Annotated in this window: 51 protein-coding genes and 1 pseudogene (1 of these 52 running past the window's edge); 14 read left to right on the top strand and 38 right to left on the bottom strand. The window is 72.0% G+C overall.

Features of this window, described 5'->3' with window-relative positions:
- The 9 genes from lepB (ACIP94_RS32440) to proS form a co-directional block, all read right to left on the bottom strand.
- Positions 1-125 carry the 5' portion of a signal peptidase I gene (lepB, locus tag ACIP94_RS32440; RefSeq protein WP_402433704.1) on the bottom strand. Its footprint begins 964 nt before the window's first position, so 125 of the gene's 1089 nt are visible here — the first part of the coding sequence; the start codon lies at positions 123-125; its stop codon lies beyond the left edge, outside the window.
- A complete protein-coding gene (gene lepB / locus ACIP94_RS32435) occupies positions 118-858 on the bottom strand; it encodes a signal peptidase I (protein ID WP_402433701.1) in 741 nt (246 codons plus the stop codon). Before lepB (ACIP94_RS32435) ends, lepB (ACIP94_RS32440) begins: the two co-directional genes overlap by 8 nt.
- Positions 859-903: 45 nt before the next feature.
- On the bottom strand, positions 904-1254 hold the full coding sequence (gene rplS, locus ACIP94_RS32430; RefSeq protein ID WP_361659149.1) for a 50S ribosomal protein L19: 351 nt from the start codon (positions 1252-1254) through the stop codon (positions 904-906).
- A gap of 134 nt (positions 1255-1388) precedes the next feature.
- On the bottom strand, positions 1389-2222 hold the full coding sequence (gene trmD / locus ACIP94_RS32425; protein ID WP_402433698.1) for a tRNA (guanosine(37)-N1)-methyltransferase TrmD: 834 nt from the start codon (positions 2220-2222) through the stop codon (positions 1389-1391).
- Complete coding sequence (gene rimM, locus ACIP94_RS32420) at positions 2222-2764, bottom strand: ribosome maturation factor RimM (RefSeq protein WP_402433695.1); 543 nt, start codon at positions 2762-2764, stop codon at positions 2222-2224. The genes trmD and rimM overlap by 1 nt, the downstream gene beginning before the upstream one ends.
- A gap of 82 nt (positions 2765-2846) precedes the next feature.
- Complete coding sequence (locus ACIP94_RS32415; RefSeq protein ID WP_055606155.1) at positions 2847-3086, bottom strand: RNA-binding protein; 240 nt, start codon at positions 3084-3086, stop codon at positions 2847-2849.
- 2 nt (positions 3087-3088) lie between these two features.
- Positions 3089-3517 (bottom strand): 30S ribosomal protein S16, encoded by a 429-nt coding sequence (rpsP, locus tag ACIP94_RS32410; protein WP_402433692.1) that lies wholly within the window; start codon positions 3515-3517, stop codon positions 3089-3091.
- A gap of 312 nt (positions 3518-3829) precedes the next feature.
- Complete coding sequence (locus ACIP94_RS32405; RefSeq protein WP_402433690.1) at positions 3830-4423, bottom strand: hypothetical protein; 594 nt, start codon at positions 4421-4423, stop codon at positions 3830-3832.
- A gap of 251 nt (positions 4424-4674) precedes the next feature.
- Positions 4675-6090 carry a proline--tRNA ligase gene (gene proS, locus ACIP94_RS32400; RefSeq protein WP_402433687.1) on the bottom strand — a complete coding sequence of 472 codons (1416 nt, stop codon included), beginning with the start codon at positions 6088-6090 and terminating at the stop codon, positions 4675-4677.
- Between the two features lie 219 nt (positions 6091-6309).
- Between proS and ACIP94_RS32395 the strand changes: the two genes are divergently transcribed.
- Positions 6310-7170: a class I SAM-dependent methyltransferase gene (locus ACIP94_RS32395; RefSeq protein WP_402433684.1), complete on the top strand. Its 861-nt coding sequence runs from the start codon at positions 6310-6312 to the stop codon at positions 7168-7170.
- A gap of 62 nt (positions 7171-7232) precedes the next feature.
- On the opposite strand, the gene ftsH is transcribed toward ACIP94_RS32395, so the two are convergent.
- From ftsH to ACIP94_RS32365, 6 genes are all read right to left on the bottom strand, one after another.
- On the bottom strand, positions 7233-9164 hold the full coding sequence (ftsH, locus tag ACIP94_RS32390) for an ATP-dependent zinc metalloprotease FtsH (protein WP_402433681.1): 1932 nt from the start codon (positions 9162-9164) through the stop codon (positions 7233-7235).
- 263 nt (positions 9165-9427) lie between these two features.
- Positions 9428-10978: a signal recognition particle protein gene (gene ffh / locus ACIP94_RS32385; RefSeq protein WP_402433678.1), complete on the bottom strand. Its 1551-nt coding sequence runs from the start codon at positions 10976-10978 to the stop codon at positions 9428-9430.
- 114 nt (positions 10979-11092) lie between these two features.
- Positions 11093-13537: a [protein-PII] uridylyltransferase gene (locus ACIP94_RS32380; protein WP_402433675.1), complete on the bottom strand. Its 2445-nt coding sequence runs from the start codon at positions 13535-13537 to the stop codon at positions 11093-11095.
- Positions 13538-13563: 26 nt separating this feature from the next.
- Positions 13564-13902, bottom strand: coding sequence for a P-II family nitrogen regulator (locus tag ACIP94_RS32375; protein ID WP_402433673.1), 339 nt, complete (start codon positions 13900-13902; stop codon positions 13564-13566).
- Positions 13899-15233, bottom strand: a complete 1335-nt coding sequence (locus ACIP94_RS32370; protein WP_402433670.1) for an ammonium transporter — start codon at positions 15231-15233, stop codon at positions 13899-13901. The genes ACIP94_RS32375 and ACIP94_RS32370 overlap by 4 nt, the downstream gene beginning before the upstream one ends.
- A gap of 436 nt (positions 15234-15669) precedes the next feature.
- Positions 15670-17148 carry a hypothetical protein gene (locus ACIP94_RS32365; protein WP_402433667.1) on the bottom strand — a complete coding sequence of 493 codons (1479 nt, stop codon included), beginning with the start codon at positions 17146-17148 and terminating at the stop codon, positions 15670-15672.
- Between the two features lie 440 nt (positions 17149-17588).
- Here ACIP94_RS32365 and ACIP94_RS32360 point away from each other — a divergent pair, with 440 nt between their 5' ends.
- Positions 17589-18272, top strand: a complete 684-nt coding sequence (locus tag ACIP94_RS32360) for a bifunctional DNA primase/polymerase (RefSeq protein ID WP_402433664.1) — start codon at positions 17589-17591, stop codon at positions 18270-18272.
- A 294-nt stretch (positions 18273-18566) separates the two neighbouring features.
- Here ACIP94_RS32360 and ftsY read toward each other — a convergent pair whose 3' ends face one another.
- Entirely contained in the window at positions 18567-19766 is a 1200-nt protein-coding gene (gene ftsY / locus ACIP94_RS32355) for a signal recognition particle-docking protein FtsY (protein ID WP_402433661.1), read from the bottom strand.
- 135 nt (positions 19767-19901) lie between these two features.
- Between ftsY and ACIP94_RS32350 the strand changes: the two genes are divergently transcribed.
- The gene (locus ACIP94_RS32350; RefSeq protein ID WP_402433659.1) at positions 19902-20873 is read left to right on the top strand and encodes an LLM class flavin-dependent oxidoreductase; all 972 of its coding nucleotides are present in this window, start codon (positions 19902-19904) and stop codon (positions 20871-20873) included.
- Positions 20874-21107: 234 nt separating this feature from the next.
- Here ACIP94_RS32350 and ACIP94_RS32345 read toward each other — a convergent pair whose 3' ends face one another.
- The 4 genes from ACIP94_RS32345 to ACIP94_RS32330 form a co-directional block, all read right to left on the bottom strand.
- Complete coding sequence (locus ACIP94_RS32345) at positions 21108-22526, bottom strand: sugar porter family MFS transporter (RefSeq protein ID WP_402433656.1); 1419 nt, start codon at positions 22524-22526, stop codon at positions 21108-21110.
- A 270-nt stretch (positions 22527-22796) separates the two neighbouring features.
- A complete protein-coding gene (locus tag ACIP94_RS32340; RefSeq protein WP_402433653.1) occupies positions 22797-26453 on the bottom strand; it encodes an AAA family ATPase in 3657 nt (1218 codons plus the stop codon).
- Between the two features lie 219 nt (positions 26454-26672).
- Positions 26673-26876, bottom strand: coding sequence for a hypothetical protein (locus tag ACIP94_RS32335; RefSeq protein WP_043444185.1), 204 nt, complete (start codon positions 26874-26876; stop codon positions 26673-26675).
- 377 nt (positions 26877-27253) lie between these two features.
- Complete coding sequence (locus tag ACIP94_RS32330; protein ID WP_402433650.1) at positions 27254-27535, bottom strand: acylphosphatase; 282 nt, start codon at positions 27533-27535, stop codon at positions 27254-27256.
- Between the two features lie 153 nt (positions 27536-27688).
- Here ACIP94_RS32330 and ACIP94_RS32325 point away from each other — a divergent pair, with 153 nt between their 5' ends.
- Positions 27689-28657 (top strand): CAP domain-containing protein, encoded by a 969-nt coding sequence (locus ACIP94_RS32325; RefSeq protein WP_402433647.1) that lies wholly within the window; start codon positions 27689-27691, stop codon positions 28655-28657.
- Between the two features lie 45 nt (positions 28658-28702).
- On the opposite strand, the gene ACIP94_RS32320 is transcribed toward ACIP94_RS32325, so the two are convergent.
- Both ACIP94_RS32320 and ACIP94_RS32315 read right to left on the bottom strand, forming a co-directional pair.
- A complete protein-coding gene (locus ACIP94_RS32320; RefSeq protein WP_402433644.1) occupies positions 28703-29203 on the bottom strand; it encodes a Dps family protein in 501 nt (166 codons plus the stop codon).
- 184 nt (positions 29204-29387) lie between these two features.
- The gene (locus ACIP94_RS32315) at positions 29388-29972 is read right to left on the bottom strand and encodes a flavodoxin family protein (RefSeq protein ID WP_402433642.1); all 585 of its coding nucleotides are present in this window, start codon (positions 29970-29972) and stop codon (positions 29388-29390) included.
- Between the two features lie 158 nt (positions 29973-30130).
- Between ACIP94_RS32315 and ACIP94_RS32310 the strand changes: the two genes are divergently transcribed.
- The gene (locus ACIP94_RS32310) at positions 30131-30517 is read left to right on the top strand and encodes a winged helix-turn-helix transcriptional regulator (protein WP_402433640.1); all 387 of its coding nucleotides are present in this window, start codon (positions 30131-30133) and stop codon (positions 30515-30517) included.
- A gap of 76 nt (positions 30518-30593) precedes the next feature.
- On the opposite strand, the gene mutM is transcribed toward ACIP94_RS32310, so the two are convergent.
- The 8 genes from mutM to recG form a co-directional block, all read right to left on the bottom strand.
- Entirely contained in the window at positions 30594-31469 is an 876-nt protein-coding gene (gene mutM / locus ACIP94_RS32305) for a bifunctional DNA-formamidopyrimidine glycosylase/DNA-(apurinic or apyrimidinic site) lyase (protein WP_402433637.1), read from the bottom strand.
- A 200-nt stretch (positions 31470-31669) separates the two neighbouring features.
- Complete coding sequence (gene rnc, locus ACIP94_RS32300) at positions 31670-32500, bottom strand: ribonuclease III (protein ID WP_402433634.1); 831 nt, start codon at positions 32498-32500, stop codon at positions 31670-31672.
- A gap of 19 nt (positions 32501-32519) precedes the next feature.
- A complete protein-coding gene (gene rpmF, locus ACIP94_RS32295) occupies positions 32520-32693 on the bottom strand; it encodes a 50S ribosomal protein L32 (protein ID WP_007493396.1) in 174 nt (57 codons plus the stop codon).
- Between the two features lie 2 nt (positions 32694-32695).
- On the bottom strand, positions 32696-33340 hold the full coding sequence (locus ACIP94_RS32290; RefSeq protein WP_402433631.1) for a YceD family protein: 645 nt from the start codon (positions 33338-33340) through the stop codon (positions 32696-32698).
- A 161-nt stretch (positions 33341-33501) separates the two neighbouring features.
- Positions 33502-34566: a cell division initiation protein gene (locus ACIP94_RS32285; protein ID WP_402433628.1), complete on the bottom strand. Its 1065-nt coding sequence runs from the start codon at positions 34564-34566 to the stop codon at positions 33502-33504.
- Positions 34567-34688: 122 nt separating this feature from the next.
- Positions 34689-35198 (bottom strand): pantetheine-phosphate adenylyltransferase, encoded by a 510-nt coding sequence (coaD, locus tag ACIP94_RS32280; RefSeq protein WP_402433625.1) that lies wholly within the window; start codon positions 35196-35198, stop codon positions 34689-34691.
- The gene (rsmD, locus tag ACIP94_RS32275) at positions 35195-35782 is read right to left on the bottom strand and encodes a 16S rRNA (guanine(966)-N(2))-methyltransferase RsmD (RefSeq protein ID WP_402433622.1); all 588 of its coding nucleotides are present in this window, start codon (positions 35780-35782) and stop codon (positions 35195-35197) included. Before rsmD ends, coaD begins: the two co-directional genes overlap by 4 nt.
- A gap of 146 nt (positions 35783-35928) precedes the next feature.
- Positions 35929-38142, bottom strand: coding sequence for an ATP-dependent DNA helicase RecG (gene recG / locus ACIP94_RS32270; protein WP_402433619.1), 2214 nt, complete (start codon positions 38140-38142; stop codon positions 35929-35931).
- A 169-nt stretch (positions 38143-38311) separates the two neighbouring features.
- Here recG and ACIP94_RS32265 point away from each other — a divergent pair, with 169 nt between their 5' ends.
- Positions 38312-40159: an HSP90 family protein gene (locus ACIP94_RS32265; protein WP_402433846.1), complete on the top strand. Its 1848-nt coding sequence runs from the start codon at positions 38312-38314 to the stop codon at positions 40157-40159.
- Entirely contained in the window at positions 40156-43068 is a 2913-nt protein-coding gene (locus tag ACIP94_RS32260; RefSeq protein WP_402433616.1) for a tetratricopeptide repeat protein, read from the top strand. Before ACIP94_RS32265 ends, ACIP94_RS32260 begins: the two co-directional genes overlap by 4 nt.
- 146 nt (positions 43069-43214) lie before the next feature.
- Here the strand turns inward: ACIP94_RS32260 and ACIP94_RS32255 are convergent, their stop codons facing one another.
- The gene (locus tag ACIP94_RS32255; protein WP_402433613.1) at positions 43215-45011 is read right to left on the bottom strand and encodes a DAK2 domain-containing protein; all 1797 of its coding nucleotides are present in this window, start codon (positions 45009-45011) and stop codon (positions 43215-43217) included.
- Between the two features lie 326 nt (positions 45012-45337).
- On the opposite strand from ACIP94_RS32255, the gene rpmB reads away from it, so the two are divergent.
- The 3 genes from rpmB to ACIP94_RS32240 all read left to right on the top strand — a co-directional run bounded on the left by rpmB (position 45338) and on the right by ACIP94_RS32240 (position 49985).
- A complete protein-coding gene (gene rpmB / locus ACIP94_RS32250) occupies positions 45338-45523 on the top strand; it encodes a 50S ribosomal protein L28 (protein ID WP_003993230.1) in 186 nt (61 codons plus the stop codon).
- Between the two features lie 146 nt (positions 45524-45669).
- Positions 45670-48747 (top strand): BTAD domain-containing putative transcriptional regulator, encoded by a 3078-nt coding sequence (locus tag ACIP94_RS32245; protein ID WP_402433611.1) that lies wholly within the window; start codon positions 45670-45672, stop codon positions 48745-48747.
- 35 nt (positions 48748-48782) lie between these two features.
- Positions 48783-49985 (top strand): FAD-dependent monooxygenase, encoded by a 1203-nt coding sequence (locus ACIP94_RS32240; RefSeq protein ID WP_402433608.1) that lies wholly within the window; start codon positions 48783-48785, stop codon positions 49983-49985.
- Positions 49986-50054: 69 nt separating this feature from the next.
- Here the strand turns inward: ACIP94_RS32240 and ACIP94_RS32235 are convergent, their stop codons facing one another.
- Complete coding sequence (locus tag ACIP94_RS32235; RefSeq protein WP_402433605.1) at positions 50055-51020, bottom strand: thiamine-phosphate kinase; 966 nt, start codon at positions 51018-51020, stop codon at positions 50055-50057.
- A 208-nt stretch (positions 51021-51228) separates the two neighbouring features.
- On the opposite strand from ACIP94_RS32235, the gene ACIP94_RS32230 reads away from it, so the two are divergent.
- Together ACIP94_RS32230 and ACIP94_RS32225 are read left to right on the top strand one after the other, a co-directional pair.
- Entirely contained in the window at positions 51229-51462 is a 234-nt protein-coding gene (locus tag ACIP94_RS32230; RefSeq protein ID WP_402433602.1) for an Lrp/AsnC family transcriptional regulator, read from the top strand.
- Positions 51463-51482: 20 nt separating this feature from the next.
- Positions 51483-51965 (top strand): DUF3515 domain-containing protein, encoded by a 483-nt coding sequence (locus ACIP94_RS32225; RefSeq protein WP_402433599.1) that lies wholly within the window; start codon positions 51483-51485, stop codon positions 51963-51965.
- Between the two features lie 16 nt (positions 51966-51981).
- On the opposite strand, the gene ACIP94_RS32220 is transcribed toward ACIP94_RS32225, so the two are convergent.
- From ACIP94_RS32220 to ACIP94_RS32210, 3 genes are read right to left on the bottom strand one after another with little or no spacing between them, the layout of a single operon-like run.
- A complete protein-coding gene (locus ACIP94_RS32220) occupies positions 51982-53139 on the bottom strand; it encodes a D-alanine--D-alanine ligase family protein (RefSeq protein WP_402433596.1) in 1158 nt (385 codons plus the stop codon).
- A gap of 59 nt (positions 53140-53198) precedes the next feature.
- Positions 53199-54209 (bottom strand): NAD(P)H-dependent glycerol-3-phosphate dehydrogenase, encoded by a 1011-nt coding sequence (locus tag ACIP94_RS32215; RefSeq protein WP_402433593.1) that lies wholly within the window; start codon positions 54207-54209, stop codon positions 53199-53201.
- Positions 54206-54976 (bottom strand): lysophospholipid acyltransferase family protein, encoded by a 771-nt coding sequence (locus ACIP94_RS32210; protein ID WP_402433591.1) that lies wholly within the window; start codon positions 54974-54976, stop codon positions 54206-54208. Before ACIP94_RS32210 ends, ACIP94_RS32215 begins: the two co-directional genes overlap by 4 nt.
- A 236-nt stretch (positions 54977-55212) precedes the next feature.
- Here ACIP94_RS32210 and cofC point away from each other — a divergent pair, with 236 nt between their 5' ends.
- Positions 55213-55860, top strand: a complete 648-nt coding sequence (gene cofC, locus ACIP94_RS32205) for a 2-phospho-L-lactate guanylyltransferase (protein ID WP_402433588.1) — start codon at positions 55213-55215, stop codon at positions 55858-55860.
- A 158-nt stretch (positions 55861-56018) separates the two neighbouring features.
- The gene (locus tag ACIP94_RS32200) at positions 56019-56222 is read left to right on the top strand and encodes a hypothetical protein (protein ID WP_402433585.1); all 204 of its coding nucleotides are present in this window, start codon (positions 56019-56021) and stop codon (positions 56220-56222) included.
- Positions 56223-56298: 76 nt separating this feature from the next.
- On the opposite strand, the gene ACIP94_RS32195 is transcribed toward ACIP94_RS32200, so the two are convergent.
- From ACIP94_RS32195 to ACIP94_RS32185, 3 genes and pseudogenes are all read right to left on the bottom strand, one after another.
- The gene (locus tag ACIP94_RS32195; protein WP_402433582.1) at positions 56299-56934 is read right to left on the bottom strand and encodes an HU family DNA-binding protein; all 636 of its coding nucleotides are present in this window, start codon (positions 56932-56934) and stop codon (positions 56299-56301) included.
- A gap of 127 nt (positions 56935-57061) precedes the next feature.
- Entirely contained in the window at positions 57062-57292 is a 231-nt protein-coding gene (locus ACIP94_RS32190) for a hypothetical protein (protein WP_402433579.1), read from the bottom strand.
- 268 nt (positions 57293-57560) lie between these two features.
- Positions 57561-57671, bottom strand: a pseudogene (locus ACIP94_RS32185) (3-isopropylmalate dehydratase small subunit); the annotation flags it as partial.

Below are 57671 nucleotides of genomic sequence, written 5' to 3'. Positions count from 1 at the left end.
TTGCGCCGCTCGGCGCGGCTGCGCCCGGTGGGCGCGCCGGCGGCGGCGCGCCGTGCGCCGGTGGGCAGGAGGTTCTGCGTGGCGGTGTCGGACGGCAGGCTGCGCGGTTTGCCGCGGTTACCCATGGGCACCGCCCGCCGCCTGGGGCGCGTGTGCCGCGGCGGCGGGCACGCGTGCGTAAGCGCCGGGGCGGGGCAGGCGCCGGAAGTCCGCGGAGGGCCAGAGCACCCAGTCGGCCCTGCCGATCACGGCGCCGAGCGGGATCATGCCGCCGCCGGGCGAGCCCAGGTGGTCGCGGGAGTCGCTGGAGTCGCCGCGGTGGTCGCCGAGCACGAAGAGCGTGCCGGCGGGGACGACGACGTCGAAGGGGACGTCGGAGGGGCTGTTCCCCGGGTACAGAAACGACGACTCGTCGACCGGCCGGCCGTTCACCTCGAGCCTCCCCTCCCTGTTGCAGCAGACCACATGGTCTCCCCCCACACCGACTACCCGCTTTATGTAGTCAGCGCTCCCGAAGTACCCGGTGCCGTCGAACACGACGACGTCTCCCCGCTGCGGTTTCGATCCAAAACGGTACGCCAACTTACTTACGAGCACGCGGTCCCCAACCCTCAATCCGGGTTCCATCGAACCGCTGGGGATGTCAAAGGGCTGTATGACCCAGGTGCCGAGGGCGAGCAGGAACAGCAGACAGACCAGGACGGTCAGGGTGATCCGCCCGCCGGGCAGCCGGCCGGCGATCCGGGACACCAACGCGAAGCGCGACCGTTCCTCCGCACCCGGTGTGTCCGAGGTCTCCTCGGAGTCGGCGGGGTGGGAGGAGCGGTCGCGCTCCGTGCGCTGTGCTGCGGTGTCCATCGGGGCCAGATGCTATCCGGCCCCGCTGTGGACTCCGGGAGGCGCTCAGTTCTCGCGCTTCTCCTTGATCTTCGCGGCCTTGCCGCGCAGCTCGCGCAGGTAGTACAGCTTGGCGCGGCGCACGTCACCCTTGGTGACCAGCTCGATCTTCTCCACGATCGGGGTGTGCACCGGGAAGGTGCGCTCGACGCCGACGGAGAAGGAGACCTTGCGGACCGTGAAGGTCTCGCGCACGCCGGAGCCCTGGCGGCGGATCACGACGCCCTTGAACTGCTGCACACGGGAGCGGTTGCCCTCGATGACCCGGACGTGCACGTTGACGGTGTCACCGGGGCGGAAGGCCGGGAGGTCGCTGCGCAGCGACGCGGCGTCGACGGAGTCGAGCAGGTGAGACATTTCGTCTGCTTTCTTCGCCCATGCCACAGGTCATCGGCGGGAAGTAGTTTTTCGGTAAAAGTCGCCGTCCGGGTCGGGGCGGGCGTCTGTCCCCCTGTGGCAGGGACGCGCGCGGGACCGCGGACAACAGCCGCCTATTCTTCCACGGCCTCGGTCCTGCGCCAAAATCGGCCGTGCGGCGCACCCTGCGGGTCGGGTGCCCAGCCCAGGATGGAGAGCATCTCGCGGTCCTTCTTGTCGAAGGCGGAGGGCTCGCACTGCTCGATCAGATCGGGCCGGTGGGCCGTCGTACGCCGCAGGGCCTCGTCCCGGCGCCAGCGGGCGATCCTGCCGTGGTGGCCGCTGAGCAGCACATCCGGGATGTCGCGCCCGCGCCAGACGGGCGGCTTGGTGTAGACGGGTCCCTCCAGGAGGTTCGCCATCGCGCCGGGCGCGAAGGAGTCGTCCCGGTGGGACTCGGCGTTCCCGAGGACGCCGGGCAGCAGCCGGGCCACCGCTTCCGTGATGACGAGGACGGCCGCCTCGCCGCCGGCGAGGACGTAGTCGCCGATGGACACCTCGTACACGGGTATCCGGGCGGCGTACTCGTCGATGACACGGCGGTCGATGCCCTCGTAGCGGGCGGGGGTGAAGATCAGCCAGGGGCGCTCGGAGAGTTCGACGGCGAGCTTCTGGGTGAAGGGGCGGCCGCTGGGCGTGGGGACGATCAGCGCCGGGGCGTGGGAGCCGGACTCGTAGCCGTCGGCGAGGACGCAGTCCAGTGCGTCGCCCCAGGGGTCGGTCTTCATGACCATGCCGGGGCCGCCGCCGTAGGGGGTGTCGTCGACGGTGTGGTGCCGGTCGTATGTCCAGGACCGCAGGTCGTGCAGACGCACGTCGAGCTGTCCACGCGCGCGTGCCTTGCCCACGAGGGAGACGTTCAGCGGCTCCAGGTACTCCGGGAAGATCGTGATGACGTCGAGCCGCATCACGCCTCGTCTCGCGGGGACGCGATCTCGGCCCGGTCGTCGATCAGCCCCGGTGGCGGGTCGATGACCGCCCGCTGCTCCTTGAGGTCGATCTCGGTGACGATGTCCCCGACGAACGGGATCATCACCTCGGTGCCGTCCGCACGCTCCACCACCAGCAGGTCCTGCGAGGGCAGGTGCGAGACCTCGGTGACACGGCCCACCGCCATGCCGTCCACGGTGACGACGTCGAGGTCGATGAGCTGGTGGTCGTAGTACTCGTCCTCGCCCTCGGGGAGCTCGTCCGGGTCGATCTCGGCGATCAGGAGAGTGTTGCGGAGGGCCTCGGCCGCGTTGCGGTCGCTCACGCCCTCGAACCGCAGGAGCAGCCTGCCGCTGTGCACGCGGCCGGTTGCGATGGTGAGCGGCCCCGCGGTGGCGGGATCGGTGGCGAGCACGGCGCCGGGGGCGAGCCGCAGCTCCGGCTCGTCGGTACGTACCTCCACGGTGACCTCGCCCTTGATGCCGTGGGCGCGGCCGATCCGTGCGACTACGAGCTGCACTTGTGAAGATCTCCTGTCGTAACGACCGCGGGCCGGGGACGGCCAGTGGCCCTCCCCGGCCCGCGCCGGTGCTGCGTTGCGTTCAGCGGACGTGGTCCACGTCGACGAGGTCGACGCGGACACCGCGGCCGCCGATGGCGCCCACGACGGTGCGCAGGGCGCGTGCGGTGCGGCCGTTGCGGCCGATCACCTTGCCGAGGTCGTCCGGGTGGACCCGGACCTCGAGCACCCGCCCGCGGCGCAGGTTGCGCGAGGCCACCTGCACATCGTCAGGGTGGTCGACGATGCCCTTCACGAGGTGCTCGAGAGCCTCCTCGAGCATGCTCAGGCCTCGGTCGACTCGGCCGGAGCAGACTCGGCCGCGGCCTCGTCCTTCTTCTCAGCCTTCTTCTTCTGGGTGATCGCCTCACCCTTGCCCTCGTCCTCGCCGGCGAGGACCTCGAACGACGGACGGGCGGCCTTGGGCTCGGCCACCAGCAGCGGCGCCGGGGCGGGCTCGCCCTTGAACTTCTGCCAGTCGCCGGTCTTCTTCAGGATGGCGAGCACGGGCTCGGTCGGCTGGGCGCCGACACCGAGCCAGTACGCCACACGCTCGGCGTCGACCTCGATGACCGACGGGTTGTACGTCGGGTGGTACTTGCCGATCTCCTCGATGGCCCGGCCGTCACGGCGGGTACGGGAGTCGGCGACGACGATGCGGTAGTGAGGCGAACGGATCTTGCCCAGACGCTTCAGCTTGATCTTGACTGCCACGGGAGTGGGTTCTCCTGGATTTGACGTGGTTGGGCACAACGAGATGCCGCGTGGGGTTGCGGTACCCGAGTGGCCCGATGGACGCGTCAGCCGGAGGAGAGAGGGGTCCTGTGCGGCTGTCGAGTACAGCTAGCCATTGTGCCACACCTCGCGGGGCGCCCTGAGCCGAGGGGCCGCCGGCGCGTGTGCGGGCATGCCGAAGGCGCACCCGGCGCCGGGTCCCCCGGGCGTGGGTCACGCCGCCCGGCGCTCACTGGGTGCCGTCGTCACCGCGGACGGAGCCGAGCACGGCTGCCACGAGCAGCCGTCCGTTCAGCTCGCCGCCGCCACCGGCTCGGGGATGCGGAACGGCTTGCCGCAGCCGCCGCACACGATCGGGGCCTGGGCCAGCACCGACGGGACGACACGGACATTGCGGCCGCAGTCGCAGACCGCCTTGACCCGGACGCCGCCGCCGGAGGAACCGTGCCGTGCGGCCGGGCCCCGGAAGGTTCGGGCGGTGTCCGCGGCCGTCGCCGCCGAGTGTGCCTTCAGCGCGCGCTGGAGCCGCTCCATGGTGGGGCGGTAGCGCCGCTTCGCCTCGGGGCTGAGCGTGACCAACGAGAAGCCGCTGCTCGGGTGCGGCTCCTCGGGGTGGTCCAGGCCCAGCTCCTCGGCGATGGCGAGGAATCTGCGGTTGTGGTAGCGGCCGGCCCGGGAGGTGTCGCGCACTCCGCGGGCGGCGGCGATGCCGTGGACTGCTTCATGGAGCAGTCGCTCGAATGAGAGTTCGTGTCCGCAGGCGGACGACGACTCTCCGATCAGGGACTCCGGCGCGGCGAGATCCGGCAGTTCAGGGTGGTGCCGTTGAATGTCGGCCCACGCCTGTGCCAGCTCTGCGGCGAGAACAGGTGGTGTCGTGCTCACGTAATGACAACGAGCCTGGGGGCTCCCGTGTTCCTATTCCGGGGCATCCCAAATAATTTGCACGTACCCGTCAGTTGCGACTGATGCGTCCGGACGAGGGCGGGTGCGCTGTTCTGCCCAGAAGCCTCACAGCTCCTACCAAGCCGGTGCGTAGTGACGCGTACGGCCCGGCGCGTAGACGAAGTCCGCGCGCCGGGGCGCCTGTGCCCTGCGGATGCGCAAGAGGCGTTTCGGTCGCTTTCCCCGTTACCTCAATAAGCGCGCGCGACGACCGCGACGTTACCCGGTGCGTCGTCGGCCTCGGGAACCGACCCGTCCTCCGCGACCAGACACCGTACGGTCACCGCGTACTCCGCGAGCTTCTTCTCGCCCTCCTCGCCGAGCACCGCCCACGGGATGCGCGCCCAGCCTCCGGCGCTCGCCGCCTCGACGGCCTCCTCGATCGTCGACACCTCCACCGTCCGGGACTCGCGGCGCTCACGGGACTGCGCCAGCAGCAGGGCCTGATCCTCGTCGAGGATCCCGGGGAGCACGCTCACCAGCTGGTCCATCGCCACGGGCTCCTTGCCGCCGGGGATGCGGCGGACCAGCATCGCCGTGCCGTTCTCCAGGTCGCGCGGGCCGATCTCGACGCGCACCGGCACGCCCTTGAGCTCCCAGTCGACGGCACGGCGGCCGAAGGGGGTGTCGGTGTGGTCGTCGACCCGGACGCGCAGACCGGCCGCCCTGAGCCGGTCGCCGATCTCACGAACCTTGGCCAGAACCGAGTCGTCGCCCTTGATGGCGAGCACGACGACCTGGACGTGCGCGAGGCGCGGCGGGACACGGAGTCCGTCGTCGTCGCCGTGCGCCATCACCAGGGCGCCGATCATGCGGGTCGTCGAGCCCCAGGAGGTCTGCCAGACCAGTTCCTGCCGGCCTTCCCGCGACAGATACCGCGTCTGGAAGGCCCTGGCGAAGTTCTGGCCGAGTTCATGGCTGGTGGCCATCTGGAGGGCCTTGCCGTCACCCATCATGCCTTCGAGGGTGAGGGTGTTGACGGCGCCCGCGAAGCGCTCCTTGACCGTCTTGCGGCCGGGGACGACGTCCATCGCGAGGACGTTGCGCATGAAGTCCTCGTAGACCCGCCGGTGGATGTGGGCGGCGAAGTCACGCGCCTCCTCGTAGGTGGCGTGCGCGGTGTGCCCCTCCTGCCACAGGAACTCGGAGGTGCGCAGGAACAGACGCGGCCGCAGCTCCCAACGCACCACGTTCGCCCACTGGTTGATCAGCAGCGGCAGATCCCGGTAGCTCTGGATCCACTTGGAGAAGTAGTCGTTGACGATGGTCTCGGAGGTGGGACGGACGACCGCCGGCTCCTCCAGCCGCTTGCCGCCGCCGTGGGTGACCACGGCGAGTTCGGGCGCGAAGCCCTCGACGTGGTCGGCCTCCCTGGTGAGGTACGACTCGGGGATCAGCAGCGGGAAGTACGCGTTCTGGGTGCCCGTCTCCTTGATGCGGGCGTCCATCTCCGCCTGCATCCGCTCCCACAGTCCGTACCCGTACGGTCGGATGACCATGGTGCCGCGCACCGGCCCGTTGTCGGCCAGTTCGGCCTTGCCGATCAGGTCCTGGTACCAGCGCGGGAAGTCGTCCGCCCGGGGTGTGAGAACGGGTGTTTTCGCCATGGCGCGATGGTACGGGGGTACCCGGCCGCCTCGTGAACGATTTGTCACCGGGGGTAGCCCGGGGCGCACGGACGGCTCACAAGGAGTGCGACACACCCCCTGGACGCCACGACGGGCGCGGAGTTACCTGGCATACGGGGGCGGGCCAGTGCGCGCGCACGTCACGGGGGGCCAGGGAACCGGACAGAGCGATGACCGACGGCGATTGGGGCGCTTTCGATGACACCTACGCTCGCGGAGCAGCACCTCCCCCACGCGGGGGCGGCTCCCCGCGTGGACCGGCGTGCACGCGCGCGTGACTGGGCCGAGATACAGGAGCGCATGCTCGTCCCGCTCTACGAGGCCGTCTACGACCGGCTCGAAGTGGGCCGCGGGACACGGCTGCTCGCGCTCGGGTGCGGCAGCGGCCTCGCCCTGCTGCTGGCCGCCTCCCGGGGCGCCGAGGTCACCGGTGTCGACTCCGGCGCGGACGAACGGCTGGCGCTCGCGCATGAGCGGCTGCGCCCCCCGAGACGAGGCCCACGCGCGCGTACCGCAGCCCGGATCGTCGACGGCTGCCCACGGGATGCGGCACCCGCGCCCGGAGACCCGGCGTACACCCTGCTGACCGCGTTCGGGCCGGCCGGGCACACGGCCGGCGCCCCCGGGAGCCTCGGGGAAGAGCTCGCGGCGGTGACACCGCTCGCCCGGCACGAGGCGCCCGTGGTGCTCGCCGGCTGGGGTCCGCCGGAACGGTGCAGCACCGCGTCGGTGCTGCGCGTCGCGGCCAAACTGGCCGATCCCGGAGCGGATGCGGGCCGTCCGCGTCCCGCCGGGCGCGACGACCTGGAGGAGACCGCGCGGCGCGCGGGCCTACGGCCGGACGGATCGGGGCGGGTCGCCTGCCCCTTCGGGTACGCCGACATGGACAGCGCGGTGCGGGGGATGTTCTCGACGGGGCTCTTCGACGCGGCGATCGAGGCGACGGACCCGGAGCAGGTCGGCAAGGAGCTGGCGGAGGCCCTCCATCCGCATCGGCGGGCGGACGGCACGGTGTGGATGCCGAACGTGTTCCGCTATCTGATCGCGCGCATTCCCTAGAGGACCGGGGTGGCGTGGGGCTTGGGGTTCCGACGATCGAGGGGCCCGAGGCCCGGGATCGCTCAGTCGTCCTTGCGCACCCGCAGCACCCCGGCGATCCGGTACGCCTCCGCCTCCTCCAGCGTCTCGTTGACCAGCAGCGCCTCGGCCAGCGCGTCCAACTGGCCCCTGTGGCCCTGGAGTTTGCGGCACGCCTCCTCGTAGCACTCGTCCACGATGCGCCGCATCTCGATCTCGATCACGTCCAGCGTCTGCGGCGCGGCCGCCAGGCCGTACGCCTGCTGCGCGTCGGTCGGCAGCGCCGACAGACGGCCCACCCGCTCGCTCATGCCCCAGCGGGCGACCATGCCGCGGGCGATGTTGGTGACCTGTTCGAGATCGCTCTCGGAGCCCGTGGTGATCACCTCGTAGACCACCTGCTCCGCCGCCATGCCGCCGAGGGCGCCGATGATGCGGCCGCGCAGGTACTCCTCGGTGTACGCGTACTTGTCGGACTCGGGGGTCGACAGCGTGACCCCGAGCGCCCGGCCCCGCGGCACGATCGTGATCTTGCGTACCGGGTCGGCGCCCGGTTGCAGCATCCCCAGCAGGGCGTGTCCGCTCTCGTGGTACGCGGTCCTGCGGCGCTCCTCCTCCGGCATCACCAGCGACCGTTCGGCACCCAGCTGCACCTTCTCCAGCGCCTGTGAGAAGTCCGTCTGGGTCACGCGGTTCTGCTTCCGCTTGACCGCCAGCAGGGCCGCCTCGTTGGCGAGGTTGGCCAGCTCGGCACCGGTCATGCCCGGGGTCGTACGGGCCACCTGGGCCAGGTCCACGTCCGGGGCGAGCGGAATGTCCCGGGTGTGGATCCTCAGGATCGCCTCGCGCCCGGCGCGGTCCGGCGGGGAGACGTGGACCACGCGGTCGAAGCGGCCGGGCCGGGTCAGCGCCGGATCCAGGATGTCGGCACGGTTCGTCGCCGCGATGACGATGACGCCCTCGGAACCGGTGAAGCCGTCCATCTCGGTGAGGATCTGGTTGAGGGTCTGCTCCCGCTCGTCGTGGCCGCTCACCGAGGCGCCGGCGCCACGGGCGCGCCCGATCGTGTCGATCTCGTCGATGAAGATGATCGACGGGGCCACCTTGCGGGCCTCGGCGAACAGCTCGCGCACCCGCGAGGCGCCGACGCCCACGATCATCTCGATGAACTCCGAGGCGGAGGCGGAGAAGAACGGCACATCCGCCTCGCCCGCCACCGCCCGGGCCAGCAGCGTCTTGCCGGTGCCCGGCGGGCCGGTGAGCAGCACCCCGCGCGGCGCCTTCGCGCCCATCCTGCGGTAGGCGTCGGGGTGTTCCAGGAAGTCGACGACGTCGTCCAGCTCGCCCTTGACCTCGTCGATTCCGGCCACGTCGGCGAACGTCGTGCGCCGGATGCCGGGCCGCAGCTCCACCGGTCTGGGCGGCGCCTTGCGGCCGAACATGCCGCCCGGGCCGGTGAGGCCCGCCCCGATCCGCCGGGCGAAGAAGACCCACAGGGCCACCAGGATCACCAGCGGCGCGAGCGAGAGCAGCAGATTCGACAGGAAGCTGCGCTCCTGGACCACCGGCTGGGCGGTCACCGTCACCTGGTGCCTGTTGAGGTTCTGCCAGAGCCTGTCGTCCGCGAAGGCGGGGCGCTGGGTCTTGAACTTGGTGTACTTGCCGCCGCCGTGGGGCTTGGCCTGGGGGTGCTTGAGCTGCCCCTGGATGGCATCGCCCTTGGAGTAGATCGTCTTGACGTTGCCGTCGTTGACCTGCCGGCTGAACTCCGTGTACGAGATCGTCGGCTCGTTGCCCTGGCTGTAGTAGGACACCGCGCCATAGGCGACGAGGAAGACGACCACCGCGGCGACGACCAGGCCCCACCAGCCGCCGCGCATCTTCCTGCCCCCCGGCCGCCTGGGCGGCTCCTCCGGCGTGCCCTCGGTGCGCCACGGTTTCTCCGGGGTCTGGCGTGGTGGCGCGGCATTGCTCATATATCGGACGGTACGGCAACCGGGTGACCCCGGCACGCGCTGAGGGCGCCCCCGGAAGGGGGCGCCCTCGGTGTCGTGGCCTACGAACCGTCGCGCGGTACGGCCGGTGGGCCGCGGTCCGGTGGGGGCCGGCCGCGGTGTCGGAGGTGCCGGTGCAGGTCACGGCTGGAGGAACCCGGCCCGGGTCAGCACGTTGCGGCCCTAGTCGGACCGCACCAGGGCGATGAACGCCTTGGCCGCCTCGGCGTTCCGGTGTGTCCGGGTCAGCCCATGAACTTCTTGAACTCGTCCGGCAGCTCGAAGTCCTGACCGGCCTGCTGCGGCAGGCCGAGGGCGCCGGCGCCCTGGGCCGCGGCGGCGCGGCGCGCCGCCTCCTCCTGCTCCTGCTGCTTGCGCTTCATCGGGTTGCCGGAGCGCTGCTTGCCCTTGGCCTTCTTCGGCTGCTTCTTCGTCCGGCCGGGGCCGCCGCCCATCCCGGGGAGGCCGGGCATACCGGGCATGCCGCCGCCCTGGGCCATGCGGGACATCATCTTGCGGGCCTCGAAGAACCGTTCGACCAGGTTCTTGACCGCGCTGACCTCGACACCGGAACCCTTGGCGATACGGGCGCGGCGGGAGCCGTTGATGATCGTCGGGTCCTGGCGCTCGCCCGGGGTCATCGACTTGATGATCGCGGCCGTGCGGTCCACGTCCCGCTCGTCGAGGTTGTTGATCTGGTCCTTGATCTGGCCCATGCCCGGAAGCATGCCGAGGAGCTTGGAGATCGACCCCATCTTCCTGACCTGTTCCATCTGGGACAGGAAGTCGTCCAGGGTGAAGTCCTGGCCCTTCTTGGACGCCAGCTTGGAGGCCATTTTCTCGGCCTCTTCCTGGCTGAACGTCTTCTCCGCCTGCTCGATCAGGGTGAGCAGGTCACCCATGTCCAGGATGCGGGAGGCCATCCGGTCCGGGTGGAAGGCGTCGAAGTCGTCGAGCTTCTCGCCGTTCGACGCGAACATGATCGGCTTGCCGGTGATCTGGCGGATCGACAGGGCCGCACCACCACGGGCGTCACCGTCGAGCTTGGAGAGCACCACGCCGTCGAAGCCGACGCCGTCGCGGAAGGCCTCCGCCGTGTTGACGGCGTCCTGACCGATCATGGCGTCGACGACGAACAGGATCTCGTCCGGCGAGACCGCGTCCCGGATGTCGGCGGCCTGCCGCATCATCTCCTGGTCGATGCCGAGGCGGCCGGCGGTGTCCACGATCACGATGTCGTGGACCTTGGTCTTCGCGTGCTCGATGGAGTCCTTGGCGACCTTGACCGGGTCGCCGACGCCGTTGCCCGGCTCGGGCGCGAAGACGGCCACGCCCGCGCGCTCGGCGACCACGCTGAGCTGGTTCACGGCGTTGGGGCGCTGGAGGTCGGCGGCGACCAGCAGCGGGGAGTGGCCCTGCTCCTTGAGCCAGCGGCCGAGCTTGCCCGCGAGGGTGGTCTTACCGGCACCCTGCAGACCCGCGAGCATGATCACGGTCGGCGGCTGCTTGGCGAAGCGCAGGCGGCGGGTCTCACCGCCGAGGATGGTGACCAGCTCGTCGTTGACGATCTTGAGGACCTGCTGGGCCGGGTTCAGGGCCCTGGAGACCTCGGCGCCGAGGGCGCGCTCCTTCAGGTTCTTGATGAAGGTCCGGACGACCGGCAGGGCGACGTCGGCTTCCAGGAGCGCGATACGGATGTCGCGCGCGGTGGCGTCGATATCCGCCTCGCTCAGCCTGCCTTTTCCGCGGAGGCTCTTGAAAGTCGCGCTAAGGCGGTCGGAGAGGGTATCGAACACGGCGGCGTCGGTCCTCGGGGTCGGGGGCGTTTGGGACTGCCCTCCAGGGTATCGGGCCGCGCAAGCAATGCGTCCCCGCCCGCCGGACACGGCGCGCGGGGACCCATCCCTCGGTCAGGCCCGCAGCGTCTCCTCCAGCATCCGCGCCACCGAGACCGCCTCCTCCCCCGGCAGCGGGTCACCCGCCCCACCGGTCACATAGAAGGCGTCCACGGCGTTGGAACCCAGCGTCGACACATGCGCGCTGCGCACCCGCACGCCCGCCGTCTCCAGGGCGCGCCCGATGCGGAACAGCAGCCCCGGCACGTCCTGGGCGCGTACCTCGATCACCGTGGCGTGCCGGGAGGCGGCCGGGGCGACGGTCACGCGCGCCGGGGGCGCCACCACGCCCCGGCGGCGCGGGTAGGCCGCGTCCCGCTCGGCGAGGCGCGCCACGATGTCCAGGGAGCCCTCCAGGGCGCGTACGAGGTCGGCGCGCAGCCGGGCGGCCTGCGGCAGCGAGCCGTACTCCGCGGCGACCCGCCAGTCGAGCAGCAGGACCGAGCCGTCGTGGACGCCGTCGGGCAGCCGAAGGGCCTGGAACTCCGCCGTGCGGACGGTGAGGCGGTGCATGGCCAGAACGCCCGCGACCGCGGGCAGCACGCCGGGCTGGTCGGGTACGGCGACGAGCAGCTCCACGCCGAGGGGTTCCGGCTCGCCGTCCGCCTCCTCGGCGGGCGGCCCGGTCTGCGCGCGCAGCGCGAGCACGGGGCCGCCGGTGCGGCAGGCCTCGATGGCGAGCCGTTCCTGTTCGGCGGTGGGCGCGGCGGTCTCCTGGTCGTCGGGCTCGTCTCCGGCGAGCAGTGCCGAGACCCGTTTGACCAGGTCGGTCACCAGGGCGCCCCGCCAGGACGACCAGGCGGCGGGTCCGGTGGCCAGCGCGTCCGCCTCGGTCAGCGCGTGGAGCAGTTCGAGTGTGCCCGGTGAACCGACGGCCTCGGCCACCGCGCGCACGGTGGCCGGGTCCTCCAGGTCGCGCCGGGTCGCCGTCTCCACGAGCAGCAGATGGTGGCGCACCAGGGTGGCGAGGACGGCGATGTCGTCGCGGTCGAAGCCGATGCGGCCCGCCACGTCCCGGGCGATGATCTCGCCCGCGACGGAGTGGTCGCCGGGCCAGCCCTTGCCGATGTCGTGCAGCAGCGCGGCGACCAGGAGGAGGTCGGGCCGTCCGACGCGGCGAGTCAGTTCGGAGGCGCGTACGGCCGTCTCGATCAAGTGCCGGTCGACGGTCCACAGGTGTACGGCGTTGCGCTGGGGGCGGCAGCGCACGCGTTCCCAGTCGGGCAGCAGCCGGGTGATGAGGCCCTCGGCCTCCAGGGCCTCCCAGACCTCGATGGTCGGGCGGCCGGAGCCCAGCAGGGTCACGAGCTGTTCGCGGGCCTCGGCGGGCCAGGGCGTGGGCAGGGGGCGCACGGTGGTCGACATGCGCCGTACGGCGTGCAGGGAGAGCGGGAGGCCGGCCTGCGCGGCGGCAGCGGCGGCGCGCAACGGGAGCACGGGGTCGCGTTCGGGGCGCGCGGTCCGGGCGAGCACCACTTCGCCATCCTGTTCCACCACGCCCTCGGCCAGCGGGGACCGCTCGGCGACGGGCTTGCCGCTGCCCAGCATGGCGCGCAGCCGGGGCCGGGCGCCGCGCGAGCGCAGCACGCGCCCCACTTCGCGCCAGGTCACATCGCTGGCGTACGAGATCACGCGCGCCGCCTCGTACACCTGGCGCAGCAGGGTGTCGGCGTCCAGCAGGCCCAGCTCGGCGGCGACCTGGTCCTGCTCCTGGAGGGCGAGCCGGTCGGTGGCGCGCCCGGTGGCCAGATGCAGCGCGTCCCGGACGTCCAGGAGCCTGCGCCGGGCGTCCGCGAGCCCCTCCCGCGGGGCGTCGGCGAGCCAGGAGGCGGCCACCGCGCGCAGGGCCGTGGCGTCGCGCAGGCCGCCGCGCGCCTCCTTGAGGTCCGGTTCCAGCAGGTACTGCAGCTCGCCCTGGCGGGCGGCCCGCTCGGCGCACAGTTCCTGGAGTTCGGGGAGGCGTCTGGGCGCCTGGTTGCGCCAGTCCGCGAGGACGGCCGTCCTCAGGCCCGCGGTCAGCCCCGGGTCGCCCGCGAGGTGCCGGGCGTCGAGCAGGCCGAGCTGCACCTTGAGGTCCTCGGCCGCGGTCTTGCGGGCCTCCGCGGGGGTCCGGACGGAGTGGTCGAGGGCCAGGCCGAGGTCCCAGACGGGGTACCAGACACGGTCGGCCAGGGCGGCGACCGCCTTGCCGTCGCCGCCGTCGTGCAGCAGGAGCAGATCGAGGTCGCTGCGGGGGGACAGCTCACCGCGGCCGTAGCCGCCGACGGCGACCAGGGACACCCCGCTCGGCCCCTCGGCGCCGGCGGCGAACAGTTCGGCGAGCCAGCCGTCCGTCAGCTCGGCGAGGGCGGCACGGCGCGGCGGCCCGGACCGCGCCCCCTCGGTGAGGAGGCGCAGCCGGGCCGCCGCGTAGCCGCCGGGTCCCAAGCCCTCTGTTTCCGTCACGTCCGTACCCGTCACCCGGCGACTCCTGTTCCGTTGGTGCCTTACAGCGCGTCGGGTCCGCGCTCGCCGGTCCGGACCCGTACGGCCGTCTCGACCGGGACGGACCAGACCTTGCCGTCTCCGATCTTGCCGGTGCGGGCCGCCTTGACGATGACATCGACCAGTTGGTCGGCGTCGTCGTCCTCGGCCAGCACCTCGATCCGGATCTTGGGCACGAGGTCGACCGTATACTCGGCACCCCGGTAGACCTCGGTGTGTCCCCGCTGCCGACCGTAGCCGCTTGCCTCGGTGACCGTCAGACCGTGCACCCCGAAGGCCTGGAGGGCCTCCTTGACCTCGTCCAGCCGGTGGGGCTTCACGACGGCGGTGATGAGCTTCATGCGTCCACCTTCCTGCTCTGCGGCGCGGCCAGGGCGGCGGAGGAGGCGATGACGCCGCCGCCCGCGCCGCTGAAGTCGTATGCCGTCTCGGCGTGCTCGGCCTGGTCGATGCCGGAGATCTCCTCGTCCTCGGTGACCCGCATGCCGACGGTCTTGTCGAGGAGGAAGGCGAGGATCGCGGAGGCGATCAGGGAGTAGGCGAGGACGGCGAAGACTCCGGCGCACTGCTTCCAGAACTGGTCGAGGCCGCCGCCGTAGAAGAGGCCCTTGACGTCGGACTGGCCCCGGCCGCTGGCGAAGAAGCCGATGAGCAGGGAGCCGGCGATGCCGCCGACCATGTGGACGCCGACGACGTCGAGGGAGTCGTCGTAGTTGAACTTGTACTTCAGGCCGACGGCCATGGCGCACAGGACACCGGCGATGGCGCCGATGGCGATCGCGCCGAGCGGGGAGACCGCGCCGCCGGACGGGGTGATCGCGACCAGACCGGCGACGGCACCGGAGGCGGCGCCCAGCGTGGTGAACGCGCCGTGTCGGATCTTCTCGTAGGCGAGCCAGGCGAGCATGGCCGCGCCGGTGGCGACCTGGGTGTTGACGAACATCAGCGGGCCGACGCCGTCGTCGTTGCCGAGCCAGGAGCCGGCGTTGAAGCCGAACCAGCCGAACCACAGCAGACCGGCGCCGAGCATGACCAGCGGGAGGCTGTGCGGACGCATCGGGTCCTTCTTGAAGCCGGCGCGCTTGCCGATGACGAGGATCACGCCGAGTGCCGCCGCACCGGCGTTGATGTGGACCGCCGTACCGCCCGCGAAGTCGATGACCCCCAGCTCATAGGCCCAGCCGCCGGTGCCCCAGACCCAGTGGGCGATCGGGAAGTACACGATCGTGACCCACAGCACGAGGAAGAGGGCCCAGGCGCTGAACTTCACCCGGTCCGCGAGCGCGCCGCTTATCAGGGCGGGCGTGATGATCGCGAACATCAGCTGGAAGACGGCGAAGACGAAGACCGGGATGGTGTAGCCCGGCCAGAGGTCCATCTTGCCGATCCCGCTGAAGCCGACGTAGTCGGAGGTCCAGCCGAGGAGTGAGCCCTTGTCGTCGCCGAAGGCCATGGAGAAGCCGTAGAGCACCCACAGGATGGTGACGATGCCCAGGCTGATGAAGCTCATCATCAGCATGTTCAGGGTGCTCTTGACGCGGACCATGCCTCCGTAGAAGAAGGCCAGGCCCGGGGTCATGAGCATCACCAGGGCGGAACAGATCAGCATGAAGCCGGTATTGGCGGACGACAGCTTGGGTGCGTCCGCCGCAAGCATGATGGCTGGTGCCATCGGCGTCTCCTCGTCGGTTGGTACGGCCCCGTGCGGGCGAAGCCTGAGAGCGGTCCGGTCATGAGGGATGGGCCGGTTATGCGCCATGAGATTGACGCAACGCGGTTTCCGTCGTTGCCGCTCGATGTTTCGCCGCAGTGACGAAGGTGCCGGGCGTGTTACGCGTTGATGAACCGCCGGATGCCCGGCCCGGTTGATCGTCATCGTGACGCAACCTTGGAGGGACGGCATCGCGGCGGGGACATCGCGGTCGCCCGGTCGGAAGCCCGTGGTGATCAAACGAGCCCCGCGGGTGTCACGCCCTGTCGGGCGGACGGACATGCGTCCGGCCGCGACAGCCATCCGATGACCTGGCATGGGGGAGCCGAGTCGGGCAGTTCGGGATGGCGGCCGCGGCCGGGGTCGTGAGGGCCCTTGCCGTGCGCTGGGCCGGGGGTCAGACCGCCTCGGCGGTCTCGGGCAGATGGGTGGCGAGGTGATCCGTCAACTCGACGACCTCGGCAAGATCGCCGAAATCGCGCACGGCCGTGTCGACGGTCTTTCGAATACGAGTGTTGACCCGTTCGGACCGCACTTTTCTGGCGATGTCCATGGCCTGCCTGGCGAGCACCGCGCTCTGCTCCGGTTCGCGCTGGAGAAGGTGCACGGTGGCCATGCCGATCAGATTCAGTGCGTACGACCGCTGGTGCTCGCCGTCCCCGGCGAAGCCGTCGACGGCCTTCTGCATCAGCGGCTGGGCGAGGGAGGCGTAGCTGGGGCTGCGGCCCGCGACATAGGCGAGGTCGCGGTAGGAGTGGGAGTTCTCGGCGTGCAGCTCGGCCTCGGAGAAGAAGCGGATCCAGTCGGGCTCGGGCTCGTCGAACTCCTCGGCGTCGGCGAAGGTGTCCTCGGCCATACGGACGGCACGCTTGCACTTGCCCGGCTGGCCCATGTTGGCGTAAGCGCGGGCCTCCATCGCATACAGCATCGCCTGGGTGCGCGGGCTCGCGCAGTCCCGGCTGCCGTACTGGGCGAGGTGGATGAGCTCCAGGGCGTCGTCGGGCCGGCCCAGATGGATCATCTGGCGGCTCATGCTGGAGAGGATGTAGGAGCCGAGCGGCTTGTCACCGGCCTCCTTGGCCGCGTGCAGGGCGAGGACGAAGTACTTCTGCGCGGTGGGCTGGAGTCCCACGTCGTAGCTCATCCAGCCCGCCAGCTCGGCCAGCTCGGCGGCGACCTTGAACAGGCGCCTGGTGGTGGCCTCGAACTGGGATTCCTGGAGGAGGTCGGTCACCTCGTGCAGTTGGCCGACGACGGCCTTGCGGCGCAGTCCGCCGCCGCACTGGGCGTCCCACTTGCGGAACATCACGGTGGTCGCCTCGAGGAGGTCCAGCTCGGGCCGGGACAGCCGGCGGCGGGCCCGCCCGGACGGCGCGGGCTCGGGCGGCTCCTCGCGCGCGGCGGCGGGGCTCGGCACCAGCCAGCGCTGCATGGGTTCGATGAGGGACGGGCCCGCGGACAGGGCCAGCGAGCCACCGAGGAAGCCGCGCCGCGCCAGCATCAGGTCGCTGCGCGAGTACTCGCTGAGCAACGCCACCGTCTGCGGGCCCGTCCAGGGCAGGTCGATTCCGGACACGGAGGGTGACTGATGTGCGGTGCGCAGTCCCAGGTCCTCGATGGAGACCACACAGCCGAAGCGCTCGGAGAACAGCTCCGAGAGGATGCGCGGGATCGGCTCGCGCGGGTTCTCCCCGTCCAGCCAGCGGCGCACCCGGGAGGTGTCCGTGGAGATGTGGTTGGCCCCCAACTGGCGGGCCCTGCGGTTCACTTGCCGTGCCAGCTCGCCCTTCGACCAGCCACTGCGCACGAACCATGAGCCGAGCAGCTCATTGGGGCGCCTGTCAGCGTTCGTCCCGCTTCCGCCGTTGCCGCCCACTGGACGCCCCCATCCCTGAATCCACCTGTGCGCTGTGTGCGCCAAGCCTTACCAGAATGCCGGGGGACGCGGCCTCGCGTCCGGCGGTTCTCGGCCGCCGGGCGGGAACCCGGCTTGCCTCCGGCATACCCACGCGTGCATGCGCTCCCAGGAACCGTGCACTCAAAGTAGTCCTACGATCACCCGCCCAGCCATGGCGAATCCAGAAGCGCCACCATTCGCCACCCCTTCGAATGAACTCACCGCCACCGGGGCGCGATTCACTTGACACATGACAGCCGGAAGTGGATGGAGCGAAGTATTCGCCGGCGCGCGCCATGGAAGTCACCACCCCCCGCACCACCTGGCACGCCCCGCGAAGGCACAAGGGCCACAGGACGCAGAGTCACAATCCGATTCCGGGGCGTAACCATCGGTGGGCTGAACGCGTTGGAGGGGGCATGGGCTTCACGATCGGCGGCACGCGGAGCATCCGCGAGATCCGCCCCGGCGCCCGACGCCGGGGCCGCTCGTCGGAGTGCCTCGCCGTGGCCGAGTACACGGGGCTGTGGGGCTGGGACGTGGTACCGGGCGCTCGCGCGGCCGCGGGGGCGTGCTCCTGCGGCGACACCGGCTGTGCCGCACCCGGCGCGCATCCGCTGAGCTTCGCCCCCATGGTGCGGGCCGGCGCGACGCTCGACGAGGCGACCGGGGCCTGGGCCGAGGTGCCCGGCGCGGCGGTGCTGCTGCCGGTGGGCCGTGCCTTCGACGTGGTCGAGGTCGCCGAGGCCGCGGGGCGCCGGGCCCTGGTCCGGCTGGAGCGCATGGGCATCCCGGTCGGCCCGGTCACGGCGACCCCGGACGGCCGCGCCCAGTTCTTCGTCGCTCCCGGCTCCGCGGCCGAGCTTCCCGCACTGCTGTACCGGATGGCGTGGGACGACGCGGACCTCGACCTGCACGCCCTGGGCCCGGGGACGCACATCACGGCCCCGCCCTCGGACCGTGGCGGTCTCGGTCCGGTCCGCTGGCTGCGTTCCCCCGCCCTCGACTCCGCGACGAGACCGCCGGCCGCGCGTCTGCTGATCGGCACGCTGGCCTATGTGGCCCACCGCTCCCGGGCCTGGTCGGGGTCGGACACTCCCTAGCCTGTCGGAGGCTTCCCAGCCGTCGGCGGCTCGCCAGCCCCCTCGGCCGCCCCTCAGTCCCGTCGGCTCTCCCTCTTCCTGTCGGTGATCCCTGTCGGTGATCCCTGTCAGCGGTCCCTGTCAGCGATCCCCGTCGGCGGCGACAGCGACGATCCCTGGAAAGCGCCCTCGGCAGGGCCCTTCTCGCATGCGCAGCCCGTGAAAGCGACAGCGCCCGTCCCCAACGCATCGTGGGGGCGGGCGCTGCTCGGTGCGTGCCGGGACCGGTGGGTGCGGTCACGCTCCGCTAAGTGGTCACTCTCCGATGAGGGCGTCAACGAACGCCTCCGGCTCGAACGGCGCCAGGTCGTCGGAGCCCTCGCCCAGACCGACCAGCTTCACCGGGACGTCCAGCTCGCGCTGGACCGCGATCACGATGCCGCCCTTGGCCGTGCCGTCGAGCTTGGTGAGCACGATGCCGGTGATGTCCACGACCTCGGCGAAGACGCGCGCCTGGACGAGACCGTTCTGACCGGTGGTGGCGTCGAGGACCAGCAACACCTCGTCCAGCGGAGCGTGCTTCTCGACGACACGCTTGACCTTGCCCAGCTCGTCCATGAGGCCGGTCTTGGTGTGCAGGCGCCCGGCCGTGTCGATGAGGACGACGTCGGCGCCGATCTCCTTGGCCTCCTTGACCGCGTCGAAGGCGACGGAGGCGGGGTCTCCGTTCTCCGGGCCGCGCACGATGTGGGCACCGACCCGCTCGCCCCAGGTCTGGAGCTGGTCGGCCGCGGCGGCACGGAAGGTGTCGGCGGCACCGAGGACGACGGTGCGGCCGTCGGCCACGAGGACGCGGGCGAGCTTGCCGGTGGTGGTGGTCTTGCCGGTGCCGTTGACACCCACGACCATCACGATGCCGGGCTTGCTGGTCTCGGGCTCGGTGTGGACGGTGCGGTCCATGTCGGTGCCGATCAGCTGGAGGAGTTCCTCGCGCAGCAGCCCGCGCAGTTCGTCGGGCGTGCGGGTGCCGAGCACCCGTACCCGCTCGCGCAGCCGCTCGACCAGCTCCTGGGTGGGCTGCACGCCGACATCGGCGGTGAGCAGCGTGTCCTCGATCTCCTCCCAGGTCTCCTCGTCGAGGTGCTCGCGGGACAGGAGCGTGAGCAGCCCCTTGCCGAGTGCGTTCTGCGAGCGGGACAGGCGGGCGCGCAGACGGACGAGACGGCCGGCGGTGGGCTCCGGGATCTCGATGGGGGGCGCTTCGACGGTCGGGGGCTCCTCCACGACGACGGGAGCGGAGGCCGCCGGGAGGTCCACCTCCTCGATCGTCCGGCGCTCCTCGTCGCGCGGTGTCTCGGCCTCGTCGCCGACGTGCGGCTCGGCCGGAGGGGCGGTGATGTCGGGCGTCGTGGGGGGCGCCGGGGGCAGCGGCTTCTTCCTGCGGCTGCCGACGACGAGCCCGAGCACGCCGAGCACGACCACGGCGATGACTACAGCAAGGATGACGAATTCCATAACGGGTCCAGTATGCGCGACCGGCCCGCGGGCCGTTCGGCGGCGGCTCCGGGGCGTGGAGCCCTGGTTGTCTGACGGCCCGTCAGCTACGGTCCTCGTGGCAGACCCGCCGGCGAAGGTGAAGGGGGCCCTCCCATGCCCGTCACGGTCGTACGCTTCAACCTCGTCGAACCCGGCGCGACCCCCGCCTCGCTGGGGGCGCGCTACCGGGCGGCCGTGGAGATGGCCGCGTACGCCGACGACCGCGGGGTCACCACCGTGCAGACCGAGGAGCACCACGGGGCGGCGAACAACTGGCTGCCGTCGCCGTTCGCCTTCGCGGGCGCGGTCTTCGGCGCGACCCGCCGGCTCATGGTCACGGTCTCGGCGGTCATCGGCCCGCTGCACGACCCGCTGCGGCTGGCCGAGGACATCGCCGTCCTCGATCTGCTCAGCGGCGGCCGGCTGGTCACCGTCGCCGGCATCGGGTACCGGCCCGAGGAGTACGCCCTCTTCGACGTCGAGTGGACGCGGCGGGGACGGCTCCAGGACGAGCTGCTGGAGACCCTGCTGAAGGCGTGGACCGGCGAGGAGTTCCGCCATCGCGGCCGTACCGTGCGCGTCACCCCGCGCCCGTACACCCAGCCGCACCCCCTGTTGCTGGTCGGCGGCTCCTCGAAGGCGGCGGCCCGCCGGGCCGCGCGCCTGGGCCTGCCCTTCTTCCCGAGCGCGCACCTGCCGGAACTGGAGGCGTACTACAAGGAGCGGCTCGTCGAGTACGGCACCGAGGGCTGGACGATGATGCCCGCCGCCGAGACCCCGCTGCTGCACCTCGCGGAGGACCCGGACCGGGCGTGGGCCGTGTACGGCGGGCACTTCCTGCACGAGGCGCGGACCTACGCCTCCTGGCAGTCCGGCGAGATCCGCTCGGTGGTGCGGTCCGCGGCCACGACGGTGGACGAGCTGCGCGCGGAGGGGATCTACCGCATCGTGACGCCCGAGGCGTGCCTGGCCCTCGGCCTGGACAGCCATGTCCTGCACCCGCTGGCGGGCGGGATGCCCCCGGACGAGGGCTGGCGCAGTCTGCAGCTGTTCTGCGAGCGGGTGCTGCCGCGGCTCGACGGCTGATCGTTCGCCACCGGCCCGGCCCCCGTGGCGCGAGGGAGCCGCACAGGCCGAGGCGCCGCGTGGCGAACGGGCCGAGGCGCCGCGTGGCGAACGGGCCGAGGCGCCGCGTGGCGAACGGGCCGGAGAAGACGGACCGCCGCCCGGCTCGGGCAGTGGCCGGGCCGGGCGGCGGAAGGGTGTCGAGGAGAGAGGCAGCGGGGACTTGGCCTTTCTCCTCGAGTTCGGGTGGGCGGGTCAGCCCATCTCCTCCAGGGACTTGCCCTTCGTCTCCTTCACGAACTTCAGGACGAACGGGATGGAGAGCGCGGCGAAGACCGTGTAGATCACGTAGGTCCCGGAGAGGTTCCAGTCGGCCAGCGACGGGAAGCTGGCGGTGATCGCCCAGTTGGCGATCCACTGCGCGGCGGCGGCCACGCCCAGGGCGGCGGCGCGGATCTTGTTCGGGAACATCTCGCCGAGCATGACCCAGACGACCACACCCCAGGACAGGGCGAAGAAGAGGACGAACACATGGGCGGCGATCAGGGCGACCCAGCCCTGGGTGCTCGGCAGCTTGCCGTCGACCAGGTGGGACGAGAACGCCCAGGCCTCCAGCGCGAGGCCGACGACCATGCCGACCGAGCCGATGAGCGCGAGCGGCTTGCGGCCGATGCGGTCCACGAAGATCATCGCGATCACGGTGCCGAGGATGTTGATGATCGACGTCGTGAACGAGTAGAAGAAGGAGTCCGTCGGGTCGACACCGACCGACTGCCACAGCGTCGAGGAGTAGTAGAACGCGACGTTGATGCCGACGAACTGCTGGAAGACCGACAGGCCGATGCCGATCCAGACGATCGGCTTGAAGAAGAAGCCGCCGCCGAGCAGGTCCTTGAAGGAGGACTTGTGCTCGCTCTTCATGGCGTGCTCGATCTCGGCGACGCGGGCGTCCAGGTCGACGTGCTCGCCCTCGACCTCGGCGAGGATCTCCCGGGCGCGCTCACGCTTGCCGGCGGAGAGCAGGAAGCGGGGGGACTCGGGGATGGCGAAGGAGAGCAGACCGTACAGCACGGCCGGGACGACCATGACGCCGAGCATGACCTGCCAGGCCTCCAGGCCCATCAGCTTGCCGCGCTGGTCGCCGCCGGCGGCGTTCAGCAGACCCCAGTTGACCAGCTGCGAGATGGCGATGCCGACGACGATCGCCGCCTGCTGGAAGGAGCCGAGCCGGCCACGGTAGGCAGGCGGGGCTACCTCGGCGATGTAGGCGGGGCCGATCACGGAGGCCATGCCGATGGCGAAGCCGCCGATGATGCGCCAGAGGGCGAGGTCCCACAGCGCGAAGGGCAGTGCGGAGCCGACGGCGCTGATGGTGAAGAGGGCCGCGGCGATCTGCATACAGCGGATACGGCCGATGCGGTCCGCTATACGTCCGGCGGTGGCGGCACCGATGGCACAGCCGATCAGGGCGATCGCGATGACCTGGGCCAGCGCTGCGGAACCGATGTCGTAGCGGTCCCGGATGGCCTCGACGGCGCCGTTGATCACGGAGCTGTCGTAGCCGAACAGGAAGCCGCCCATCGCGGCCGCCGCCGCGATGAAGATGACATGCCCGAGATGCTCGGGGTGAGCCGTCCCGGCTCCTGACTGAGGTGCCTGCGCTGTGCTGGTCACGAATAACTCCTCGGGCCACCGGCAACGCTGCCGGGGGTGGGGGGTGAGCCCTTTCAGGGCAGATGGCGTCAGCTTCCAAGTACCCGGAGAGCATCGGATAAGCCGCCACTCAGACCTGAAGGTAAAAGCAACGTTGCAGAGACTATGCCTTCAAGTTTCGAAGTCAAGAGGGGGAAGGCAGCCAGGTTCGACCCGTAAGACCGGGAGTCCGTGTTCAGAAGTTGAATTTTCGAGGAGACGCAGGTGAGGACCGGTGTAGGCCCCACCCCTCTATCGGAGCCGCTGGGAGATGACCTTCGACACACCGTCGCCCTGCATGGAGACGCCGTAGAGGGCGTCGGCGACCTCCATCGTCCGCTTCTGGTGCGTGATCACGATCAGCTGCGAGGCCTCCTGGAGCTCCTGCATGATGCGGATCAGCCGCTGGAGGTTGGTGTCGTCAAGGGCGGCCTCGACCTCGTCCATGACGTAGAACGGGCTGGGCCGGGCCTTGAAGATGGACACGAGCAGCGCGACGGCGGTCAGCGACCGCTCGCCACCGGAGAGCAGGGACAGCCGCTTGACCTTCTTGCCCGGGGGCCGGGCCTCGACGTCGACGCCCGTGGTGAGCATGTTGTCCGGGTCGGTCAGCACGAGCCGCCCGTCGCCGCCGGGGAACAGCCTGCCGAAGACACCCTCGAACTCGCGGGCCGTGTCCCGGTACGCCTCGGTGAAGACCTGCTCGACGCGCTCGTCGACCTCCTTCACCACCTGAAGCAGATCGGCCCGGGTCTTCTTCAGGTCCTCGAGCTGCTCGCTGAGGAACTTGTGGCGCTCCTCCAGCGCCGCGAACTCCTCCAGCGCGAGCGGGTTCACCTTGCCGAGCTGCTGGTAGGCCCGCTCGGCGGCCTTGAGCCGCTTCTCCTGCTCGGCGCGCACGAACCGGCGGGGCTGGTTGCGCGGGTGCTCGGGGTCCTCGGGCAGCTCCTCGCCCTCGGCGGGCGGTGAGGGGGGTACGGGCTGGTCGGGGCCGTACTCGGCGACCAGCCCCGCCGGCTCGACGCCGAGTTCCTCCAGCGCCCTGGTCTCCAGCTGCTCGATGCGCAGCCGTTTCTCGGCGCCGAGCACCTCGCCGCGGTGGACCGAGTCCGTGAGCTTGTCCAGCTCGGCCTTGAGGTCGCGGCCCTCGGCACGGGCGGCGGCCAGCTCCTCCTCGCGCCGCGCCTTGGCGGCCTCGGCGGCAGTGCGCTCGGCCTCCGCCCGGCTCAGGGACACCTCGACATGGGCGAGGAGCTGCCGGGCACCGGAGGCGACGGCCTCGGCGACGGCCGCCTCATGGCGCAGCCGGGCCCGCCGCTGCTCGGCACGCGCGCGTGCCTCGCGCTCCGCGCGGGCGCCGCGGTCGAGGGCGTCGGCCCGTCCGGCCAGGCCCTTGACCCGCTCCTCGTGGGTACGGACCTGGAGCCGGGCCTCCATCTCGGTCTGCCGCGCGTTCGCGCCGTCGGCGGCGAGCCGGTCGCGCACGGAGGTGTCGGGCTCCTCCTCGACCGGCATCTCCTCGGCCACGGCGAGCCGCTCCGCGAGTTCCTCGACCTCCAGCAGGGCCTTCTCCAGCGCCTCCTGCGCGCGGGCCGCGGCGGCGGTGGAGCGCTCGGCCTCCCCGGCGGCGGCCCGGGCCTGCCCGGCGAGCCGTCCCAGCTGCTGGGCGACCGCGGACTTCTCCCGCTCGGCCGCCCGCCGCCGCTCCCCCAGTTCCTCCACGAGAGCCGCGCACTCCTTGCGGCGCTCCGCCGCCAGATGCTGTGACTCGGCCAACTCGTCGCAGCGGACGGCGAGTTCCTCCATCTCGGCCGCGGCCTCGTCGACCGAGGCCTGTACCTCGAGCAGGCTCGGCGCCCCGGCGGAGCCGCCGTGCGCGAAGTGCGCCCCGAGCAGATCCCCCTCGGCGGTGACGGCCGTCAGGTCGGGCCGCGTCTCGACGAGTTCCTCGGCGTCCTCCAGGGTGCCGACCACGACGATGCCGCACAGCAGCCGCCGTACGGCGGGCATCAGCGCGTCGGGGCCGCGGACGAGGTCGGCGGCGAAGGGGAGCCCGTCGGGAGGTGACGGCCGGGGGCCGCCCGGCGCCCCGGCAACGGTGCTCGGCCGCGGATCGCCGGACCCGCCGGCCCCCCGGGGGTCCGCCCGGCCCGGGCCGTCGGCGGACGGCTCGTCTTCCGGCCCGTTCGGCGGCCCGGCCAGCACCAGAGCCGCCCGTCCCCCGTCCTGCTTGCGCAGCAACCGGATCGCCTCGGCCGCCGAGGAGGGGTTCGCCACCGCGATCGCGTCCGCGGCGGCACCGAAGGCCGCGGCCAGCGCCACCTCGTGCCCGGGGGTCACCGTCAGCAGTTCGGCCGCCGGGCCCAGGAGGCCGGAGAGCCGGTCCTTGGCGCCGAGCAGGACGCCCGTGCCGTCCTTGCGGCGCAGACCCAGGGCGAGCGCCTCATGGCGGGCCGCGACCGCCGCACGCTTGCGTTCGGCCGCGGTGGCCGCCTCCCGGGCGGCCGACAGGGCCGCCTCCGCCTCGGCCAGGCTCCGCTTCGCCATCTCGTGCTGCTCGGTCAGGTCAGCGTCGCCCGCGTCCAGACCGTCCACCTCGGCCTTGAGGGCCTCGTACTCCTCCTGCGCGGCGACCGCGCGCTCCTGTGCCTCGTCGCGCGCCGCGGCGAGCCGGTCGATCTCGGCCTGGGCGGAGGCCGCGCGGGAACGGGCCGTGCCCACCTTCCCGTTCAGCCGGGCCAGACTCTCGCGGCGGTCGGCGATGGCGCGCGCCGCGTCCTTCAGGCGCCGCTCCTCCAGGGTCAGTCGGCGCTCCAGCTCGGCCCGGTGCGCGACGGTGTCGTCCAGGGCGCGCTCGGCCGCCTCCAGGGCGGCCTCCAGCTCCGCCTCCTGCTCGCGGATGCGGGCGGCCTCGCGTTCCATGTCCTCGGGGTCGCGTCCGCGCCGCTCCTCCGGGGGCGCGGCGGTGGCGCTCCTGACCCGGGCGTCGGCCAGCGAGATCGTGCCCCGCACCCGCTCCGCGAGCTGGGACAGCTCGTACCAGGTCTGCTGGGCGCGCCCCAGACGGGGCGTCAGCCGGCGCACCTCGTCCTCCAGGAGCGCCTCGCGCTGGAGCGCCTTCCTCAGTTCGGCCTCGGCGGCGTCCTTGCGTTCCTTGAGCGCGGCCTCGTCCGCGATCTCGGCCTTCAGCGCGTGCCGCAGCCGTACGAGATCGTCGGCGAGCAGGCGCAGCCGGGCGTCCCTCAGGTCGGCCTGGATGACGGCGGCCCGGCGGGCGACCGCGGCCTGCCGCCCCAGTGGCTTGAGTTGGCGGCGCAGCTCGTCGGTCAGGTCCTGGACGCGGGCGAGGTTCGCCTGCATGGCGTCCAGTTTCCTGAGGGCCTTCTCCTTGCGCTTGCGGTGCTTGAGGACTCCCGCGGCCTCCTCGATGAAGGCGCGGCGGCCCATGGGGTCGGCGTGCAGCACCGAGTCGAGCTGGCCCTGGCCGACGATCACATGCATCTCGCGGCCGATGCCGGAGTCGGAGAGGAGCTCCTGGATGTCCAGGAGGCGGCAGGTGTCGCCGTTGATCTGATACTCGCTGCCGCCGTTGCGGAACATGATCCGCGTGATGGTGACCTCGGAGTACTCGATGGGCAGTGCCCCGTCGGAGTTGTCGATGGTGAGGGACACCTCGGCGCGGCCGAGCGGCGGGCGCCCGGTGGTGCCGGCGAAGATGACGTCCTCCATCTTGCCGCCGCGCAGCGACTTGGCCCCCTGCTCGCCCATGACCCAGCTGAGCGCGTCCACCACATTGGACTTGCCCGAGCCGTTCGGCCCCACCACGCATGTGATCCCCGGCTCGAAGCGGAGCGTGGTCGCGGAGGCGAACGACTTGAACCCGCGGAGGGTCAGGGCCTTGAGGTGCACGCCGCTGGACTCTACCTTCCGCCGGTATCTCACACTATGAACCCCGGCACCCCTGCGGTTTCACCGTTGAACGTGCAGGGCACACCATCCGTTAAAGAGGCTGAAAGGGTGCGCGGGCAAGAAAAGAAGGGACGCCGGGGGCGTCCCTTGCAACTCGGATGACTGAGCGGTTGATACGAGCGCCAACCACTGCGCGTGCCTTGTGGAGCGATGCAGTGATCAGGTGAGCGCAGGCTCCGCCTGGTGTGCGTCGATGCTCTCCATGATCCTGTCGTGAGAAGCGGCAGCCGTGAGCGCGTCGTTCTCCGCCTGGATCCGTACGAGCTCGGACTCGAGCTCCTGGACGCGCTGCTGGAGCCGTCGCATCTCGGCGAGGAGTCGCGGGTCGGAGCCGCCGACGTAACCGAGAAGCGCCTTTGCCATGATGGATGGTCCTCCACACTGAGTGACCGACCGATGCGGTGTGGGTCGTGAGGGATTCGCACCCGCGGTGCTTGGCAATCTTCAGTTCTTGCGCCGTTCTCACATGCCAAACAGCTAAGGTGCGCGGGGCTTTCAGCGTCTCACCAAAAAGTTTGACGGTCAACACGATCACACCCCGCATCGGCGGGCATCCCGGGGGCGCGCGACCTTCGACGGGCGGCGCTGCAACTCCTTCGGGTCCCGGAGGGTGTGGCGATCATCCTTGCCCCGGAGCCTGCCACGACGCGTCCTTCTTGGCAACCACCTGGGCCTTTCCGCTGCGGGCAGGTGCCCGGGGCATGTCCCCCGCTTCCGCCCGGGGCCCTCTTGCCCCGGACTCAGCGGATCGCGAAGCCGTCGTAGCCGCCGCGCGGCGTGTCCCAAATCTCAGTGACGCCATCCACCCTCCCGGGTGTGTCGTCACCCCGGAGCCAGTCCAGCAGACCCTCGCAGTCCCCCCGCGGGCCCTCCGCGACCACCTGGACCCGTCCGTCGTCGAGGTTGAGCGCGAAGCCCCGCAGGCCGCCGATCTCCAGCGCCTTGGCCCGGGTGTACCAGCGGAAACCCACACCTTGGACACGTCCGCGCACCCACGCGACAAGCCGTGCATCGTCGTTCATGGCTGCACGCTAACCGGCCAATGTCCCTCCGGACACTTCCTCCCCACGCGTCATGCGGTAGCGTCCCCCCTCATATGAATCTGATGTGAAACTCACTCGATCGAGGGAGTTTCGATTCAGCAGCGCTGACCGCAAGACCAGGAAGGCCAGCAGATGGGACGCCACCGACGCTCCGTCGTGGGACGCGCCGCCACCGGCCGCGCGACCAGGGTGACACAGAACCATGAGCCACCTACGGAGCGTTACGGCCCCGAGAACCTCTACGGCTTTGCGGAGGTCCTGGAGGCCGAACGGCAGGCGACGCGTTCCCACCGTCGCAAGAAGGCGCCCACTCCGGTGCGCACGGGCCTGCTGGGTGTCTCGGCCGCCGTCGCGCTGGGCACCGTGGCGGTCGCCGCGGGCGTGCTGCCCGGCGGCAACAGTTTCACGGTGAGCGGTGACGCCGGCGATGTGCAGGCCGGGGGCACCAGCCCGTCTGGCTTCGCCACCCAGCAGGGCGGCACGAGCGGCACGGCCGACGGCCGCGGTTCGACGTCCACGAGCCGCGACCAGGACCGCGGACAGGCCGCCTCCCCGGTCGCCACCCCCTCGGCCCCGGCATCCTCGACCGCCCCGGCGAGCGAGCCCTCACAGCCGCAGTCCCAGTCGCCCTCCCCGGCCGCGACGCAGACGGCGACGACCGCTCCGCCCGCGAAGAACCACCCGCAGAAGCCCAAGACCCATATCCCGCCGCAGAAGTCCGCGCCGGCGTCGACCGCGGCCGCGGTGCTCGACCTCGTCAATCAGGAGCGGGCCAAGGTGGGCTGCAGCCCGGTGACCGCGAGCAGTGACCTGACGGAGCTGGCGCAGGGCTTCAGCGACGACATGGCCGCGCGGAACTTCTTCGACCACACCGACCCGGACGGCAAGGACCCCTGGGACCGGGCCGCCGTACTCGGCATAACGGACCTGGGCGGCGAGAACATAGCCCGCGGCCAGTCGACCGCCCAGGACGTGATGGACGCCTGGATGAACAGCCCGGGCCACCGCGCGAACATACTGAACTGCGACTTCAAGACGCTGGGCGTCGGGGTGCACCCGGGCGCGGGCGGCCCCTGGTGGACACAGGACTTCGGCTACTGAGACAACGGCGGGTCACGGCCCCCGGAGGCGACGCGGTGAGGGGTGTCAGGCGGATCGGTTCTCCGCGCTGACCATCCAGGCGTACTTCTCCAGGGAGTCGATGACCGCGTGCAGTAGGTCGGCCGTGGCGGGATCCTCGCTGTCCACCTGGTCACGGTGGGTGCGCACCGTGTCGACGGTGACACGCAGGCGCGCGGTGATCAGATCGACGACGGCGCTCACGCTCAGCGCCCCGTCCGGGAACGGGGGAAGCGTGGTCGTCGCCGCCACGGTGTCGGAGCGGCCGTCCGGCCAGGCCTCGAGAGCGCGCAGGCGTTCGGCGATGGTGTCGGCCGACTCCCGGGCCTCGTCGACGATCTCGTCAAGTTGCAGGTGCAGATCCCGGAAGTTGTGGCCGACCACGTTCCAGTGGGCCTGCTTGCCCTGGAGATGCAGTTCGACGAGGTCCACCAGGATCTGCTGCAACGCTCCGGCCAGCTGCGGCGAGGCCGTGAATCCGGCGACCTCGGTCTCCGAACGCCGGGACCTCCCAGGGGAAGCGGTCATGGTGTGTCTCCTTGGCTAAGCACCACACAGCGACGCCCTGGAACAGGGGGCCCGTCGTTTGCCTACGCGATCGAGCCTACGGAGGTCTGCTTCCGCCGCCAGTGCGCCTGATCCGCTTGGGTGGAGATCCGGGCGTGCCCCCGACCGGAAGCCCTCCGGTCGGGGGCACGGTCATGTCCGGTGACTACGCCGCCGCGCGGCCCAGCGCGAACAGCCGTGCCGTCTCCGCGACGCGGCGGCCGAGGTGACGGGCGGTCTCCACGTCGGCCTTGTGGACGCCCTCGGGGCCCTCGTCGACGTTCGTCTGCGCGGCGGCGCCCAGGAAGAAGCCGAGGCGGTTGAGGTCGTGCTCGGAGCCGGCGCTGTTGTTCCAGCCAGGGTGCAGTCCGAGGCTCACCCAGTTCATGCCGTGCTGCGCCGCCAGGATCTGGAAGAACTGCAGGGTGTGCAGCTTGTCGCCGCTCTTGGAGCCCGAGTTGGTGAAGCCGGCGGCCAGCTTGTCCTTCCAGTCCTGCCCGAACCAGCGCTTCGAGGAGGCCTCGGCGAAGGCGTGGAAGGGGGCGGAGGCGGTGCCCATGTAGGTGGGCGAGCCGAAGACGATCGCGTCGGAGCCGTCGAGGGCCGCCCACTGCTCGTCGGTGATCTCCTCGACCGCGATCAGGTGCACCTGGGCTCCGGCCTCGGCGGCACCCTCCCGCACGGCCTCGGCGAGGACTGCGGTGTGGCCGTAACCGGAGTGGTAGGCGATGGCGACAACAGGGGTAGTCACGTGGGTACTCCTCGGGGGGAACGGAAGGACGTCCGCGGGGGACGGACAGACGAGGGACGCGGCGAAGCGGCGGCCCTCGATGCGATGACCACAGGAAAGCACTAACTTCTAGTTAGCGCAAGCTGCCGGTTAGCGCTGTGCTGGAGTACGCTTCGGCCATGACCACCACGCAGCAGGAGAACCTCCCGTACGACGTGTTCTCCAAGGCGTGCCCGTCGCGGAGCACGCTGGAGCATGTGACGGGACGCTGGGGAGCGCTCACGCTCGGCGCGCTCCACGAGAGTTCGTACCGCTTCAACGAGCTGCGCCGCCGCGTCGACGGGGTGAGCGAGAAGATGCTCTCCCAGACCCTGCACGCGCTGGAGCGCGACGGCCTGGTGCACCGCGACGCCCGGCCGACGAACCCCCCGCGCGTGGACTACGAGCTGACTCCGCTGGGGCACGAGGTGGCCGAGCGGCTGCTCCGTCTCATCCACTTCGTGGAGGAGCGGATGGACGACGTGCTGGACGCTCGCCGTCACTACGACGACGCCCGCACGGACTGAGGCTCCCCGGCGCCTCTCTCCGCCGGCGCTTCCCGGCGCCTCTCCCCCCGGCGCCTCCTCGCACTTCCCCGCGCGCCTACGCCATCACGCGCGGCGTCGCGATGCGCGGCGCCCGCTGGCACTTCGGGCAGAAGTAGCTGGACCGGTTCATCCAGGGGCGGCGGCGCACGGGTGTCGCGCAGCGCCGGCAGGGCATGCCCTCGCGGCCGTACGCGTCCAGCGACCGGTCGAAGTAGCCCGACTCCCCGTTGACGTTGACGTAGAGGCTGTCGAAGCTGGTGCCGCCGACGGCGAGCGCGGCGTTCATCACATCCCGTATGTGGCCGAGGAGTTCGGCGGTGCGTGGGCGAGAGAAGTGGGCCGTGGGGCGCTCGTAGTGGACGCGGGCGCGCCACAGGGCCTCGTCGGCGTAGATGTTGCCGACGCCGCTGATCAGCGACTGGTCGAGCAGGGCCCGCTTGACGGTCGTGCGCCTGCGGCGCAGGGCCTCGTGGAAGGCCGCGTCGTCGAAGAGCGGGTCGAGGGGGTCGCGGGCGATGTGCCCGATGACGTCGGGCAGCCCGTCGGCGGTGGTGTCGTGCAGCGAGAGCCCACCGAAGGTGCGCTGGTCGACGAAGCGCAGCTCGGTGCGGAGACCGTCGTCAAACCGGAGGCGGACGCGCAGATGCTTCTCGTCGGCGGCGTCGTGCGGCTGGACGAGGAGCTGACCGCTCATGCCGAGATGGGCCAGGATCGCCGTGCCCGTCGTCTCGACCGGGATCCAGAGGTACTTCCCGCGGCGGCTCGGGGTACCGAGCAGCTGCCCCTTGAGGCGGTGCGCGAAGTCCTCGCCGCCCGCGGTGTGCCGGCGCACAGCGCGCGGGTGCAGCACCTCCACGTCGGCGACGGTCCGGTGGGCGACCCAGCGCTCCAGGCCACGCCGTACGACCTCGACCTCGGGCAACTCGGGCACGGGGCTCCTTGGGAGGGATGAACCGGGGGGACGTCCGCAGAGTACCTCGCGGAGCCGGCCGACGGGCCTGCCCGGCGCACGCGACCGGCCCGCGGGAGACCGGTGGAAACGGACCCCCGGAAACCGCCGCGAAGAAGAACGAGAAGATGGAACGGACCCCGCCGCGGCGGGTGGCCGAGGCGGGGTCCGGTGTGAAGGATTCAGGCTGTGGCCGTGTCGCTGGACGGGGCCGTGACGGATTCGCCGGCCCCGTCGGGGGACCCCGCCTCGGCCGCCGCCCTGGCTCGCTCGTCCGCGGCGGCGCGGATGGAGCGCCAGGCCGACTCCGCGGCCTGCTGCTCCGCCTCCTTCTTGCTGCGGCCGGTGCCGGTGCCGTACGAGACGCCTCCGACGCGGGCGGCAGCAGTAAAGGTCTTCTCGTGGTCCGGGCCGGTCTCCGTGACCAGGTACTCGGGCACACCGAGCCCCTCGGTCGCGGTCAGCTCCTGGAGGCTGGTCTTCCAGTCCAGGCCGGCACCGAGATTCGAGGACTTCTCGATCAGCGGGTCGAACAGGCGGTGCACCAGCTCCGCCGCCGAGTCCAGCCCCTGGTCGAGGTAGACAGCGCCGATCACCGCTTCGAGGGTGTCGGCGAGGATGGACGCCTTGTCCCGGCCGCCCGTGCCCTCCTCGCCCCGGCCGAGCCGGATGAAGGAGCCGAGATCGAGCCCGCGGCCCACCTCCGCCAGCGCACGCGAGTTGACCACCGCGGCCCGCAGCTTGGCCAGCTGGCCTTCGGGCAGGTCGGGGTGGGTGCGGTACAGCGTGTCCGTGACGACGAGGCCGAGAACGGAGTCCCCGAGGAACTCCAGACGCTCGTTCGTCGGCAGACCGCCGTTCTCGTACGCGTACGAGCGGTGGGTCAGCGCACGCACCAGAAGGGCGGACTCGACCTTGTAGCCGAGCCGCCCTTCCAGAAGCGTGTGGGACGAGGCTGTGTTGTCCGCCGAACCACCCCCGCTGCGGCGGGGACTGTTTTTGGCGTCAGACATCAGACCTCTCACCAGCCGATCAGACCTCGAGGACCTGGCGCTTGTTGTAGGTGCCGCACGAGGGGCACGCGATGTGCTGCAGCTTGGGCTCGTGGCAGCGCTCGCACGCAACCAGGGTGGGGACCGCAGCCTTCCACTGCGACCGGCGGTGGCGCGTGTTGCTGCGCGACATCTTCCGCTTCGGAACAGCCACGGCTACTTCTCCTGCTTCTCGTCGACGCCCGCTTCGGCGCCGCTCATCTCGTCCTTATCGCCGGCTTCGAATGAATCGGCGAGTCCCTGCAGTGCCGCCCAACGGATGTCGACGGCGTCGTGATGGTGGTCCGGGTCGTCCGTGAGCCGCGCTCCGCACTCGGAGCACAGGCCCGCGCAGTCTTCCTGGCACACCGGCTGCATCGGCAGTGCGAGCACCACCGCATCGCGCAGCAGAGGCTCGAGGTCGAAGAGTCCGTCCTCGAGGAAGAACCTGTCCTCGTCGTCCTCGGCGTCGCCGCCCGGCTCCGCGATCACACGGCCCCGGTCGTCGGCGTCAGGGTACGAGAACAGCTCCTGGAAGTCCGCTTCGAGCTCCAGCTCCAGCGGCTCCAGACACCTTACGCACTCCCCCTCGGCCGATGCACGGGCGGTGCCTGTGACGAGCACCCCTTCCATGACCGACTCGAGCCGGAGTTCGAGCTCCACCGGCGCGCCTTCCGGCACTCCGATGACCCCCCGGATACCGAAGTCCTTCGGGGCGTCGATCGTGCGGGTCAGGCGCTGCAGCGCACCAGGACGCCGCCCCAGCTCGTGTGTGTCGAACACGAGGGGGTTGCGGTGGTCGAGGCGGGCGTTCAGGGCCATTCCTGCTTTCGGTCTCGAAGCTCGGGGGCGCTGCGCCGTGATGTTCCGGGCAGCGTGGATCGCGAAGGGTACGCGCGACCGAAGAGCCAGGATACTGGACCTTTCCCTCATGGCCCAATCCGGTGCACCCGGACACCCCGGGACTCGCGCGTCCGGCACGCTCAGTGACCGCCGCGCCCCTGTTCGTAGGCCCGGAGCTGCTCCGCGCTGATCATGCCGGTGTCGAAGAGGCTGGTCTCGTCGAGGGCGTTGCCCTGCGCATAACCGTGCCCCTGGCCCTGATCGTACGCCGCCTGCTGGTCGTACGCCTGCGCCTGGGGGTAGGCGGCGTACGGGTCCGCCTGCTGGTAGCCGTAGGGGTCCTGCTGGGCGTAGGTCTGCTGGTAGCCGTACTGGTCGGCCTGCGCGTACCCGTACGGATCCTGCTGCTGCGCGTAGGCGGGCTGGTTCTGCTGGGCCGGGATCGCCGGGGCCGGGGCGGGCACCGCGGGCGCCTGGGCCGGGGCATCGGCGAGGGCCGCGAGGTCGGCGAGGTAATCGGCGTCGCTGGAGTGCCGGACGGTCGTGGGGTCGTCGGCTAGGGCGCCGAGGTCGTCGGTGGCGATCCGGCCGTGCAGCTTCTGCCGGCCCTTGCCGACGGCTTCCAGGGTCTTGGCGAGCACGGCCTCGAAGGCGCCGAGCTTGGCGTCGACGTACGCGTCGGCGTCCCGGCGCAGGGTCTCGGGGTCGTGGCTGCGCTCGGGGGCGTCCTCATCCTCGTAGCCCTGCTCGTCGAGGCCGGGACCGGTGCCGAGGAGCTTCTCCCGGCCGCGGCCGACCGAACCGAGGGTCTTGGTGAGGACGACCTCGAAGTTGGCGAGCTTGGAGTCGACGTAGTCGTCGGCCTCGGCGCGGACCTCCTCGGCCTCCCGGCGGGCCTCGGTGAGGATGCGGTCGGCCTCGTTCCGGGAGCGGCGGGCGACCTCCGTGTCGGAGATCAGGGAGCCGCGCTCGGCGTGCGCGGTCTCGATGATCCGCTCGGCCTCCTGGCGGGCCCGCTCGACCATCTGCTCCCGGTCGCCGATCAGTTCCCGGGCCTCGGCCAGGGAGTCGGGCAGGGCCGCGCGCACCTCTTCGAGCATCGAGAGCAGCTCGGCGCGGTTGACCACGCACGAGGCCGACATGGGCATGGACCGGGCGCTGGAGACCGTCGCGACGATCTCGTCGAGCTTCTTCTGCACGTCCACCGTGTGCTCGCCACTCTCTACAGCTGTGTTGGAGACGGACGGGTCGACTGTACGGCCACGACTGCCCCCGCCGACACTGACTGACGGGCCGTCAGGAGACGGCGGCCGCGCCGCGCGTTCTCTCAGCCCTTGCCCAGGCGCTTGCCCAGGGCCTCGAGGACGACCGGCGGCACCAGGTGGGAGACGTCCCCGCCCCAGGCCGCGACCTCCTTGACGAGCGAGGAGGACAGGAAGCTGTAGGTGGGGTTGGTGGGCACGAAGAGGGTCTCCACGCCGCTGAGGCCGTTGTTCATCTGGGCCATCTGCAACTCGTAGTCGAAGTCGCTGACGGCCCGCAGGCCCTTGACGATGGCGGGGATGTCGCGCTCCTTGCAGAAGTCGACGAGGAGGCCGTGGAAGGACTCCACCACGACATTGCCGAACTCGGCGGTGACCTCGCGGATGAGATCGATTCGCTCGTCGATCTCGAACAGGCCCTTCTTGGCCTGGTTGATCATCACCGCGACGTACACCTCGTCGTACAGCCTGGAGGCGCGGGCGATGATGTCGAGGTGTCCATTGGTGATCGGGTCGAACGACCCGGGACAGACGGCGCGGCGCACTTGTGATCCCTCGCTCTCCGGTCCGGTCATCGTGCGTCTTCGCACGTAGAGGCGGCGCGACCGTACCAAAACGTCCCTTCCCCGTAACGGCGGGCCCTGATGCCCTCGAAGCCGTCCGGCCAACGGAATTCTCCGCCTCTGGTGCTGCGCTCCACGGTGACGAGGGCGTCGGCCGCGAGCCAGCCCCCCGAGCGGAGTGTGAGGAGAATCTCGCGAAGATCGTCGTCGGACACCGCGTACGGCGGGTCCAGGAAGACGAGGTCGTACGGCTGTTCAGGCGCCGGGGTACGGATGATCTGTTCCGCTTTGCCCGCCCGCACCTCGGCGCCGGGCAGCCCGAGCGCCCTGACGTTCTCCCGGACGATGCGGGCGGCGCGGGCGTCGGCCTCCACCAGGAGGGTGTGCGCCGCCCCACGGGACAGGGCCTCCAGACCGACGGCACCCGAGCCGGCGTACAGGTCGAGGACCCGCTCGCCCTCCAGCGGGCCGCCCAGGAGGGACTGCCAGGTGGAGAAGAGGCCCTCGCGCGCCCGGTCGGAGGTGGGGCGGGTGCCGTTGCCCGGCGGGACGGCCAGTCGGCGTCCGCCGGCCCGGCCGGCGATCACGCGGGTCATCTCTGCGGTCCTTGTCGGTGTGCGGGCGAAAGCCCTGTGCCCAGGGCGGGTGTGCTCCTCCAGTCTCGCAGCCCGGGGGCCGCCGGTGCTCCGTCTCCCCCGGCACCTCGCACCGCTGATCACCTCGCGCCCCCTGGTCTCTCTCGTCACCCCTTCTCGAGGTACTGCTCCCGCTCCTCGTCCAGCAGTGCCTCCAGCGCCGTGCGCAACCCGGGCAGCCGCTCCAGCTCCGGGTCGGCGGCGACCACCGCGGCGGCCTCCTGGCGGGCCTCGGCGATGATCTCCTCGTCCTCGATGACCGCGAGCATCCGCAGCGAGGTGCGGGCGCCGGACTGGGCCTGGCCGAGGACGTCGCCCTCGCGCCGCTGCTCCAGGTCGATGCGCGAGAGCTCGAAGCCGTCCAGGGTGGCGGCGACCGCGTTGAGACGCTGCCGTGCCGCGCTCGCCTCCGGCATCTCGGTCACCAGGAGGCACAGGCCGGGCGCCGAGCCACGGCCCACGCGGCCGCGCAGCTGGTGCAGTTGCGAGACCCCGAAGCGGTCGGCGTCCATGATCACCATCGCGGTGGCGTTCGGCACGTTGACACCGACCTCGATGACCGTCGTGGCGACCAGGACATCGGTCTCGCCGGCGGCGAACCGGCGCATCACCGCGTCCTTGTCGTCGGGGTGCATCCGGCCGTGCAGCACCTCGACCGCGAGGCCCTTCAGGGGCCCCTTGGCGAGTTGGTCGGCCACGTCGAGCACGGCGAGCGGGGGCCGCTTCTCCGCCTCGTCCTCGGGCGACCTCCCGGGCTTCCTCGGGTCGCCGGGCTCGTCGACGTCGTCGCCGATGCGGGGGCAGACCACATAGGCCTGATGGCCCTTGGCCACCTCCTCGCGCACCCGCTCCCAGGCGCGCGCCAGGAAGTGCGGCTTGTCGGCGGCGGGCACCACATGGCTGGCGATCGGCGAGCGCCCGGCCGGGAGCTGGTCGAGAACGGAGGTCTCCAGGTCGCCGAAGACGGTCATGGCGACGGTCCGGGGAATCGGCGTGGCGGTCATGACCAGCAGGTGCGGCGGCTGCTTGCCCTTGCCGCGCAGCGCGTCGCGCTGCTCCACCCCGAAGCGGTGCTGCTCGTCGACCACGACCAGGCCCAGATCGTGGAACTGCACCTTGTCCTCGATCAGCGCATGGGTGCCGATCACGATCCCGGCGTCCCCGGTGACGAGATCGAGCAGCGCCTGCCGCCGCCCGGCCGCGCCCATGGAGCCGGTGAGCAGCACCACCTTGGTGGCGTGCTCGGCACCGCCCAGCATCCCTCCCTCGGCCAGCTCACCCATCATCTCGACGATCGAGCGGTGGTGCTGCTGGGCGAGCACCTCGGTGGGCGCGAGCAGGGCGGCCTGACCGCCCGCGTCCACGACGGCGAGCATGGCGCGCAGGGCGACCAGCGTCTTGCCGCTGCCGACCTCGCCCTGGAGCAGGCGGTGCATCGGGTGCTCGGTGGCCAGATCGCCGAGGATCTCCTCGGAGACCTTCCGCTGTCCGTCGGTGAGGGTGAAGGGGAGCTTCTCGTCGAAGGCCGTGAGCAGGCCGTCCGGGGCGGGGACGCGGGCCACCGCCGGAAGCTGGGCGTCCGCGTGGCGGCGGCGGGCCAGGGCGACCTGGAGGACGAACGCCTCGTCCCACTTGAGGCGGGAGCGGGCCTGGGCGATGTCCGCCTTGCCGTGCGGGCGGTGGACCTTCAGGAGTGCCTCGGGGAGGGAGACCAGGCCCCGGCCCGCGCGCAGGGACTCCGGCAGGGGGTCGATCGCCTCCTGGGCGCTCGGCAGGACCGTCTGCACCGACTTGGCGATCTTCCAGGACTCCAGCTTGGCCGTGGCCGGGTAGATCGGGATGAGGGCGCCCGCCCAGCTGTCGACCGTCTCGGCCACGTCGTCGCCGCGCAGCAGCTCGTAGGCCGGATGGGCCAGTTGGAGCCTGCGGTTGAAGACGGAGACCTTGCCCGCGAACAGCGCGCGCGTGCCCGGCAGGAGCTCCTTGTGGGGCTTGTGCACGCCGTTGCCGAAGAAGACCAGCTGGAGGCGGCCGCTGCCGTCGGTGATCGTGACCTCCAGGCGCTGGCCCTTGCCGCGGGGCGCCTTGGCCGAGGCGAAGGTGTGCAGCCGGGCGTCGGCGACCTGGGCGACCACCGTCACGTGCTCGTCCATCGGCAGGTCGGCGAGGTGGGTGAGCTGACCGCGCTCCTCGTACCGGCGCGGGTAGTGGTGGAGGAGGTCCGAGACGGTGTGCAGGCCGAGGTGCTCGGCCATCACCTTCGCGGTGGCGGGGCCGAGCGCCTTCTTCAGCGGTTCTTGTGGTGCGGGCACGAGATCCATTGCACACCACACCGCTGACAACGCCGTATACGTCTTGCAAATCCGCTGGTCAGCGGGGTGGCTCCCAGCCTAGGATGACCCATCCTTCCGGCTCGCCCCGCGGTCACCGCCCCACCGGGACCGCCCGACCCCGCGCCGTCGACCGTCCCCCACCCACGGCGCCGTGATGATGGACTCCCAGACCTCACAGGCATCCCAGGCACCTCAGTCAACCCAGCCACCTCATACGTTTCAGGTCGACCTGCGCGGTCTGGTGGACCTGCTCTCCCATCACCTCTACTCCAGTCCCAAGGTCTATCTGCGCGAGCTGCTCCAGAACGCGGTGGACGCGATCACCGCCCGCCGCGCCGAGCAACCGGACGCGCCGGCCCGGGTCCGGCTGTACGCGGACGAGGGCGGCCTTCGCGTCGAGGACACGGGCGTCGGGCTGACCGAGTCCGATGTGCACAGCCTGCTCGCCACCATCGGGCGCAGCTCCAAGCGAGCCGAGGGCCTCCAGGAGGCCCGCTCCGGCTTCCTCGGGCAGTTCGGCATCGGGTTGCTGGCCTGTTTCGTGGTCGCCGAGCGCATCCGGGTCGTCAGCCGCAGCGCCCGCACACCGGACGCGCTCCCCGTGGAGTGGACGGCCGCCGACGACGGGTCGTACGTCGTACGGACCCTGCCGGCGGACGCCCGGTCCGAACCCGGCACCACGGTGCACCTGGTGGCGCGTCCCGGCGCCGCGGACTGGCTCTCCGCGGACCGGGTGCGGTCCCTGGCACGGGACTTCGGGTCGCTGCTGCCGTACGACGTGCGGGTCGGCGACGAGCCGATCACGGAGCTGCCGGCGCCCTGGGACCGTGCCTACCCCTCCCCCGCGACCCGGAGGGTGGCCCTGGCGCGCCACTGTCACGACCTGTTCGGTTTCACCCCGCTGGACTCGATCGACCTGGATGTGCCGCTCGCCGGGATCCGGGGGGTGGCCTATGTGCTGCCGAGCGCGGTCAGCCCGGCCCAGCGGGCGAGCCACCGGGTGCATCTGAAGGGCATGCTGCTGACGGAGCGGGCCGAACAGCTTCTGCCCGACTGGGCGTTCTTCGTGCGCTGTGTGCTCGACACGGACAGTCTGCGGCCCACGGCCTCGCGCGAGTCGCTGTACGAGGACGAGACCCTGGCGGCCGTGCGCGAGGCCCTCGGGGAGCGCATACGGTCCTGGCTGACGGGACTCGCGGCCGGCGACCCCGAGCGGCTCGCCGCCTTCCTGTCCGTGCATTACCTGGGCGTCAAGTCGCTCGCGCGGCACGACCGGGAGATGCTGCGCACCATGCTGCCGTGGCTGCCCTTCGAGACCACGGACGGGCGGCTGTCGCTGGAGGAGTTCGCGCAGCGGCATCCCGTCGTGCACTTCACCCGGACGGTGGAGGAGTACCGCCAGGTCGCGCCGATCGCCTCCGCGCAGGGTGTCGGGGTGGTCAACGGCGGCTACACCTACGACAGCGAGCTGGTGGAGGCGCTGCCGTCGGTGCGCCCGGGGACGGTGGTCGCGGAGCTGGACGCGGACACCGTGACCGCCCATCTGGACGCGGTCGACCCGGCCGACGAGCTGGCGCTGTCGGGCTTCCTGGGAGCCGCGCGCGCCACGCTCGACCCGCTCGGCTGCGATGTCGTCCTGCGCGCGTTCCACCCCCTGTCCGTGCCCGCCCTGCATCTGGACGACCGGGCGGCCCGCCATGAGCAGGCGCGCGCGGAGGCCGAGGAGGGGGCCGACGACCTGTGGGCGGGGATTCTCGGCTCGCTGCGGGGCAGCGCGCCCCGCGCGCGTCTGGTCCTCAACCACCTCAACCCGCTGATCCGCAGGATCGGTTCCCTGGGCGACCCGGAGCTGATCGGCACCGCCACCGAGTCCCTCTACGGTCAGGCCCTGCTGATGGCCCAGCGCCCGCTGCGCCCGGCGGACTCCGCCCTGCTCAACCGCGCGTTCATCGGCCTGCTCGAATGGGCCACCCACACCGACTCCCCCAAGGACGGCTCCCGATGAGCCGGGTCATGGACTTCGACTCGCTGCGCCGGGCGATGGCGGACAACTACGAGCAGCCGGAGGGCCCGGCACGCAACGCGCGCGCGGAGCGGCTGCTCGTGGAGGCGGAGAGGCTGAACATCCCGCTGGCCGTGATCGAGGCGCTCGGGCATCAGCTGAAGGTGTACAACTACAGCTCCGAGAAGGACAAGATGTTCGTCCCCTTCGCGCGTCTGCTGCGCATGTGGGACGAGCGCCCCGAGGACTTCGACGAGTACGAGACCCACTCGCTGCACTGGGTCTTCAAGTGGATGTCGGCGGGCATGCTGGGCCAGCCGCACATCCCGCTCGCCGCCATGGAGAAGTGGCTCGGCGAGATGGAGCACCGCTACCGGCTGGCCGGGCACTCCGAACGCGCTGTGCGGGGCGCCGAGTTCAGCGTCGCCGCGCACATCGGGGATCTTGCGCGCGCCGAACGGGCGTACGCCGCATGGCTGGCCGCCGACCGCGACACGATGGCCGACTGCCACGCGTGCGAGCTGCACGACCAGGGGTGGTGGCAGGCGCGCAAGGGCGAGGACGAGCGGGCGCTGGAGCTGTGGGGGCCGGTGCTGGAGGGCGAGCACGTGTGCGCGCACGAGCCGCACGCCGTGCTGGCGTCCTCGCTGCTGCCGCTGCTGCGCCTGGGCCGTTGGGACGAGGCACGGGCACACCATCTGCGCGGGTTCCGGCTCGTGCGGGGCATGGAGAGCATGCGCAGCTCGTACGCGGACCACGTGGAGTTCTGCGCCCTGACCGGCAACGAGGCCCGCGGCCTGGAACTCCTGGCCGAGCGCCCGCAGTACTTCACGGACTCCGGGGAGCCGCGCAGCAGGCTGGACTACCTCGCGGTGGTGGCGCTGCTGATGGACCGGCTGGTCGCGCTGGGGTTCGGGGCGCAGGCGGTGCCGGGCCCGGCGGCCCGTCAGTGGACCGCCCGGGAACTGGCCGCGTACGCGCGCGAGGAGGCGCTGGCGCTCGCCGCCCGCTTCGACGCGCGCAACGGCACGGCCTACGTCGGTGAGCGCACCCGGGAGCGGATGGACCGCCGTCCGCTGGTGGACCGGCTGCCGCTCGGCGTACGGACGACCCGCCCCGGGCCCGTCCCGGCGCCGGTGCCCCCCGCGCCGGCCCGGGAGCCGGACCTGCCGGCGCTGCTCGCCGAGGCGCGGCGGCTGTCGGAGGCGCTGCACCCGGACTCCGTGGAGGCGTGGGCCGCGGTGGCGCGCGCGGCGGAGGGCGAGGAGCTGGATCCCCGGGACCATGCGGAGCTGGTCGACCACGAGGCGATCGGCCGGGGTCCGGAGGGCGCCGAGTCCTTCGAGCGCGCGGCCGGACTGTACGCGGCGGCGGGCGACCCCGGTGAGGCGCTGGCGGCACGCGCGCGTGCCGCGTTCGTGCGCGCCCTGACGGGCGAGGCCGACCGGGGGCTGGAGGAGATCACCGGGCTGCGAGAGGAGGCCCTCGCGCTCTTCCGGGAGGGCGGGACGGGGGTCCGGCAGACGGCGTCCGTCCTGGTGGGGCGCGCCCGCATCCTGATGCACCTGCTGGAGGAGGACGAGGGCTTCGCCGGGGCCGCCGAGGAGGCCGTACGGGAGCTGCTGGCGTTCGCCGGGCCGCACACGGCCGAGCGGCGTCTCGCCTCCCGGGCCGCGGAGGCCCGGGCCATGCTCGCCGAGCTGGCTGGGCGCGCAGGGGACGCGGAGGCGGCCGCGGAGCTGCTGGCACAGGCGGCCGAGGAGTATGTGGCGGCGGGCCTGCCGTGGTTCGCCGTGGAGCACGAGGCACGGCTGGCCCATCTCGCGCGGCAGCTCGGCGACGCGGAGCGGGCGGAACGGGCGGCCCGCGCGGCGCTGGAGCACGGCAGGGGGCAGCTGGAGCCGCTCGGGCAGGCGCAGCTGCACCTTGGGCTGGCGGAGGTGCTGGGAGCGTCGGGGCGGTTCCCGGAGGCCGCCGAGCACGCCTTGGAAGCCGCGCACTGGGCCGACGAGGCGGGCGAGGGCCCGACGCTGGGCGCGTGGGCGCGGCACCAGCTGGGCGGTCTGCTGCTGCGGCAGGGCCGGTCCGCGGAGGCGGCCGAGGTGCTGGAGTCGGCGCTGCCCGATCTGACCGCCGAGACACACGGTGAGGGGGCTCTCGTACAGACGCGGTGGTGGCTCGGCGACTGCCACACGGAGCTGGGCGAGCACCGCGCCGCCGCCGAGCGCTGGCTGCAGGCCGCGGAGATCGCCCGGCACTGGCCGGAGCAGCGGGACCACGCCCTGCTGGCGCACCTGGCGGCGGAGGCGCTGGGGCACGCGGAGCTGCCCGAGGAGGCGGACCGGGCCTACGCCCGTGCCGCCGGGCTGTGGCGCGACCTCGGCAACACCCATGGCCTGGTGCGCGCCCTGCGCGCCCGCGCCTGGATCGCCGCGCGCGGGGAGACGGATCTGGACGCGGCGCGGGACCTGATGACGCAGGCGGCCCGGGTGTGCCAGTCCGGCTCACCCGAGAACGAGGAGGAGCGGGTCCGGCAGGTCACCGAACTCGGCCGCACCCACCACCAGTTCGGGGAGCTGATCGCCCGGTCGGCCGGTGAGGACGCGGACGAGCAGACGCGGCGGACGGCCTTCGAGGAGGCGCTCGGACACCTCACGGAGGCCGTCGCGGTCTTCGCGGCCCTCGGCCCGGACGCCCTCGGCCCCCGTACCGGCGCCGAGCTGGCCGCGGCCTGGCTGGAGGCGGACCTGCGCCGTCCGGACGCGGCGGCGGCACGCGCGCGTGCGGTGCTGTCGGCGTACGAGGGATACGAGGGGCACGAGCGGGCCGACGGTGACGCCGAATCGGCCCGGACCCGGCGGGCGGAGGCGGAACGGCTGCTGGAGCTGCTGGAGGCACAGCGGGAGCGGTGACGCGCGTGTCGGGTGCCCGTCGCCGCGGCGGGCACCCGGCGCGCGCCGCCTGCCGCTGCCCTGGGCGCGGGGGTGGATGGACCCGCGCGCCGCCTGCCGCTGCCGGGGGCGCGGGGGTGGATGCACCGCCGCGGCCCCGTACGGTGTCACTCCACGCCGATGAGCAGCAGCGGCCCCTGGCGGCCGCCCCGGTAGACCACCGTGTCCACCGCCAGGTACGACTCGCGCACCCGGGACTCCAGGTGCGTCGCGACCGACTTCGGGGCCTCGTCGCCCAGGACCAGGGTGACCAGTTCGCCGCCCGCCGCGAGCATGCGGTCGAGGACCGTCTCGGCGATCTCCGTGACGTCCGAGCCGATGACCGCGACATCGCCGTCGATCAGGCCGAGGACATCCCCGGCCTGGCAGATGCCCGCCATCGTCCAGGACTGCCGTTCGGCGACGGCGACCTCGGCGTACCGGGTCGCCCCCGCCGCCGACGTCATCGCCACGACATCCTCGTCGAAGCGCCGTTCCGGCTCGTGGACGGCCAGCGCCGCCATCCCCTGCACCGCGGACCGGGTCGGAATGAGCGCCACGCGGACGCCCTCCGTCCGGGCCTGCTCGGCCGCCGCGGCCGCGGTGTGGCGCAGATCCGCGTCGTTGGGCAGCAGCACCACCTCACGCGCGTGCGCCCGCCGTACCGCCTGCACCAGCTCCCCGCTCGCCGGCGGTTCCCCGGGCCGGGCGAGGACGGTGGTGGCGCCGGCCTCCTGGTACAGCCCGGCCAGGCCCTCTCCGGGCACGACCGCCACGACCGCGCGCTGGACCCGCTCGCGTGGCGGGCGTGCGGCACGCGTGGTGTGCACATCCCCGGCGGCGAAGTGTGTGATCCGGATGCGGTACGGCCGCCCGGCCTCGACACCCGCCTCGACGGCGGCGCCCGCGTCGTCGACGTGCACATGAACGTTCCACAGTCCGTCCCCGCCGACCACGACCAGGGAGTCGCCGAGCGCGTCGAGCCGCCGCCGCAGCCGTGCCACGGCCGCGTCGTCGGCCTCCAGGAGGTAGATCACCTCGTAGGCGGGGCCGCCCCCGTTCGCCGGGGCGCCGGCGCACTCCTCGGAGGCGCCCCGGGCATCGCCGGGCACGCGCGCGCCGTCGGCGCGCACGCGCGCGTAGGCCTCATCGCCGTTCACGCGCGCGCCGTTCACACGCGCGTGGGCGTCGTCACCGGGCACGCGGGCGGGGGCCTCGCCGGCGTCCCCGCGCGCGTGGGCACCGCGCCCCGGCCCGTCCGTGAGACGTGGGTTCTCTCCCGTGAACGTCTCCACCAGGGCCGCGAGCACCGCCACCAGGCCCCGGCCGCCCGCGTCGACCACACCGGCGCGCTCCAGGACGGCCAGCTGGCCGGGGGTCGCCGCGAGGGCGGCCCGAGCCCCCTCGTACGCCGCCCGGGCGACGCCGGCGCAGTTCTCCTCCGCGCCGGTGGCCGCGTCCGCGGCGGCCGAGGCGACGGTCAGCACGGTGCCCTCCACCGGGTGGGCGACGGCCTCCCGGGCGGAGTCGGCCGCCCGCCGGAGCGCGAGCCGCAGTCCCTGGGCGTCGGTGTGAGCGGTCTCACCGTCGGCGGCGAGCACCTGGGCCATGCCGCGCAGCAACTGCGCGAGAATCGTCCCCGAGTTGCCGCGGGCCCCGATGAGCGCGCCGTGCGCCATGGCCCGCACCGCGTCGGCGAGCGTCGGCCGCTGGGTGCCGCCCGCCTCGTAGCCGGCGAAGACCGCCTCGACGGCCGCGGCGGCGGACTCCACGGTGAGATAGAGGTTGGTGCCGGTGTCCCCGTCGGCCACGGGATAGACGTTGATCGCGTCGATCTCCTCACGCGCCCGTCCCAGCGCCTTGAGCGCGAGACCGCACCAGGTGCGCACCGCGAGAGCATCCAATGGCTGCGGCACCTGCGCCACCTGCGCCTCCTTGAGCTGCTGGACGTGGGACGCAGCGTAGACCCAGAGCCCGTGCGGCCCGGAAGAGGGCCGGACGCACGCCCGGCGCCGGGAAGCCCCGGCGCGGCCGGATCCGGGGCCGACGGCCGCTCCGGGCCCCGGGCGGGGGCGCGGCGGGGGGCGGGAGGGCCGTGGTAGTTTCGTTGTACGGGAGCAGCCGTTGTATGCTGCTCCGGTTGCCCGATCCAGGTCGGGCTTTCCCCTGGCAGAGCCATTCAGATCCTACGATCTCGATCCCGGCATGCCGGGATCAACCGTAAGTGCATCTGAAGTCTTTGGAGTGACCCGTGGCTGCCAACTGCGACGTCTGCGGCAAGGGGCCGGGCTTCGGCAACAACATCTCGCACTCGCACCGCCGTACGTCCCGTCGCTGGAACCCGAACATCCAGCGTGTGCGTACCGTGGTGGGCGGGACGCCGAAGCGCGTGAACGCTTGCACCTCGTGCATCAAGGCCGGCAAGGTCTCGCGCTGACGTCCCTCCCCCAGACGCTCGGCTCCGGTCGAGCAGGGGGGACCCCCAAGCGCGCGGCCACGCTGGTTCGCTGCACAGAGCCGGTCCACTGACGTGGGCCGGCTTTCTGCTGTGCCCGCACGCGCACGGCCTGCCAGAATCCCCGCATGCGCTTCGGCATCCTCGGCCCCCTCGATATACGCACCGAGGACGGCGCCCCCCTCGACGCCGGCGGCCCCCGTCCCCGCGCGCTGCTGACGCTGCTGCTCCTCGACGCCGGCCGTACCGTGTCAGCGGAGCGTCTGGCCGACGGCCTGTACGGCGACGAGCCGCCCGCGGGCCGGGCCAACGCGCTCCAGTCGCAGATCTCCCGCCTCCGCAAGCGGCTGGCCCCGCACACGCGGATCGAGGCGACCCCCACCGGATACCGGCTCTCCGTCTCCCCCGAGTCCGTGGACGCCCATCGCTTCGAGCGGCTCGCCCTTCAGGGCTCCTCGGCCCTGGCGGCCGGCGACCACCACGAGGCCGCGGCCGTGCTGCGGGAGGCGCTCGGCCTGTGGCGCGGCCCCGCCCTCGCCGATCTGCCCGGCGAGCCCGCCGGGCGGGTCCGCCTCGAAGAACTGCGGCTGGCCGCCGAGCAGGACCGCGCCGAGGCCGACCTCGCCCTCGGCGCCGGCCCTCGCCTCGTCCCCGAGCTGAGGGAGCTGCTCGCCGCCCATCCGCTGAGCGAGCGGCTGTACGCGCTGCTGATGCGGGCCCTGCACGCGAGCGGGCGGTCCGCCGAGGCGCTCACGGTGTACGAGGAGGCCCGGCGCACGCTCGCCGAGGAACTCGGCACCGATCCCTCGCCCGAACTGTCCGGCCTGCACCAGGAACTGCTGCGGGGCAGGCGGCCCGCCCAGGGCGGCCGGCTGCCCGCCCAGCTCACCCGTTTCGTCGGCCGGGCCCCGGAACTCGCCCGCATCCACACCCTCCTCGCCTCGTCCGGCACCCGCCTGGTCACGCTCACCGGCCCGGGCGGCGCGGGCAAGACCCGCCTGGCGACCGAGGCGGCACGCGCCTGGGCCGAGGGCCGGGACCGTACTCCCGCGCCCCCCGGCGCGAGGGCCCGCGCGACCGCGCCCGAGGTCCGTTTCGTCGAACTCGCGCCCCTGACCGACGGCTCCCGGATCCCGTACGCGGTGCTGGCCGCGCTCGGGATACGCGAGGGGTTCCGCGGGCCCGCCGCCGACCCCGCCGCACGGCTGCTGGCGGTCCTGGAGGACCGGGAACTGCTGCTGGTACTCGACAACTGCGAGCATCTCGTCCAGGACGCGGCACGGTGGACCGCCCTCGTCCTCGCCTCCTGCCCCGGCGTACGGATCCTCGCGACCGGTCGCGAGGCCCTGGGCATCACCGGTGAGGTGCTGTGCCCGGTGCCGCCGCTGCCCCCGGAGCACGCGCGGCGGCTCTTCCTGGACCGGGCCCGCGCCGTACGCCCCGGCTTCGCCGGGCACACGCGCGTGGCGGACGTCTGCGCCGCGCTCGACGGGCTGCCGCTGGCGATCGAGCTGGCCGCGGCCCGGCTGCGCACGCTGACCCCCGAGGAGCTGGCCGACCGCCTGGGCGACCGGTTCCGGCTGCTGTCCCGTGGCGACCGCACCAAGGCGCCCCGGCACCGCACCCTGCGCGCGGTCGTGGAGTGGAGCTGGGAGCTGCTGGACGACGAGGAGCGGAAGCTGGCCCGGCGGCTGTCCGTGTTCCCGGCCGGCGCCACGCTCCCCGCCGTCGAGGAGGTGTGCGGCGTGCCGTACCCGGAGGACCTCTTGGCGTCGCTGACCGAGAAGTCCCTCCTGGAGGTGGCCGACGGGCGCTACCGGATGCTGGAGACCATCCGGGCGTTCGCCTCCGAGCATCTCGACGCGGCCGGGGAGCGGGATGGGCTGCGGGACGCGCACGCCGCGTACTTCCTGCGGCTGGCCGAGCGGGCGGAGCCGCGTCTGCGCGGCGGGGAACAGCTGACCTGGCTGGAGCGGCTGACCGCCGAGCACGGCAATCTGGACGCGGCCCTGCGCCACCTGGTGACCACGGCTCCCCGGGACGCCCTGCGCCTCATGGCCGCCCTCTCCTGGTTCTGGCGGCTGCGCGCTCCGCACGGTGAACAGGTGCAGATCGCCCGCGCGCTGCTGGCTGCGGCAGGGGACGAGCCACCCCCGGGGCTCGCCGAGGAGTACGCCCTGTGTGCGATGAACGCGGTCACCGGACGCGGCGACGACCCGGCCGAACCCGGCCGCATCGCGCGCGTGTCGGAGATCATGCGCGCCCTGGAGCGGCCGCTGCGGCTGCCGTTCACGATGGTCCTGTGGGCCCTGTGCGGGGGCCCGTTGGCCGCCGCGGACACAAAACTGCGGGCGGTGCGGCTCGAAGAGGACCCGTGGGGCCGCGCGCTGCTGGATCTCGGCCTCGCCTACCAGGCGCAGTTCGAGGGCCGCCCCGCCGACTCCGAGGCCGCCTTCGCCCGCGCCCTGACCGGCTTCCGCACGACCGGTGACCGCTGGGGCATGGCCAACTGCCTCGATCCGCTGGGCGGCTTCGCCGACGCGCGTGGCGCCCACGGGCGGGCGCTGGAGCTGTTCGACGAGGGCCTCGCGCACGTCCGGGAGCTTCAGGCGCCCGAGGAGACCGCGGACCTGCTGCGCTCGCGGGCGACCGCGCTGCTGCACCGGGGCGACTTCGGGGAGGCGGCGGCGCACTTCGAGCAGTCGGCCGCCCTCGCCCGCGCCACCGGTGTCCCGGACAAGGAGGCGAGCGCCCGCCGCGGCCTCGGTGATCTGGCCCGGCTGACCGGGGATACCCGCCACGCGCGCGTGGAGTACGAGAAGGCCCTGGAGGCGTGCGCCGCCAACTGGTTCAGCGTCGGTGAGAGCGTCCGGATCCTGATCGGTCTCGGCCGCACGGCGGCCGCCGAGGGACGGACGGAGGAGGCCCGCGAGTGGTTCGGGCAGGCCGCCGATCTGGCCGAGGAGCGGCCGGGTGTGCTGGAAATGGCCGCGACCGCCGAGGCCTTGGCGTCGGTCGCGGAGTCCCCCGAGCGCGCGGCCGAACTGCTCGGCGCCGCGACGGCCCTGCGGGGCGCACCGCTCCCGGGCGACCCCGATGTCGTACGCACCGAGCGGGCCACGCGCGCGAGGCTGTCCCCCGAAGCGTACGAAGAGGCCTTCGACCAGGGACGACGTCTGCGGTCAGCCGCGGTCAGCGCACGGTAGGGGCACGGTCAGCGCCGTCGCCGACGCTCTTGCCCATGACGAACGCACCCGACCTCGGCCACCTCTCCGTCCTCGTCTCCGGCGCCAGCGTCGCCGGACCCGCCGCCGCCCTGAACCTCGCCCGCCACGGCGCCCGCGTCACCGTCGTCGAGAAGGCGCCCGCCCTGCGCGAGGGCGGCTTCGCTGTCGACTTCCGCGGGCATGTGCACCGCAGGGTGCTGACCGCCATGGGCATCCGGGAGGCCGTGCACGCCCACCAGACCCATATGGGCCGGCAGACCGTGGTGGACGCCGACGGCACCCCGCGGGTGGACCTGCCCGCGGAGATGATGAGCGGCGATGTGGAGATCTTCCGCGGTGACCTCGCGCGGATCATGTATGAGCGCACCAAGGACCGTGTGGAGTATGTGTTCGGCGACTCGATCGCCACGCTCGACGACACCCCCGACGGCGTCGACGTCACCTTCGAGCGGGGCGCACCCCGCCGCTTCGACCTGGTCGTCGCCGCGGACGGACTGCACTCGCACACCCGGCGTCTGGTCTTCGGCGACGAGTCCCGCCATCTGCGCTTCCTCGACCACTATGTGGCCGGCTTCGGCATCCCCAACCATCTGGGGCTGGACCGCACGGGGCGTCTGTACAGCGAGCCCGGTCGCGCGGTGGTCATCGGCAACTACGACGGCGACCCGGACCGCGCGGGCGCCCTGCTGGTCTTCCGGTCGGAGCGGCTCGCCTACGACCGCCGGGACGTCGCCGCGCAGAAGCGGATCCTCGCCGAGCGGTTCGCGGGGATGGGCTGGGAGGCGCCGGCAGTGCTGAAGGCCCTGGAGGAGGCCGACGACCTGTACTTCGACGCGATCGCCCAGATCCACGTCGACCGTCTGGCCAAGGGGCGCGTGGTGCTCCTCGGGGACGCCGGGTACGGCGCCACGATGGGCGGGATGGGCACCGGGGTCGCGATCGTCGCCGCGTATGTCCTGGCGGGCGAACTCGCCCTCGCCCACGGCGACCACCGCACCGCCCTGGCCGCGTACGAGGCGCGCATCCGGGACTTCGCCAAGGGCTGCCAGAAGATCTCCGGCAACGCGGGCCCGTTCTTCGCCCCCGCGACCGAGCGCCGGATCCGCAGCCGGGACCGGATGTACCGGCTGCTGGCCTCGCGTCCGCTCGCCGGGTTCTTCAAGCGGCTGACGGATAAGGCGGCGGCGGACATCGACCTCCCCGCGTATCCCGGGTGAGGCCGTGCACGCCCGGCGGGCGGGGCCGGGGCGGGTTGCGAGAGTCTCGCGGCACGCTCCAGGCCGGCTCTAGGCCTCGATGTCGCCGAAGTGGTCCCAGCCGCCCTTGCTGGTCCACGGCGCTCCGTCGACCGTCACCTGGGGCAGCGCGGAGGGGTTGAGCACCTCGCCGATCACCTTCCAGCGCGCGGGCAGCTTCACATCCGGCGGGAAGGTCGCCACGATCGCGTGGTCCTCGCCGCCCGTGAGCACCCACTGGATGGGGTCGACACCGACGGCCTGCCCGATGTCGTTCATCTGGGAGGGGATGTCGATGGCGCCGGAGCGGATGTCGATCCGCACCTTGCTGGCCTCCGCGATGTGCCCGAGGTCGGCGATGAGGCCGTCGCTCACGTCGCACATAGCGGTGGCGCCGAGCCCGGCGGCGGCCGGTCCCGCGTGGTACGGCGGCTCGGGGCGCCGGTGCGCCTCGACGAACGCGCGCGGCGAGCGGAAGCCGCGGGAGAGCACCGCGTGCCCGGCCGCGGACCAGCCGAGCCAGCCGGTGACGGCGACCACGTCGCCGGGCTGGGCACCGGCCCGGGTGACGGGCTCGTGATTGCGCAGATCCCCGAGCGCGGTGATCGAGATCATGATGGTGTCGCCGCGTACGACATCGCCGCCCACCACGGCCGCGCCCGCGACCTGGCACTCGTCGCGCAGTCCGTCCATCAGCTCGGTGGGCCAGGCGACGGGCAGTTCGGCGGGGACGACGAGACCGAGCAGCAGCGCGGTCGGCACGGCGCCCATCGCGGCGATGTCCGCGAGGTTCTGCGCGGCCGCCTTGCGCCCGACGTCGTACGCGGTCGACCAGTCCCGGCGGAAGTGCCGGCCCTCCAGCAGGATGTCGGTGCTCGCCACCACCCGGCGGTCGGGAGCGGCCACCACCGCGGCGTCGTCGCCGGGGCCGATCCGGACCGCCGGGGTGGTGGTGAGTCGCGCGGTGAGCTCTCTGATGAGCCCGAACTCGCCCAGCTCGCCCACGGTGCCCTTCATCGTCGTACATCCCCTTCTCTCGCCTGCCGCGCCCGGTCGCGAGCCGTCATCGTCGCCGGTACGGTCGAGTCGACCGTCAACTTGTGTCGCGGATGCTGCCCGGCACTCACGTCACAGCCTCCGTGGGGGTCTCCCCGCGGCGAGCGGCGACGCGATACCGTGGCGTCCCTTCTCCCCACATGATCCTCGTGGCCGCCCTGGAGGTTCCGTGGTACAGGCGTACATCCTGATCCAGACGGAGGTCGGCAAGGCGTCGACCGTCGCCGAGACGATCGGACAGATCCCTGGGGTCATCCAGGCCGAGGACGTGACGGGTCCCTATGACGTCATCGTGCGCGCCCAGGCCGACACCGTCGACGAGCTGGGCCGCATGGTGGTCGCGAAGGTCCAGCAAGTGGAGGGCATCACCCGCACTCTGACCTGCCCGGTGGTGCACCTGTAGCCCCCGTCTACCCTTGGCCGGTGAACTTCTTCCGCCGCCGGCCTCTCGGACTGCCCGCCCTCGCCCTGCTGATCGCCGCGGCGGGCTGTTCCTCAGGCGACGACAGCCCCTCGGCGGCGGTTCCCAGCCCGGACGCGAAGGTCACCCAGCTGTGCCGGAACCTGGACAAGGTGCTGCCGCGAAAGGTGGACGGCCTCGAGCGGAACGATCCCGAGCCCCGGTCCGCACTGACGGCGGGATGGGGAAGCCCGGCGATCATACTGCGCTGCGGTGTGGCGAGGCCCGCGGAGATGGACGACCCGGAGGCCGACGGCATGGAGGTCGACGGTGTCGGCTGGCTGCTGCAGAAGCGGAACGACGGCTCGTTCCGCTTCACCACCACGCTGCGCCGGGCTTATGTCGAGGTGAGCCTGCCCAAGGCGCGCACGGGCGACGGGGTGGCACCGCTCGTCAGCCTGGCGCCCGCCGTCAGGAAGGCGATCCCCGAGGGGATCGCCGACTGAGAGATCCCGGCGGCTGCTAGCGCAGACCGGTGGAACGGTTCAGCGCCGCCTGGATCAGGCGGTCCACCAGCTCGGGGTAGCTGATGCCGCTCGCCTGCCACATCTGCGGGTACATGGAGATCGGCGTGAAGCCGGGCATGGTGTTGATCTCGTTGATGACGAACTTTCCGTCCTCGGCGAGGAAGAAGTCCGCGCGGACCAGTCCCTCACAGGACGCGGCCTCGAACGCCTGCACGGCGAGCCGCTGGACCTCGGCGGTCTGCTCGTCGGTCAGCGGCGCGGGCACGATCCCCGGGGTCGAGTCGATGTACTTGGCCTCGAAGTCGTAGTACGCGTGCGTGTCCGGCGGCGGGATCTCGGCCGGCACCGAGGCGCGGGGGCCGTCCTCGAACTCCAGGACACCGCACTCGATCTCGCGCCCGCGGACCGCGGCCTCCACGAGGATCTTGGGGTCGTGCCGCTGGGCCTCGGCGATCGCCTCGTCGAGTCCCGCGAGGTCCTCGACCTTGGTGATGCCGATCGAGGAGCCCGCGCGCGCGGGCTTCACGAACAGCGGCCAGCCGTGCTCGCCGGCGAAGTCCACGATCTTCTTGCGGGCGGCGGCCTGGTCGCGCTCCCACTCGCGCGGGCGGATCACCACATACGGGCCGACCTCCAGCCCGAACGAGGTGAACACGCGCTTCATGTACTCCTTGTCCTGGCCGACGGCGGAGGCCAGCACGCCCGAGCCCACATAGGGCACACCCGACAGCTCCAGCAGGCCCTGAAGGGTGCCGTCCTCACCGTAGGGGCCGTGCAGCACCGGGAAGACGACGTCGACCTCGCCCAGCGCCTTGGGGACCGAACCGGGCTCGCTGTAGACGACTTCGCGGTTGGTGGGGTCGACCGGCAGGACGACGCCGCCCTCGTGCGACTCGGCGAGTTCCTCGACGCTGGGCGTACGGCGGTCGGTGATCGCCATCCGCTCGGGTTCGTCGGCGGTGAGCGCCCAACGGCCGTCCCGGGTGATGCCGATCGGCAGGACGTCGTACTTCGTCCGGTCGATGGCTCGAAGCACGGCACCGGCCGTGACCACGGAGATGCCGTGTTCGGAGCTGCGGCCGCCGCAGACGACGGCGACGCGCGGCTTGCGCGGGGGCTGTCCAGGGCTCTGGGGGAGGTTCTCGGTGCTCATATCGCGATGAGAGTACCCGGTGGTAGGGCCACGAGACAGCGTCCGCCGGGCAGGGTCGCTCAGCGTCGTTCGGGCTTCGCGCTGCGCGACATCAGCTCCTTGAGGGCGACGACCGGAGGCTTGCCCTCGTGGACGATGCCGACGACCGTCTCCGTGATGGGCATGTCGACGCCGTGCCTGCGGGCCAGATCCAGCACGGACTCACAGGACTTGACGCCCTCGGCGGTCTGCCGGGTGACCGCGATGGTCTCCTCCAGCGTCATGCCCTTGCCGAGGTTGGTGCCGAAGGTGTGGTTGCGCGACAGCGGCGAGGAGCAGGTCGCCACCAGGTCGCCGAGCCCCGCGAGCCCGGAGAAGGTCAGCGGGTCGGCGCCCATGGCGAGCCCGAGCCGGGTGGTCTCGGCGAGCCCGCGCGTGATGAGCGAGCCCTTGGCGTTGTCGCCGAGGCCCATGCCGTCCGCGATGCCGACCGCGAGGCCGATCACGTTCTTGACCGCCCCGCCGAGTTCACAGCCGACCACGTCGGTGTTGGTGTACGGCCGGAAGTACGGCGTGTGGCAGACGCCCTGGAGGCGCTGGGCGACCGCCTCGTCGGTGCAGGCGACCACGGCGGCGGCCGGCATCCGGGCGGCGATCTCCCGGGCCAGATTGGGGCCGGTGACGACGGCGACGCGTTCCGGGCCGACCTTGGCGACGTCCTCGACGACCTCGCTCATCCGCATGGCGGAGCCGAGTTCGACGCCCTTCATCAGGGAGACGAGGATCGTGTGGGGCGCGAGCAGCGGGGTCCACTCGGCGAGATTTCCGCGCAGGGTCTGCGAGGGGATCGCGAGTATCGTGAAGTCGGCCTCCCGCGCGGCCTCGGCCGGGTCCGTGGTGGCCTTGAGGTTCTCGGGCAGTTCGACGCCCGGCAGGTAGTCCGGGTTCGTACGGGTGGAGTTGACTGCCTCGACGAGTTCGGCGCGGCGCGCCCACAGGGTGACCTCGCACCCGGCGTCGGCGAGCACCATGCCGAAGGCGGTTCCCCACGATCCCGTTCCGAACACGGCCGCCTTGACCGGCTTGCTCACTTGCCCTGCCCCTCCTTCTGCCGTGCCTTCTCCTGTGCGGCGGTGCGGCGGCGCTGCTGGATGCGCACCTCGCGCGGGTCGTACCGCTTCTCGGGCGCCTTCTCGCCGCGGATCACCTCGAGCTGGCGGGTGATGGCCGCCATGATGACCTCCGTCGCCTCCTTCAGGAGCTCGGGGGACATCTCCTTGTCGTAGAAGCGCGTGAGGTCCACGGGCGGGCCCGCGAGCACATGGTGGGTCTTGCGCGGGAAGAGGTTCGGCTTCTTGGCATAGGGCGGCAGCAGCTCGTTGGCTCCCCACTGGGCGATGGGGATCACCGGGCACTTGGTCTGGAGCGCGACGCGGGCGGCACCGGTCTTGCCGGTCATCGGCCAGCCGTCGGGGTCCCGGGTGAGGGTGCCCTCCGGGTAGAAGGCGACGCACTCGCCGCGCTCCACCGCGTCGATGGCGGCGCGGAAGGCGCTCAGGGCGTCCGTGGTCTCGCGGTAGACGGGGATCTGCCCGGTGCCGCGCATCGCGGCAGCGACGAATCCCTTCTTGAAAAGACCGCTCTTGGCGAGGAAACGAGGAACGCGCCCGGTGTTGTACTGGTAGTGCGCGTAGGCGAACGGGTCCACATGTGAATTGTGGTTCACCGCGGTGATAAATCCGCCTTCGGCCGGAATGTTCTCCATTCCGCGCCAGTCCCGCTTGAGCAGAACCACCAGCGGCGGTTTGCAGAGGACCGCTGCGAAGCGGTACCAGAAGCCGATTCTGCGGCGGGGCACGCGGACACCTTCCTCTAGGGACCCGGGCCTCGGGCCCGGGGCTGGGGCTGTGGGGCCGCACAAGTGTCGCCCCAGGCCGCCCGTCTGTCGAGAACACCGTACGCCCGCCCGTCTCGCGCGATGGCCGTTGCGTGGGGCTTCGCACACCTTTTCCACGCGCTGAACTCCCGGCGGCCCGTCGGCCGCCGGAAGGATCCGGGGGACAATGGACGCGCCAGGACAGGGACGGAGCGCTCGTGCAGTGGACTGTGGTCGTACCTCTGAAAGCCTTGGCGCGGGCCAAGAGCAGACTCTCGGACACCGCGGCGGACGGTCTGCGTCCGGGGCTCGCCCTCGCCTTCGCGCAGGACACGGTGGCCGCGGCGCTCTCCTGTGCCGCGGTGCGTGATGTGGTGGTCGTCACGGGCGACCCGCTCGCCGGGCGTGAGCTGGTGGCCCTGGGGGCCCGGGTCGTCGGAGACGAGCCGGCGGACGGTCTGAACGCCGCGCTCGCCCATGGGGCGGCGGTCGTACGGGGGGCCCGGCCCGGCGCCGCCGTGGCGGCGCTGAATGCCGATCTCCCGTCACTGCGCCCTGCGGAATTGGCCCGGGTCCTGGACGCGGCGGCCGAATTCCCGCGTGCTTTTCTGCCCGACGCCGCCGGAATCGGTACGACGCTGCTGGCCGCGGGTCCCGGCCGGGAATTGCTGCCCGCTTTCGGTACGGATTCCCGGGTGCGGCACCGCGCCTCGGGTGCGGTGGAAATCGCCCTCGACGCGGTGGACTCGGTACGGCAGGACGTGGACACCGGGGACGATCTGCGCGCGGCGCTGGCCCTGGGCGTGGGCCCGCGCACGGCAGCGGCGGCGGCCCGGCTGCTGATTCCGGGGCAGCCGGCGGGCTGACGCGACGCCGGGGCGGCCGGCGCGTCCCTGCGGTCCGCCTCTTCGCCCGCCCCGCGCCTTGACCCTGCCGCTCTCCCCTGCCGCCGGTCCCGCGGCCGTCCCCGTGCGCCGTACCGCCGCCCCGGGGAGCGCTGCGGGACGGTCGGTAGGCTGCGCTCATGCAGGCGACCGCGTACACCTACGACCCCGAGACCCGCACCGGCCAGGTGCTGCTCGACGACGGCACCCCCGTCCCCTTCGACGCGCCCGCGTTCGACGCGGGCGGGCTCAGGCTGCTGCGCCCGGGGCAGCGGGTGCGGATCGAGACGGAGGGCGAGGGCGAGTCCCGGCGGATCACGCTGGTGACCCTGCAGACCTTCTGAGCAGACCCCCGAGCGCACCGCGGGCCGGGCTCCCCCTGGGAGCCCGGCCCGTCGCGTGAGTGCCCGTGCGCCCCGTCTACCTGCGGGCGGTGGTCTTCTTGGCGGTGGTCTTGCGGGCCGTCGACTTCTTGGCCGGGGCCTTCTTCGCCGGCGCCTTCTTGGCCGCCGCCTTCTTCGTGGTGGTCTTCTTGGCCGTGGTCTTCTTCGCGGCCGCGGTGGTCTTCTTGGCGGTCGTCTTCTTCGCCGTGGTCTTCTTCGCAGCCGCCGTGGTCTTCTTCGCGGGAGCCGCCTTCTTGGCGGTGACCTTCTTCGCGGGAGCCGCCTTCCTGGCGGTGACCTTCTTGGCCGCGGCCTTCTTGACGGTGGCGGCGGCACCACCGGTGAGGCTGCCCTTGGGCGCCTTCTTGACGGAGACCTCGCCACCGCGCGGCAGCTTCTTGGTGCCGCTGACCAGGTCCTTAAAGCCCTGACCTGCGCGGAAGCGCGGCACGGAGGTCTTCTTGACCCGAACCCGCTCGCCCGTCTGGGGGTTGCGGGCGTACCGGGCAGGACGCTCCACCTTCTCGAACGAACCGAAACCGGTGACCGAGACCCGGTCGCCTCCGACGACCGCGCGGACGATGGCGTCCAGGACCGCGTCGACAGCATCGGCGGCCTGCTGGCGACCGCCCATCTTGTCGGCAATCGCTTCTACGAGCTGCGCCTTGTTCACGTCTTCCCCTTCGGAGACATCGCCAGAACGAAAGTGTTCAAGCTTTTTCGCACGTTAGGCAGATATATACCGCAAATCAAACACGAAACGGGCTAATCACCCTTGTGCCGCAACCGACTCGGCCGCCTCAGACTTCCCCTTCGGGGATTCGCCCCTCGTCGAGGTCGGTGATGAACCGCTTGAGACGCCTGGCGGCTTCGGCGGGATCGTGCTTGGCCGCGGCCGTAATGACCAGCAGCTTCCGGGTCAGCGCCATCCGTACGCCCTCCGGGACTTGCAGTGCGCGCACCTTGGAGTGCGCTTCCTTGAGTTGGCTCGCGACCGCCGTATAGAGCTCGAGTTGGCCGTCGCTGTCCATGCACAGATTGTGCCATCTGGGGCGAGTTGTCGCCCCCGCTGGGGGCAACTGCCGCCTCCCGAGGGCCTTCCCGGAAGCCGGGCACGGGCTGCCTCCGGACAGCGGCTACCCCCGCAATGACCTTTGTAACTGGAGGAGTTGGCGCCCGCGTAGGCGGCGCGCCGGGCCCGTCCGGGGGCGGAAACGGCTGTACCCCCAACCGTCCACGATTGGGGGTACAGACAGGCGTTGCGGTGGCCGAAACCCGCCCTTGCGGGCGGGTCCGGGGTCAGACCTGGAGGGTCCGCGGCTTGTATCCGGGACGCCTCGCCTCGTAGGCGGCGATGTCCGCCTCGTTGCGGAGGGTGAGGGAGATGTCGTCCAGGCCGTTCAGCAGCCG

Origin of the sequence: Streptomyces sp. NPDC093261 (genome assembly GCF_044753645.1) — a bacterium.
Classification (GTDB): Bacteria; Actinomycetota; Actinomycetes; order Streptomycetales; family Streptomycetaceae; genus Streptomyces.
This window is presented reverse-complemented; position numbering and strand designations above follow the sequence as displayed.

Coding starts and splice junctions, on each gene's coding strand:
- lepB (WP_402433701.1), bottom strand. CDS start 858: ATGGACACCGCAGCACAGCGCACGGAGCGCGACCGCTCCTCCCACCCC.
- rplS (WP_361659149.1), bottom strand. CDS start 1,254: ATGTCTCACCTGCTCGACTCCGTCGACGCCGCGTCGCTGCGCAGCGAC.
- trmD (WP_402433698.1), bottom strand. CDS start 2,222: ATGCGGCTCGACGTCATCACGATCTTCCCGGAGTACCTGGAGCCGCTG.
- ACIP94_RS32415 (WP_055606155.1), bottom strand. CDS start 3,086: ATGCTCGAGGAGGCTCTCGAGCACCTCGTGAAGGGCATCGTCGACCAC.
- proS (WP_402433687.1), bottom strand. CDS start 6,090: ATGGCGAAAACACCCGTTCTCACACCCCGGGCGGACGACTTCCCGCGC.
- ACIP94_RS32395 (WP_402433684.1), top strand. CDS start 6,310: ATGACACCTACGCTCGCGGAGCAGCACCTCCCCCACGCGGGGGCGGCT.
- ftsH (WP_402433681.1), bottom strand. CDS start 9,164: ATGAGCAATGCCGCGCCACCACGCCAGACCCCGGAGAAACCGTGGCGC.
- ACIP94_RS32375 (WP_402433673.1), bottom strand. CDS start 13,902: ATGAAGCTCATCACCGCCGTCGTGAAGCCCCACCGGCTGGACGAGGTC.
- ACIP94_RS32370 (WP_402433670.1), bottom strand. CDS start 15,233: ATGGCACCAGCCATCATGCTTGCGGCGGACGCACCCAAGCTGTCGTCC.
- ACIP94_RS32360 (WP_402433664.1), top strand. CDS start 17,589: ATGGGCTTCACGATCGGCGGCACGCGGAGCATCCGCGAGATCCGCCCC.
- ftsY (WP_402433661.1), bottom strand. CDS start 19,766: ATGGAATTCGTCATCCTTGCTGTAGTCATCGCCGTGGTCGTGCTCGGC.
- ACIP94_RS32350 (WP_402433659.1), top strand. CDS start 19,902: ATGCCCGTCACGGTCGTACGCTTCAACCTCGTCGAACCCGGCGCGACC.
- ACIP94_RS32335 (WP_043444185.1), bottom strand. CDS start 26,876: ATGGCAAAGGCGCTTCTCGGTTACGTCGGCGGCTCCGACCCGCGACTC.
- ACIP94_RS32330 (WP_402433650.1), bottom strand. CDS start 27,535: ATGAACGACGATGCACGGCTTGTCGCGTGGGTGCGCGGACGTGTCCAA.
- ACIP94_RS32325 (WP_402433647.1), top strand. CDS start 27,689: ATGGGACGCCACCGACGCTCCGTCGTGGGACGCGCCGCCACCGGCCGC.
- ACIP94_RS32320 (WP_402433644.1), bottom strand. CDS start 29,203: ATGACCGCTTCCCCTGGGAGGTCCCGGCGTTCGGAGACCGAGGTCGCC.
- ACIP94_RS32310 (WP_402433640.1), top strand. CDS start 30,131: ATGACCACCACGCAGCAGGAGAACCTCCCGTACGACGTGTTCTCCAAG.
- rnc (WP_402433634.1), bottom strand. CDS start 32,500: ATGTCTGACGCCAAAAACAGTCCCCGCCGCAGCGGGGGTGGTTCGGCG.
- ACIP94_RS32290 (WP_402433631.1), bottom strand. CDS start 33,340: ATGGCCCTGAACGCCCGCCTCGACCACCGCAACCCCCTCGTGTTCGAC.
- coaD (WP_402433625.1), bottom strand. CDS start 35,198: ATGACCGGACCGGAGAGCGAGGGATCACAAGTGCGCCGCGCCGTCTGT.
- rsmD (WP_402433622.1), bottom strand. CDS start 35,782: ATGACCCGCGTGATCGCCGGCCGGGCCGGCGGACGCCGACTGGCCGTC.
- recG (WP_402433619.1), bottom strand. CDS start 38,142: ATGGATCTCGTGCCCGCACCACAAGAACCGCTGAAGAAGGCGCTCGGC.
- ACIP94_RS32265 (WP_402433846.1), top strand. CDS start 38,312: ATGGACTCCCAGACCTCACAGGCATCCCAGGCACCTCAGTCAACCCAG.
- ACIP94_RS32260 (WP_402433616.1), top strand. CDS start 40,156: ATGAGCCGGGTCATGGACTTCGACTCGCTGCGCCGGGCGATGGCGGAC.
- ACIP94_RS32245 (WP_402433611.1), top strand. CDS start 45,670: ATGCGCTTCGGCATCCTCGGCCCCCTCGATATACGCACCGAGGACGGC.
- ACIP94_RS32240 (WP_402433608.1), top strand. CDS start 48,783: ATGACGAACGCACCCGACCTCGGCCACCTCTCCGTCCTCGTCTCCGGC.
- ACIP94_RS32235 (WP_402433605.1), bottom strand. CDS start 51,020: ATGAAGGGCACCGTGGGCGAGCTGGGCGAGTTCGGGCTCATCAGAGAG.
- ACIP94_RS32220 (WP_402433596.1), bottom strand. CDS start 53,139: ATGAGCACCGAGAACCTCCCCCAGAGCCCTGGACAGCCCCCGCGCAAG.
- ACIP94_RS32200 (WP_402433585.1), top strand. CDS start 56,019: ATGCAGGCGACCGCGTACACCTACGACCCCGAGACCCGCACCGGCCAG.
- ACIP94_RS32190 (WP_402433579.1), bottom strand. CDS start 57,292: ATGGACAGCGACGGCCAACTCGAGCTCTATACGGCGGTCGCGAGCCAA.